The organism is Frankia sp. AgPm24, from assembly GCF_023243055.1.
GTDB lineage: Bacteria > Actinomycetota > Actinomycetes > Frankiales > Frankiaceae > Frankia > Frankia umida.
Window position 1 is genome coordinate 1 of record NZ_JALKFW010000161.1, and the last position, 52079, is coordinate 52079.

Below are 52079 nucleotides of genomic sequence, written 5' to 3' on the forward strand. Positions count from 1 at the left end.
GGGGGGGGGTCGACCAGCGATGGGGGTGGGGCCCCGGGCGGGGCCGGTCTGGGCGCGGCCCCCGGGGGGGGGGGCGGGGGGACGTGCGGCGGCGACGCCGGCGACAACCCCTGCGCGCCGCCCCGGCCGACACGCCGGACTGTCGGCGTGTCGGCGTAGGGTGAGTGACGTGTCCCCGGCGCCCGAGGCTCTCGAGGAATTCGCCGCCAGCCTCGCGTTCGGGCTTGACCCGTTCCAGCATGAGGCGCTGGTGGCGTTGGTCGCCGGCGACAGTGTGCTCGTCGCCGCACCCACCGGTGCCGGCAAGACGGTCGTCGGCGAGTTCGCCGCCCATCTGGCGCTGCGCGGCGGCACCCGCTGTTTCTACACGACGCCGATCAAGGCGCTGTCGAACCAGAAGTACGCCGACCTGGCCGCCCGCTACGGTGCGGGCGCCGTTGGCCTGCTCACCGGCGACACCGTCCGCAACGGCTCGGCGCCGATCGTGGTGATGACCACCGAGGTGCTGCGCAACATGCTCTACGCCGGCCCCGCCGACGGCAGCGACCTCGCCGACCTCGGTTATGTGGTCATGGACGAGGTGCACTACCTGGCCGACCGGCAGCGCGGGGCGGTGTGGGAGGAAGTCATCATCCACCTGCCGGCGCACGTCCGGCTGGTGTCGTTGTCGGCGACGGTGAGCAACGCCGAGGAGTTCGGCGAGTGGCTGATCACCGTGCGGGGGCATACGCGGGTGGTCGTCAGCGATCATCGGCCCGTTCCGTTGTGGCAGCATGTGCTCGCCGAACGCACCCTGCATGATCTCTTCCTCGAGGATGCGACGGGCCGTCCCGACGGCGCCGCCGCCGCGCTGGCCCGCGCCGCCTCCGAGCACAACCTCGCCGACGCCGGTGGCGGTGTCCAGGCCCGGGTGTCCCTGGCGGGGACGGCAGGTGACGGTTCGATCCGGCCAGGCCGCGCGGGTCAGCAGGGCAGCGTGGGCCAGCAGGAACGGGGCGGTCAGCGGAACCGGGCGGATCGTCGGAGCAACGGTGCGCGGGGGAGTGCGGCGCTGACCGGGGGGCGTGTGGTCAACCCGGACCTGGTGCGGCTGGCCCGCGACGAGAGCCGGATGCTGGCCGGCGGCTACCCCGCGGGCGCGGGCCGCAGCCGGGGGGCCGGCCCGGGAGCGGGAGCGGCGCGGCGGCGCACGGCGCGGTCACCGGGGCGTCCCGAGGTGGTGGAACGCCTGGACCGCGACGGGCTGTTGCCGGCGATCGTGTTCGTGTTCAGCCGGGTCGGCTGCGACAGCGCCGTCACCGCCTGCGTGCGCACGGGGATGCGCCTGGTCGGACCGGCCGAACAGCAGCGCATCCGCACGATCGTGCGCGAGCGCACCGCCGGTATCCCCGACGCCGACCGCGGTGTGCTCGGCTTCTGGCCGTGGCTGGAAGGCCTCGAACGCGGCATCGCCGCCCACCACGCCGGCATGCTGCCCACCTTCAAGGAGATCGTCGAGGAGCTGTTCGTCGCGGGCCTGGTCCGCGTCGTGTTCGCCACCGAGACCCTCGCCCTCGGCATCAACATGCCGGCCCGCACCGTCGTCCTGGAACGGCTGACGAAGTTCAACGGGGAGAGCCGCGTCGACATCACCGCCGGCGAGTACACCCAGCTCACCGGCCGGGCCGGGCGCCGCGGCATCGACGTCGAGGGCCACGCCGTCGTCCTGTGGCAGTCGGGGCTCGACCCGCTGGCGCTGGCCGGGCTCGCCTCGACCCGCACCTACCCGCTGCGCTCGTCGTTTCGGCCGTCCTACAACATGGCCGTCAACCTCGTCGGACGCCTCGGGCGCGACCGGGCCCGCGCCGTGCTGGAAAGCTCGTTCGCCCAGTTCCAGGCCGACCGGGACGTCGTCGGTCTCGCCCGCACCGTCACCCGCAACCTCGAGGCCGTCGCCGAACTACGCGCCGCGCTGTCCTGCGACCGTGGCGACGCCGCCGAATACGACCAGCTGCGCCGCGACATCAAAGCCCGGGAGACGGCCCTGTCGCGGGAGGGCAGCGCGCGCCGACGCGCCGACACGGTGGCCGCGCTCGCCCGGCTGCGCACCGGTGACGTGGTGCTCGTGCCCGCCGGTCGACGCAGCGGCCTGGCCGTCGTCCTCGACGCGGACAGCTCCTCGGCCTCGGCGCCCGAAGGACCACGCCCGGTCGTGCTCACCGCCGACCGGCAGGTCCGCCGGCTGTCGCTGACGGACTTCCCGAACGCCGTCGAACCCCTGGGTCGGGTTCGGGTGCCGCGTTCGTTCAACCCGCGTTCGGCGCAGTCGCGTCGCGACCTCGCCTCCTCGCTGCGCGCCACCGGGCTGGACGCCGACGAGGGTGCCGCGCCCGGCCGCCGGGCGAAGATCCGCGCCGCCGCCGCCGACGACGCCGAACTGTCCCGGCTGCGCCGCGCCCTGCGCGCCCATCCGGTGCACGAGTGCCCACGCCGGGAGGAACATCTGCGTTCCGGTGAGCGGGCCAGCAAACTGGAGAAGGAGACCGCCGGTATCTCCCGCTCCGTCGAGGGGCGCACCAACACCGTCGCGAAGACCTTCGACCGGGTCCGCGCCGCGCTCACCGAACTCGGTTACCTCGACGGTGACGCCGTCACCGACTCCGGCCGGCTGCTCGCCCGCGTCTACTGCGAGCAGGACCTGCTCGTCGCCGAATGCGTCCGGGCCGGGCTGTGGGAGGACCTCGACGCCCCCGCGCTCGCCGCCGCCGTGTCCACGCTGGTGTTCGAACCACGCGGTGAGGACCTGGCCGCGCTCGCCCTGCCCGGCGGCGCGGTGCTGGCCGACTGCCTGGAGCGGATGGCCCGCCTCGCGGACCGTCTCGGTGCCACCGAGGCCCGTCACCGCCTGCAGTTCCTGCGTCCCCTCGAACTCGGCTTCGCCGTCACCGCCCACGACTGGGCCCGCGGACGTCCGTTGGAGCGGGTCCTGACCAGCAGCGCGGTCGACCTCACCGCCGGCGACTTCGTCCGCTGGATGCGCCAACTGCTCGACCTCCTCGACCAGATCTCCAAGATCGCCCCCGAGGACGCCCGGGTCCGCCGCACCGCCCGCACCGCCATGGACGCCCTGCGCCGCGGCGTCGTCGCCTACGCCATGGCAAGTTGAGCAGCCCACCCCCCGCGCCCGCCGTCTTCCCGCCGGCCGCCCTGTGTTCGGCGCGTGCCCGCCTCGGGGGTCTGGTGCTCGCCGCGATCCTGGACGCGCTGCTCGCCGACCCGGCGCGCCACCATCCCGTCGCCGGCTTCGGCGGGGTCGCCGCCCGCGTCGAGGCGACGTCCTACCGCGACAGCCGTCTCGCCGGAACCCTGCACACCGCCCTGCTCATCGCCGCCGTCACCCTCCCCGCCGCCGTCACCGACCGTCGGCTCGCCCGGCGCCTGACCCACCCGTCCGGCCCCGGCCCCGATCGCGGCCCTGATCGCGGCCCGGCGGGCGGGGCCGCGATCGCCGCGCGGGTGGGGAGGCCGTCCGCGGTGCCGTTGCTGCTGGCCACGGCCGGGTTGGGCTGGGTGGTGCTGGGCGGGACGTCGCTGCGCCGGGCCGGGCGGCGGATCGGGACGGCGCTGGCCGACGGGGATCTGGCGGGTGCGCGCACGCTGCTGCCGACCCTGTGCGGACGCGACCCGGCGAACCTGGACGAGTCGGCGCTGGCCCGCGGGGCGATCGAGTCGATCGCCGAGAACACCTGCGACGCGGTCGTCGCACCGCTGTGGTGGGGGGCGGTCGCGGGCCTGCCGGGGCTGGCCGCCTACCGGGCGGTGAACACCCTCGACGCGATGATCGGCCATCACAGTCCCCGCTACGAACGGTTCGGCTCCTGCGCGGCCCGCCTGGACGACCTGGCCAACCTCATCCCGGCGCGGATCGGCGCGTTCGCGGCCTGCGTGTGCGCACCGCTGGTCGGCGGGAACCCGGTGGACGCCTACTGGGTGCTGCGCCGGGACGGACGCTCCCATCCCAGCCCCAACGCGGGCCCCGTCGAGGCGGCGTTCGCCGGTGCGCTCGGCCTGCGCCTCGGCGGTGAACTGCGCTACCCCTACCGGGTCGAACACCGTCCGCAGCTGGGTTTTGGCCGCGCACCCACCGGAACCGACATCGCCGCCGCGGCCCGGCTGTCCGCCGCGACCGGTGCGGTGAGCCTCGCCGTGACGGTGCTCGCCGCCGCCGCCGCGTCCACCCTGCGGGCCCTCGTGACCTCCCGAACCCTTCGACGGTCCCGACAGCCCCGACGTCCACGGCACACACGGCACACACGGCAGGTACCGCAGGCACAGCACGGGAGGGGATGACCGGTGGCGTCCAAAGGCGGGGGACTGCTGGTCGCGGGGACCGCGTCGGATGCGGGCAAGAGTGTGCTGACCGCGGGGATCTGCCGGTGGCTGGCCCGCGAGGGGGTGCGGGTCGCACCGTTCAAGGCGCAGAACATGGCGTTGAACTCGACGGTGACCGCCGACGGCGCGGAGATCGGCCGGGCGCAGGCGATGCAGGCCGCCGCGGCCGGGGTCGAACCGGAGGCGGCGATGAACCCGGTGCTGCTCAAACCGGGCGGGGACCGGCACAGCCAGCTCGTCGTGCTCGGCCAACCCGTCGCCGAGGTGGACGCGCTCGGCTACCGTCCGCACAAGGCGCGCCTGGCCGGTATCGTCGCCGACTGCCTGGACGATCTGCGTTCCCGCTTCGACGCGGTCATCTGCGAGGGCGCCGGCAGCCCCGCCGAGATCAACCTGCGTGACACCGACATCGCCAACATGGGCCTGGCCCGCGCGGCGAACCTGCCGGTCATCGTGGTCGGCGACATCGACAAGGGCGGGGTGTTCGCCGCCCTGTTCGGCACGCTCGCCCTGCTCGACCGGGCCGACCAGGCCCTCATCAGCGGCTTCGTGATCAACCGGTTCCGGGGTGATCCGCGGCTGCTGGAACCCGGCCTGCGCCAGATCGAGGCGCTCACCGGCCGCCCGGTGCACGGCGTCGTCCCGTTCCGCTCGGGGCTGTGGCTCGACGTCGAGGACTCCCTCGACCTCGCCGCCTACCCCGACGACCCCGACGACGAACCCGACGGCGACCTTGACGGCGGCCAGGCGCGGCGCGGGCGGGAGACGCTGCGGGTGGCGGTGATCCGGCTGCCGCGGCTGTCCAACGTGACCGACGTCGACGCGCTGCGCGCCGAACCCGGGGTCGTCGTGCGCCTGGCCACCCGCCCGGACGACCTGGCCGACGCCGACCTCGTCATCCTGCCCGGCACCCGCTCCACCGTCGCCGACCTCGCCTGGCTGCGCCGACGCGGCCTCGCCGACGTCCTGCGCGCCCGCGCCGCCGCCGGCCGCCCGGTGCTCGGCGTCTGCGGCGGCTACCAGATGCTTGGCACCCGCATCGTCGACGACGTCGAGTCCGGTGCCGGCGAGGTGGACGGCCTCGGCCTGCTACCGGTCACCACCGTCTTCGAACCCGCCAAACTCCTCGGCCGCCGCACCGCCCTCGGCGGCGTCGGTGGCGTCGGTGGCGTCGTCGGTGGCACCGATACGGAGGACGCCCCCGGGTCGACGGGCCCGGCCAGCCATCCGATCAGCGGGTACGAGATCCGCCACGGCCGGCTCACCCGCGCCGAGCATCCCGGCGCCACCACGTTCGCCGCCGACGGGGTGCGCGTCGGCGCCGTCGCCGGCACCAGCTGGCACGGTCTGCTCGAGAACGACGGGTTCCGCCGCGCCTACCTGCGCGGCGTCGCGACCGACGCCGGCCGCGCGTTCGTCCCGGGCACCGTCAGTTTCGCCGCCGTCCGCGCCCGCCGCCTGGACGCCCTCGGCGACCTGGTCGCCGACCACCTCGACACCGCCGCCCTACGCCGCCTGCTCGACGACGGCCCACCCCCCGGCCTCCCCTTCGTCCCACCCGGCGCACCCCCCACCCCCGCACCCCCCACCGCCGCGCCGCCCCGCTGAGCTCACCCGGCTCACCCGGCTCACCCGTTCCGCGGGCCGCGGCGCGGGGAGAGCGCCGAAACGGCACCTGCCGGGCCCGGTGAGCGGGCAGAATCCGGCAGAGCACCCGGTGTTGCCGACCGGCCGGAGGACAGGAGCGCGGGTATGCGGGTCGCACTGATGATCACCTGCATCAACGATGCGCTGTATCCCCGGACGGGGCAGGCGGTCGTCACCCTGCTGCGCCGCCTCGGGGTCGACGTGGAGTTTCCGGCGGGGCAGACCTGCTGCGCCCAGCCGATGGTCAACACCGGCTATCTCGACGAGGCCGTGCCGGTGGTGCGTACCTTCGCCCGGGCGTTCGCCGGCTACGACGCGGTGGTCACCCCGTCGGCGTCCTGCGCCGGCTGTGCCCGCCACCAGCATGCGATCGTCGCCCGCCGGGCCGGTGATCCGGGGCTGCGCGCCGCGGTCGACGCGGTGGCGCCGCGGGTCCACGAACTGTCGGAGTTCCTCGTCGACCAGCTGGGCGTCACCGATGTCGGCGCCTACTACCCGCACACGGTGACCTACCATCCGACCTGCCATTCGCTGCGGATGCTGGGGGTCGGCGACCGTCCGCGCCGGCTGTTGGAACAGGTCCGCGGCCTGACCCTGCTCGAGCTGCCCGGCGCGCACGAATGCTGCGGTTTCGGCGGGACGTTCGCGGTCAAGAACGCCGACACGTCCATCGCGATCGGCACCGACAAGGCCCGCCAGGTCCGCAACACCGGCGCCGAGGTGCTCGTGGCCGGGGACAACTCCTGCCTGGCCCACATCGGCGGGCTGCTCTCACGCCAGCGGGCCGGGGTGCGCACCGTCCATCTCGCCGAGGTGCTGGCGGCCACCGCATGAGCGCCACCGTCCGCGGGATCCTCGCGGTGACCGGATGAGCGCGACCTTCGTCGGGATGCCGCCGTTCCCGGCCGCCGCCCGGGAGAAACTCGCCGACGCCCAGCTGCGACGCAACCTGGCCCACGCCACCAGCACGATCCGGGACCGACGCGCCGCGCTCGTCGCCGAGGTCGACGCCAGCGTGGACGGCGGCTGGGAGGCACTGCGGGTCGCCGGCGCCGACGCGAAGGACACCGCCCTGCGTTCCCTGGACCGCCAGCTGCTGCGGCTGGAGGAGACACTCACGGCCAACGGCGCCACCGTCCACTGGGCACGGGACGCCGCGCAGGCGAACGCGATCGTGGCCGGGCTGGTCAGGGCGCACGGCGCCGACGAGGTGATCAAGGTCAAGTCGATGGTGACCCAGGAGATCGGCCTGAACGAGGCGCTGGCCGCCGAGGGCATCGCCGCCTGGGAGACCGACCTCGCCGAACTGATCGTGCAACTCGGCGACGACCTGCCCTCGCACATCCTGGTCCCGGCGATCCACCGCAACCGCGCCGAGATCCGCGAGATCTTCCTGCGGGCCATGGGTGCGGCCGGCCGCCCCGCCCCCGCCGACCTCACCGACACCCCCGCCGTGCTCGCCGCCGCCGCCCGCGACCATCTGCGGGAGAAGTTCCTGCGCGCGAAGGTCGGTGTCTCCGGCGCCAACTTCGCCGTCGCCGAGACCGGCACCCTGGTCGTCGTCGAATCCGAGGGCAACGGCCGGATGTGCCTGACCCTGCCCGAGATGCTGATCTCCGTGGTCGGCATCGAGAAGGTCGTCGCCACCTGGGACGACCTCGACCCGCTGCTGCGCCTGCTGCCCCGGTCGTCCACCGGGGAACGGATGAACCCATACACCTCCATGTGGACCGGGGTGACCCCCGACGACGGCCCCCAGCAGGTGCACGTCATCCTGCTCGACAACGGCCGCACCCGCGCCCTGGCCGACGAGACCGGACGCCAGGCGCTGCGCTGCATCCGCTGCTCGGCGTGCCTGAACGTGTGCCCGGTCTACGAGCGCACCGGCGGCCACGCCTACGGCTCGGTCTACCCCGGCCCGATCGGCGCGATCCTCAACCCGCTGCTGCGCGGCGTCGGCCACAGCGCGCAGATCGACGCGCTGCCCTACGCCTCCACCCTGTGCGGCGCGTGCTTCGAAGCGTGCCCGGTCCGCATCGACATCCCCGCCATCCTGGTCGACCAGCGGGCGAAGGTCGTCGACGCGCACCGCGGTGGCCTGCCCACCCCCGAGGCGGTCGCGATGAAGGCCGCCGCCGTGGGCCTGGGCGACGCCCGGCGCCTCGCCGGCGGCGAACGGTTCACCCGCCTGGGCCTCTGGCTCGCCCGCCGCGTCGGCGCCGCCGCCTGGACCTCGACCCGCGACCTCCCACCCGCCCCGCGGGAAACCTTCCGCCAGTGGTGGAAACGCACCGACGGAGGCATCCGATGAGCGCCCGCGACCAGATCCTCGCCGACATCCGAGCGGCCCTGTCCGACGTCTCCCCGTCCGCCTCGGTGGCTCCGCGGCCGGCCGCGCGGCGACACACGGTGGGCGATGTGGTCGGCCTGTTCGCCGAACGGGTCGCCGACTACCGAGCCACCGTGACCCGGTGCGCCCCGGCCGACCTGGCGCGGACCGTCACCGCCGCACTGGTGCCGGGCGCGTCCGTCATCGTGCCGGCGGACCTCCCCCTCCCCATCCCGGACGCCCTGGTGGACGACGGTGCGCGCACCGCCGCCGACCTCGACCGGATCGACGCCGTCGTCACCGAGGCCCGGGTCGCCATCGCCGAGACCGGCACCCTCGTGCTCGACCACGGCCCCGGCCAGGGCCGCCGCGCCCTCACCCTGGTCCCCGACCGCCATGTCTGCGTCGTGCGGGCCGACCAGATCGTCGCCGACGTCCCCGACGCCCTGGCCGTACTCGCCCCGTCCGTGCGCGCCGGCCGCCCCCTGACCTGGATCAGCGGCCCGTCCGCCACCAGCGACATCGAACTGCGCCGCGTCGAGGGCGTCCACGGCCCCCGCACCCTCATCGTGATCATCGTGACGTAGCCCGCTCCCGCAGATCTTCGACCACCCTCGCCGTCCACGAGATATCCCTTCCCGGCCACGGATCGTGCCCCGACCACGCCAGCCCTCCCGCACCGGGACACCCCCGGTCGCCCGTCCACTCTCCGCAACCACAACACCCCGCACCCGCCACGCACGGCAACCAACCCCCGCCTCCGCCACGCCCTGCCACCAGCCCCAAGCCAAGATCCACCTACGCGGGTCGCCGTGGGGGGCAAAACGGACACGAACACCCCACCAGCGACCTCTGTGCACCCTGCACACCCGCGACCCCCGGCAGGTTGGTCACGCCGGGTAGCCGCGACCGGGGGCGGAGGTCGGAACGCCGGAGGTTGGAGGGCGATGGTGTCGGTCGTGTGGGGGCGGGTCGGCGTGGCACGCCAGGTCATGAACGGCGCGGGCATCGCGAAGCCGTCGAACGGTTCGCCAACCACCTCAGGTGTGGGTGCACGCTCACGACGTCGGGCTCACCTGGAGCGCAACCAAGATAATCAACGCCGTTGACGAGCTCCGGCCGTCCCGCATGAGCACGTGGCAGCAGAGCAGATGGCGCTGGACATCCCGGACACCGTCGCACTGCTGATGCGCACAGGGGCGGGCAGGGAGGGCACCTCGATGCGATGGGTACCGAACCGGTACGGTTGCCTTAAGCGAACGAGTTGTTCGTCTTCGGTCTACGAGATGCGTCCCGGCAGCGGTCCGTCCGCACAGCGTCGCGGGTGGTCGTGCACCGCGGGCAGCGAGCGAGGTGAGGGGCGGCGATGGCTGACGGTGGTGTGGGTGCCGGTGGGCGGATGGCGTGGGTTCGCCCGGGCGCGGGGGAGCGGAAACCAGTGGATCTGAAGACCGACCAGCCGCACACGGCGCGGATGTACGACTACTTCCTCGGCGGTAAGGACAACTTCCCCGCCGACCGGGAGGCCGGCCAGCGAGCGATGGCCGGCGCCCCCGACATCGCCCGGGCGATCCGGGCGAACCGGGCGTTCCTGGTCCGCGCCGCACGCTACCTGGCCGCCGAGGCCGGTATCCGCCAGTTCCTCGACATCGGCACCGGCATCCCGACCTCGCCGAACCTGCACGAGGTCGCCCAGGCCATCACGCCGGACGCCCGGGTCGTCTACGTCGACAACGATCCGCTGGTCCTCGCCCACGCCCGGGCGCTGCTGACCAGCACCCCCGCCGGGCGCACCGCCTACCTGGACGCCGACCTGCGCGACATCGACGCGATCCTGGCCGCCCCCGAACTTCGGGACACCCTCGACCTGTCCCAGCCGGTGGCCCTGTCGGTGCTGGCGATCCTGCACTTCCTGCCCGACACCGAGACCGGCGAACCGTTCACCCTCGTGCGCCGACTGCTGGACGCCCTGCCCGCGGGCAGCTGTCTCGTCGTCAGCCACGGCACCCCCGACTTCGCCCCGGCCATCAGCGAGCAGGGGGCCGCGGCCTACCGGGCCGGTGGCATCGCCGTCCAGCTGCGCCGCCGGGACGAGTTCGCCCGCTTCTTCGACGGCCTCGAGCTGGTCGATCCCGGTATCGTCCCCGTCCACCGCTGGCGCCCCGACACCGCACCCGCGGGCGCCGCGGGCGCCGCTGTCGTCCCCGGTAGGACGACGACAGTGGCGGGCACCGGTGTCGACGAGGACGGCCTCACCGAGGCGGAGATCGACGACTTCCTCGCCGACGACCCCTCGGGTATCGCCACCGCCGGTCTGGCGGACAGCCAGGTCAACATGTACGGCGCTGTCGGCCGCTTTCGCTGACCGGCCGCGTCAGCCGGCGCGGTCCCCGGCCGGGCGGCGGTGAACGGCCGCGGCCGGAAACTCGGACGGCGCCGGTGACCGCGCGGGCGATCACTCGGAGAAGGCTCCGGGAACACCCACGCGGCAACGCCCGCGCGGCTCAGTCGACGTCGGCGATGATGGCGCGCAGAGCGGCGACGTGGGCGCGCAGGGCTTCGTGGCCCGGGCGGGTCAGGGCGATCCAGGTGGTGCGGCGGTCCTGGTGGGTGCCCTTGCGGCTGCGGGCGTAGCCGGCCTGGGTCAGCGCCGTGACCTGCTTGGACAGGACGGAGTCGCTGACACCCAGAGCCTCGCGCAGCGTCACGAACTCCAGCTCGGACACGGCGGCGAGCAGGCTCGCGAGCCGTAGCCGCACCGGGGCGTTCAGCAGCGCGTCCAGACCCATGTCGGAGGCCGCGTGGGGCGTGGATGGCGTGGATGGCGTGGACATTCAGCCGGCCAGCAGCAGCAGGCCCAGCCCGGCGGCGATGAGCAGGACCAGGGCGGCGGCCGCGGCCGTCCACGGGGCGGTGAGCTGGGTGTGGCCCTGCGGGTCGCCGCGGTAACGACGGATCCACAGTGCCCCACTCGCCGCATAACCGGCCCCGCCGGCCGCGGCGCAGAGCACGGCGAGCCACCACCGGTCGGCGAATCCGGCCCACGCCGCGCCGGCCAGACCGCCGCCGTAGGCCAGCGTCGACCAGGTGGTGCAGCCGAGCATCACCTGATGGGCGAGCCCCGCGACCCACGCGCCGTTCACCCGCCGGAACCGCACCAGCTGCACGGCCGCGACCAGCACGAACAGTGCGGCTCCCAGCAGGGCGGCGCTCTGGGCCACCCCGTCGTTGACCACGACCACGATCGCCGCGGTCAGGATCTGCACCGCGATCGCCGCCGCGAGGCTCGGCAGGAACCCGCGGGGGAGCCGCAGCCCCGCCACGAGATCCGCCTGCGAACGCTCGGCCGCCAGCAGTGCCGCGGCCGCGTCGTCGGGACTGGGAACATGCGAACTTTCCATAGTGGAAAGTATGGCCCAACTTTCCAGGATGGCAAGTTCCCTGGTGAGAGCCAGCGCCGTCAACCGGCTATCAAGATAATCAACGGTGTTGACGGCATCCGGCGCGGCCAATGATCAACGGCCCCGCACCCGCCCAGAAGCCGGGCAGCCAGCCCAAGAAGACGGGAAATTGGCGCACCGGCTACCCTCCCGGGCGGCGGGGTTTCCCGTGCGCCTTTGGGGCGGGCAACCTCGCTGTACGGCAGGCTGCTCAGCGCGGGCGCTCTGCTCGCGGGCCGGGGGTGGCGCCGCGGGCCTGCGGGCCAGGGCGGGCCGCCCAAGCGGAGCTTGCCCAGGCTGGGCAACCCGCCCTCCCAGGCTGGGCAACCTGCCACTTCGGGGCTGGGCAACCCGCAGGCCAGCGCTGGGTGGCCGCGGTGGTTCGATCCGCATGGCAAGATGTTCGGACAACGAGGAGGTACCGCATCCTGATGACGGGAATGACTCGCGGGGCTCGCAGAGCGGGCGCGGAATGGGCCGATGCGGAATGGGCCGATGCCGCCGGTGCGGAGCGACCCACAGCGATATGCTCATGTGGCGCCATCAGCGCCCGCGGCAGTCGATGACAGCCTCGGGTCTTCTCCGGCCGACCACATCCGACGGGAGCGTCGCTCGCCTATACCGTTATCCCGTCAAGGGTCTCTCGCCGGAGAAACTCGGCCAGTTCACCGTCATTCCAGGCCGCGGACTACCCGGTGATCGAGAGTGGGCGTTCGCAAGGCCTGAGACCATCATCGACGAAAACAATCTCGTACCCCTGCCGAAGACCCGTTTCCTCACCCTTGCGCGGGACAGTGAGCTGGCCCGCCTGCGGGTCACCTACGATGAGGCCTCCCGACTGTTGACAGTCCGCGACGGCGCGTCGAAACTAGTTGTTGACCTCGGTACGGACGGTGGCCGTCGGGCGGCGGAGAAGTTTATCGCCGACATCGGGATCGCCAGCCTGGACAGGCAGGTCCCAAAGCTGGTCCGAGCCTTCGGAGGTCATCGCTTTACCGACGCCGCGGTGCACTCCACCGAATACATGCACGCATTGTCGATGGTCAACCTGGCGTCGATCGACGACGTGTCGCGACGAATCGGCGTGCCGGTTCACCATCTCCGATTCCGCGCGAACATATACCTGCGCGGGTTTCCTCCGTGGGAAGAGGACGGCTGGATCGGCCGGTCCATCCGGCTTGGCGACCTGCGGGCCCGCGTATTGGAGAAGACAGTGAGGTGTCCGGCGACATCGGTGAACCCGACGAATGCCGAGCGGGACGTCGACCTGCCCGGAGTCCTGCGCGAGCATTTTGGACGGAACACTCTCGGCCTCTACCTCTCCGTGTCTCGCGCCGGCACCACGCGGCAGAACGACCTGGTGGTCGTCGAGCGATAACGCATCAGCCGCCTGAACCATCCCACTCGCCGGAGCGGCCAGCCGCCAGCGCGGCCACTGGCGCCAACAGTGGTACCCGTTGCATGAGGGCGCTCGATGGCGCTATTCATGCCGCCTCACCTTTCGGTGGGGCACCCCGGGTCTGACCGGCCGTGGCCGTGCCCGGTTTCCGCTTCGCAGCCACCTGCCCCGCGAGCGGGGTCTTCTGGTCGCCTCCACGGTCGTTTTCCGTCTCCGATGTACTGGCGGCGACGAGGTGAGACAGGTTGACCGCGGCGTTCAGGTCGCGGTCGGCTGGAACAGGTCTTCGAGCTCGGATACCAGCGGTTGGCGACGACGAGCGTCGAGCCGTACCAGCGGGTCTTGTAGTCGAGCTGCCGGCGGACTTCAGCCATCGCGACGTCCGAGATGGCGCGTGCGAGCCGCCGGTTACGGACCATCCCGGCGACATGGAGATCCTCGACCACGATCACGTCGTAGGCCCGGGATGCCATCCGCAGCCGGCGCTCGGACCGCCGAGCGTGCTTCGGGTTGGGAATCTGTTCTCCGGTCGAGAGGCCAGCAAGGTGCCGCACGCCCAGGTCGACGCCGACCGCGCCGCCGCGACCGGGCTGGGCGGGGATCTCGCGGTCGGCCTCGACGGTGAACGAGACATACCAGCGCCCGGCGGTCCGGGACACGGTGGCGCCGAGCAGCCGGGCGCGGCCGTCGGCAAGCCGGCCGGTGAGCGCGCCCATCGGCTCGTGGGCCTTCACCCGCCCGATCCGGGGCAGTGTGTTCACCCGCCGGGCCGTGGCTGGCAACGTCCACGCGACCCCGCTGGAGACGATCCTCACCGGCCGGTGCCGAGTGCGTGCACGCCGAACCCGAAGTGCAGCCCGGCGTCGTCGTGCAGCCCGGCGTGCACCCCGTCCGACACCGGGAACAAGGGCTCGAGCTGCGCCCCGAAGGGGACGGCCGGCGAATGAAGTGGGTGCCGGTCCGGGTCGACGCCGCCTGGATGGAGACGCTCTGGCGTGAGGGGGCCGCACGCCTGGGTGTCACGCCGTGCGGGTCGCCGGCGCCCAGCGCGTCCGGTGATGTCATCGGCGGGACGGTCGACCATCGCGGGCAGACCGCGTGGCTGCGGGTGGCCCCGTTCCTGGAACACGCGATGGACGTCGAACCCTGGCGGGGCACACGGGAGGCCGGCGCGCTGGTCGAGATCTGCAAACCGGCACTGCTGGCCAGCACCGAGTGGACCCATCCCGACCCGGCACCGGTCCCGGTCTGCGCGGAGCTGGTGACGTATGTGTCCGATCCGCCGGCCGCGCCCGGCGACCAGTACCTCACCCACCCGATCGACCTGTCCCCGGCGTGGCTGGCTGATCTGCGGGCGTCGCTGTGCGCACTCGCCGGCCAGCCCACCACCCGACAGATCTGGGGGAACCGGCCCGAGCGCTACCAGCACTTGCTGCACGCCGTCTACGGCCGGCCGCTACCCGCCGGCGTCGCACCGCGCTGGGGCAGCACCGAGCATCTGGATCTGCACTGGGGCAACCTCACCATCCCCCGGCTGATGATCCTCGACTGGGAGCACTGGGGGGTGAACGTCGCCGGCTACGGGGCGGCCCGGCTCTACTGCACCGCGCTGGGCGCACCAACCGTCGCCGCGCAGCTCCACACCACGTTCGCAGACCTGCTCGACAGCCCGTCCGGGCGGTACGCGCTGCTGGTGGCCGCCGCCGACATCCTCGTCGCCGTGGCCTGGTACGAGGACACCGCCGGACTGTGCCCCGCCCTGCACCACCTCGCCGACACCCTGCTGCGCGGCGAGGCCGCCCCGATCTGAGCCGACACGAACGCGGGCTGCCCACGACATCGAGGGTCTGTGCCGCTCGGCCCACGAGCCACCGCCTGCGGGCGATGACGCCTGGTGGGGTGCGTTCGGCAGAGGCGCCCCTTGGTTGACCTGAGCGGGGCTGGTTGCCGCGCCGGTCAGGGCCGGTTGGCGAGGTGACGCTGGAGGTTGGCGTGGCGGAACTCCCAGACGGCGCCGGCCTGGCGCAGGACGCCCCGGTCGCGGGCGTCTTCGAGGAAGGCGATGAGGTGGAAGGGCTGCTGGCGGCGTGGGGCCAGCCACAGCCGGGCCAATCCCAGTCGTCCCCACGCCGACATGAGCCCGCTCATGAGTCCGAACGCGAGCCCGACCACGAGCCCGGCCACGACTCCGACCGTGGGGCCGAACCCGAGTCCGAACGCGAGCCCGACCACCAGCCCGACCGTGAGTCCGAACAGGAGCAACCTGGTCCGATCCTGGCTCAGGACAGTCATGGGATCTGCCGCCCGTCCCGTATCCGCTGTGGTGCTGAGGCCGAGCACGACCATGAGCCCGCCCATGAGGCCGGCCCCGAGCCCAGCCCCGATCCCGATCGCGAGCCCGCACATGAGTCCGCACATGAGCCCGCCCGTGAATCCCGGTGCGAGGTCGGACAGCTGCGGCCGCCGCAGAGTTGTCCGGCTGGGGGAAACCTTCCTGAGTCCGCCCCCGAGCCCGAACACGAGCCCGCCAGCGAGCCCGCCCGCGAGTCCGTCCACGAACCCGCGCTCGACCTCGAACAGGAGCCCGAGCAGAAGCCCGTACCCGAGCCCGATCAAAAGGACCGGGAGCGCTCGTGGTGCTGCGCGGTGCAGTTCCCACCAGGCGAGGCTGGTGGTGTGCAGGCGGTGTTCGAGGTGGCGGGCGAGGAAGGTCAGGTACCGGTCGGCCTGTTGGGGGGTCCAGCGGGGGGTGGGCTGGTCGGGGTGGGGGCGGTAGGCGGCGGGGATGAACTCGGCGAACAGGTGCTGTTCGACGGCGTCCGGGGTGGGCAGGGTGGTGAGGTCCGTGGGGTTGGGGAAGCCGAGGGTGGATTCGCGCGGGCGTGGGTTGTAGATCGCGCTGGCGAGGCTGCCCGCGAGTGGGGTGGTGAGCGCCTGGGCGAGCGGTGAGGTGGGGGTTGCCAGCGCGGTCAGGACGGGTGCCCACCGCACTGATCCATGCGTGCCTGCGTTGGCCAGCAGGTAGTCGCCCATCGCCGGTGCGGTCAGGGGTGTGAGATGGATGCCGGCGGCGCCAGCAAGGTGGGTCGACGGCCAGTCGGGACGGGGGTGCACGGCGGCGCGGAACTCGCCGGGGCGGCTGCTGACGATAAGCCCGACGTTGCCGCGCAGGCCGTCGTTGAGGGCGACGAGTACCTGGTCCCGGCCGTCGGCGAAGATCTCGTCGAGACCGTCGAGGACGGGCAGGATCAGGCCGGCGTCGAGGAGTGCACCGGCGCGTGTGCGGCCGGTCGCGGAGTCCACCGCGGCCAGGTGGGCGTACTCCCGCAGGATCTGGGACTCCAACCAGTCGTAGAGGCTCGGTCCGGTCGGGTTCCAGGCGGCCAGCGGCAGCAGCAGCGGCACCGGATCGCCGGGCTGGCGTCGGTCGAGCACATCCAGGACGAGACGTACCAGCAGAACCGTCTTCCCCGCCCCAGCCTCCCCGAGCATGACGAGGCGCTTACAGGGGCTGCGCTCGTAGGCCGCCAGCAGCGCACCACTGCCGGCGAGATCACCCGGGCCGCTGCCTGGCGTTGCGGACGCCGGTCCGTTCCCTCCGTCTGCTGCCTGCCGTTGCAGCTCGGCCCAGGGACTCACCAGGTCGGCGTCGGCCTCCTGCCAGAACACCTCCAGGGACGACCCGCGGACCCCGCGGCGCCTGGCCTCGATGTCCCACTGATCACGCACCAGGTCGGCGAGCCGGTCCGCGACCGTGGCGATGTCCAGGTCGCCAGTGCGGGCAGCGATCTTGTCCGCGAGAAAGGCGGCCACGGGTAGCAACACACCCAGGCCGGCGACAAGCGCCGCCGCCTTGTCCTGCCCAGCCGCCCAGGCAACGCCGCCGGCTATCAGGCCGAGCGCGCCGGCGCTCCACCACACCGAGCGCGGCGCCTTCCTACGTCCCCTTTTGATGCCCATAGCGAGCAATCATCCACTCTGCGCCATCTCGCGCTGGTATGCGGACAGGTGTCGCAGCCCCGCGACCCGGTATCGACACCGCGCGGCACTGCGCCAAGGCGACGATCTACTCGGCTTTCACCTGCACTTCGGACGCGGGCCCGTGCTCAACCCGGTGCCGGAGAATCGGGCCCGCCGCGCGACGCTCGCGCACCGGTCGCCGCTGGAGGTTTCTGGCCGACACCGCCGGGGCCGTCTGCGTCCAAAGGTCCCGGTCCGTCAGCCACGGGCGATTCCCGATACTCAGTGGGAGGAGCTGCTCGCGCGGATGCGGTACGCCCGGGACCGGGCACTGTTGGCCTGCTACGTGTCCTCCGGGGCTCGGGCCACCGAATTGCTGGGCGTTGGGCTTACCGACGTCGACTGGCAGAAGGGCCGGTTGTGGGTCGTTTCTAAGGGGACCCGAGACCGTCAACCAGTGCCAGTTTCTCCCGAGGCACTGGCCTACCTGGCGGCCTACCTCGACGACGCCGGCCTGCCCGACGACCGCGGGCCGATCTGGCGCACTCGCCGTGGTGAGACGCGTCCGCTGACTTACTGGGCGGCCCGGCGGCGGTTTCCGTCGGTGTCGCTGTCCGAGTCCGTCCCGTAGTCGGTCGTTGTCTTCGGTGAGCCGTCCGTGGTGGCGATGGTGATCTCGTGGTGAGCGTCGCACTCCCACTGGAGAGTGGCGTAGGTGTCGCCGATCACATCGTCCACACGGGAGACGAACCGTCCGGCGTTCTTCGCCGAGTAGCCGGGCATGCCGATGTTGGCGGCCCCGGAGACCCACAGAGGGCCGGGCCGCGCCTCCTTGCCGATGAACAGGTTCGCGTAGCACGAGACGCAGGGTCGCTTGGTCCCGGCCAGGCTGTTCGGGATGACCTTCTCCGACTTGTCGCCGGTGAGGTGGTCGACGATCCTGCGTTCGGCGTGGTACCCATCTTCGCCGTCGGACGCCACCGTCACCGGCCCGGCGAGTGCCTTGATGGCGTCGGCGTACTTCGCGGTGACCGCCGCATCGGCACTGTCGTTGGCGATGCGCTTGTCCGTCTTGTCGGAGTGACGGGCGAGCCTGCCCTTGGCGTTGCCGCCCAGGAGATCGTCCGAGTCGGTCGGGTACTCCTTGAGCACCTTCTTCAGGAACTCGCTGCCGCTCAGGCCATGCATGTGAGAGGCGAGCAAGCTGTTGGCGGCCGTGGTGTTTCCGGCTATGTACAGCTTTCCTTCGTGGACCGCCGCCTGGATCTCGATCGGATTCTCCCCCTCCATCTGGAGGTAATTCTTTACCACGGTGGACACCCAGCGCATCGCCTGCTTGTCGCGGTCGCCCTCGTAGGACCGGGGGCCCATGGTGTTGTTCGGGGTCTCCTTGTAGGCGGCGGTGCTGGACTTGTAACCGGCGGCCTTCTCCGCGTTCATATTGCCGATCTTGTGGAACGTCATCCGGGACCAGACCTCCGGACTTCCGTCGGCGATCCACCCCTTGGCCTCGAACTGCGACTTGACGGCGAGCGCGAAGTCCTTGTTCGCGCGGGCCTCCGGGGATGCCTTTTTCGGCATGCGCTGCACGACGGGTGCTGCGGCGCCGTGGCCCGGCGCGTCGGTAGCGCTCTCCTGGACAACGGGGGCCGCCGAGGACATGACGCGGTTGGCGTTGGCCTCCGCCTCGCGTTCGAACCAGTCGGAGGGGTCGGAGACCCTGAGCCCCGACCCGTTGTCGGTGCCCGCGACGGGGCCCTGGCGCTGTTGGATGACGTGAGTGAGCTCGTGGGCGAGGGTGTGCTTGTCGGCGCCGCCGTCACCGATGACGATATGACTGCCCGAGGTGTAGGCGCGGGCGCCGATCTCCGCGGCGGAGGCCCTGGCGGCGCTGTCGTTGTGGATGCGTACGTCGGAGAAGTCCGCGCCGAGCCGGGACTCCAGATCGCTGCGGATCGAGTCGTCGAGCGGGCGGCCCCCGGTGCGGAGCAGGTCGTGTACGGCGGAGCGCCGCTGCACCTGAGGCGCGGCCGCGCACTGCACCGCGGGCCGCTCCGCCTGCTGGCGGCCGCATCCCGCGCCGTGCTGGTGCCGCTCCTGCTCGGCTGCCTGCGCGCCAGGATGGCCCGCGCGGCGGAGCATCTGGACGACGGCGGCGTTGCCCACGCTGCGCTGGAGAGAGAGCAGGCCCGTGGGCTGTGCTCCGCTAACGCCGGCCGGTACGGTCGCCGGAGTGCGGCCGGGTGTCCGGCCGGCCCTCTCGGACTCCGGTCGTCCGACGTTACCTTGAGCGCGCATGAGGCCTCTTCCCGCAGGTGAAACAGCTGTACCCCTGCCTACCAGATGCGGCTGAGCCGGGAGAAGGGCCGTGAGGGCAGCATCGGACGTCCGGGCGGGCAGCGGGGTCAGGGCCAAAGGAGCTCGCGGGTCCAGGTGGCGCCCTCGCGGCGGTACCGCAGCCGTACGTCTCGGCGGAGCGCGTCGCCCTGGAAGAACTCGACCTCCGTCACTGATCCGATGGAGTCACGCTCTTTGGGGCTTCTGACGCCCGCGTTGGTGCAGAGAAGGTCCGGGTGTTCGACACCGCCACGCTGGCATCCCCGCCGTGTTTGGCATGCACGTAGGCCGGTGCCTTGTTCCACAGCACGGCCAGCGCCACCAGGCCGACGAACCCGACCCCGACCAGCGGTAGCCGCCGCCAATCCCACCCGTTCCCCCGACCCCTGGCGATGTTCTACGCCCGTCGGCCCGCAGACCGGGGCACCTGACGGAATCCCGTCACCACAGGCGAAACCAGGGATCCAGCTGGCGGACCATGGCTCTTGCACCGCGTGCACCGCTGCACACCGGGCAACCCGGGAGGGCAACCACCCCCGCGCTGGCGCCGACCGTTATGTGCCGGTAGTGTTGGGATGGTGGCGGATCGTGTGATACGGGCGGAATGCTCGGGTCCGTGTGAACTGGCGCTGGCGGCAGCCGGATGCACGGTGGAGCTGATCGGTACCGGGGTGGAGGAGACAGCCGTCGTGCAGCTATCGGCGCCAGCGGGCAGTGCGGGAGTCGAGCTGGTGGCAGATGCCCGGGTGGTAACCGCCCGGCGCGCCGGGCGGCTTGCCATGGGTGCGCTCAGAGCCGAGATGTGATGGTGAGCGGGCAAGACGTCGGTTGGTGGAATGCATGGCAGCTTCTGCCCACTACACCCGAGACCCTTCAGGACGCGACCGCGGTGGCGCAGGGCTGGCTGGACGAGGCGTCCGCGCGGGTGAGCGCCCCCAAGGTACCGCCCCCCGTACCCCGCGGCAGGCTCCTGCTGCTCTACCGTTTCCAGCGCCGGTCCGCGAAGGCCATCCGGATCGGCTTCTTCGTCATGCTCGGTTTCATGATCTTATTCAGCCTCACCATCGTGGCTACCGTCCTGACCGGCGGCAGCGACCTCGGATCGCAGGTGTTCAGTCTCGTCTTGTTCGGGATACTCACGCTGTCCCTGCGCTTTTGGGCCGTCTCCGCCAACTCCACCGGCCAAAAATGATCACCGTTCCTCTCCACAGCGGCGCGCACCGCCTCCGCCGGGGGCCAGAGGTCGCGGCCCGACATGGGAATGGCCGGTCGTGGTGGCTGGCGCCCACACTGGCACGAGGCTCCCATCCTGGCCGCACCGTCGGCGGGTGGCGTCCACAAGCCCGGTCACCAACTCGATGCTGGCCGCGCGAGGCTGTCCCCCAATCGCGCGGTCACGGGAACCCACGCACCCACCCCACCGTTTGGCCACATCCGCCATCGGGTTCTCGCGCCATCTACCGCGAGAATTCTCGAACCCGTCGGATTCCGTCGGCGGGGACATGAACTACCCGCCCGCGCACGGGCCCGCACCGGACTACACGACCATGCGGCCCTACAACCTCGCCGCCCGCACCATCGTGGACGACACCGGCGCCCGGGCCCCCGATCGGCGCGTCACCACCTGGCTATGCGGGTCAGTTTCGGCCCCATCTACGGACGAGCACCGGCCCCACTTGTCGATCATGATGTGAGGGCGGATTCAGGCGGTGATCGCAACAGACGGGAGGCCGAGTGTTGCGATGAGGTTATCGAGCTGGGCCGTCGGTGTCGCCCAGCCCAGGGTCTTGCGGGGTCGTGCGTTGAGCTCGGCCCCGTCGAGTCGCTACGCCGCGCACTGCAGCGTGACGTCGCCCTGTTCGGCTCGCCCGCCGCCGTCCGCGAACGCTACAAGGCGCGTTATCTGCCCGGCCAAGCGCTCTACCAGGCCTCCGCCGCACCTCGAGACCACGCCCACGTGCTGATCGACCACGAACTACCCGAGGCACCCCACGTCCTGCGCTGGCCCGGGTGACGAGCTCCCAGCCGCCGGGAAACCTCCAGCACCCAGGTCAACCGACACATGGAGTGACACCCAGACATGAGGAGTACGCCGAATACGCGCCAGTCGAACACGCGACTCTGCCAGTCTCGCCCCCCAGTTACCCGGTGCGCTCGGCCGTGACCGCCAGGGTCACGTAGGGCATCGTGATGCTGCCGCCAAACACGTCGAACGCGGCGCCGAGACCGGCCAGCAGCTGGTTCAGCTGGGCTGTCGGGAGCTGGTGGTGGCCGCCGTGCGTGGGTACCTGGTCAAGCCAGTCGTCCCGGGAGTACGTCCGTTCCCAGCCGAACCGCCATTGTTCGGCGTCGCCGAAACCGCTGGCGGCTCGCATCCCGTCGACGGCCCTGGCGGCCAGCGAGGCATCCGCGTCGAGGGTGGGGGCCGCCCATGGGCTGAACGGCAGGTCGGGCGCGACGTGCCGGTAGACCGAGGCAAAGGCTTCGGCTATCTCGAGCGGGGGCGCGAAGGCGTTCCAGAACACGGTCAGTCGACCGCCCGGGCACAGTGCGCGTGCCGCGTTCGCCGCTCCCTTCGCCGGATCCACCCAGTGCCAGGACTGGCCGGAGACCACGGCGTCGAACGCCCGGCCCGCCGGCTCCCAGTCCTCGAACGCCGCGACCTCCACCTCCAGCCCGCCCCGTCTCGCGAACTCGGCCATCCGTGCATCCACCTCGACTCCCAGCACCTGGCAGCCCGCCGCGCGCAACAGGCGGGCCACGATGCCCGTGCCACAGCCGACGTCGACCACCCGCGGCCCGGGACTGGCCGCCACCACTCGCGCGATCAACGCTTCCGGGTAGCTCGGCCGTGTCCGGTCATAACGCGCGGCGTCGACGCCGAACGATTGCGCCACCCGCCGCGCACGATGCGGCTCGTTCGCGTGGCCCACGCCGGTCTGCGCGTCTACCAGGTCAGGCTCTCGCTTCAGCTCCGTCATGCGTCAACCCTAGGTTGACGGCAGGTTGGCGTCAACCTAGGATTGACGCCAACCTGCCGGTTCGACCCTCGGGCGTTACGAGCAGCCCGCGCGGTCGCCGGGCGAGCCATGGGATACGCGACACTCGACCGAGCATGATCCTCGATAAGCGGTCGGGCGGTCCGCATGCCTAACCAGGGAAGGTGGCGCGTCCCTCTGGGTGGGGTTCGGTGGGGTGCTACGCGCGGGTGACGGGCTGCTGGATCTCGGTGATCCAGGAATCGGGGTCGGTGGGGGAGAAAGCGAGGGTGATCTCGCGGCCGGGGCCGGCGTCGCGATAGCCGGCGTTCTCGATCCAGACGGCGAGGGCCTGGTAGGTGGGCAGGCAGTCGTCCATCGAACCCTCGTGGATGACGGTGGCCGCCTGCTCGACGGCGGGGAGATCCACGATCGTGACACCGTCCGGCAGCGAGACGGCGGACGGGGGCGAGGACGAGGGCGCAACGGGGGAGGGGGGCGTGGTGGGGGAGGGGGCGTTGACCGGCAGGGCGGCGTGGACCTCCACGTGCTCGTCGTCGCCGGCCTCGACGTAGTAGGCGATCGCGGGGCCGGTGGGCTCCAGGGACGCCCGGGTCAGGGCGCTGGTGAGCCGGTCGTACAGGCCGCGGACGACCGGGCCGATCGACTGGGGCTCCATGCCGCGGGCGGTGCCGGTCAGTTCGGCGACCCGCGCGGCGGGAAGGGCCTTGATGGTGACGTCGATGGTGGTCATGGTTCCCTCGCTCTCGATGGTTCGCAGACGTGCCCGTAGCTGGTCCAGGCGGGTGGTGTCGGCGGCGATCCGGGCGTGCAGTTCGGCCTCGCGCAGGCGCAGCATGCCGCGCATCTGCTCGGCGCTGACCTGCTCGTCCAAGAGCTGCGCCACCTCCGCCAGGGCGAACCCGAGCCCGCGGAGCGCGACGATGCGGTGCAGTCGGGCGAGCTGGGCGGCGGTGTAGGAGCGGTAGCCGGTGGCCTGGTCCACCCGGGCGGGGCGCAGCAGGCCGATCGCGTCGTAGTGGCGCAGCATGCGCACTGACACCCTGCCGTGGCGGGCGACATCTCCGATGCTCAACATGGTTCCACTGGTCTATGACCTCACACGGTGTCAGGGTCAAGCGTCCGTCCCCGTACCGCGGTCACGCCGCGTCGGTCTCGCCCCGCTTCCACCAGCAAGATAATCAACGGTGTTGACGACGTCCCGGCCAGCCCGAAAACGATCAAGAACAAATAAGAACAACACGGAACAACCCCCTGCCCTCCAAGGCTTGGTCTGGGCTGGTCGGGGGCGATCACCGCGTCTCTCGGTGGCCGGCGCGACACGATGGGTACCGCGGAGCGGGGACGCAGGGGCGCGGCCGCACGGTAGGGAGAGGTGTCGACGGTGTACGTCGTCGGGGTGTCGGGTTGGCGATTCGTTGTCTCAGAACCTGCTGGTGGGAGCTTTGGATGGGGGGCGAGCCGGGAAGAGGACCGATCAGCCGCGGATGCCGTGGAACGGGGCACGGCGGTACGGTGCGGTCGTCGTGGGCGATATCGGCTATAGCGGGTCCGTGAACAGGGTCGTCGCACCATCGGACGTCGGGACAGGGACGTCGGTGGACGGGCGGTGGAGAGGTGGGCGGATGGGCGACGGGCGGCTGGAGATTGATCGGGTGTCCAAGCGCTACGGCGAGGTCGTGGCGTTGGACGCGATGTCGTTCGAGGTGCGGGCCGGTGAGCTGTTCGGGTTCGTGGGCAGCAACGGGGCGGGCAAGACGACGACGATGCGGATCATTCTCGGGGTGCTCGCCGCGGACGCCGGTGAGGTGCGCTACGACGGGACGCGGCTGGATCTGGCCGTCCGGCGACGGATCGGGTACATGCCGGAGGAACGCGGGCTGTATCCGCGGATGAAGGTCGCCGAGCAGCTGGGGTATCTGGCGCAGCTGCACGGGCTTGGTCCGGCGGCGGCGCGTCGGGCGGTCGAACGGTGGACGGAGCGGCTGGGGGTCGCGCAGCGCCGTGACGACGAGGTGCAGAAGCTGAGCCTGGGTAACCAGCAGCGGGTGCAGCTCGCGGCGGCGTTGGTGCACGACCCGGTGGTGCTGGTCCTCGACGAGCCGTTCTCCGGGTTGGACCCGGTCGCGGTGGACGTGATGAGCGAGGTGCTCACCGAGCGGCGCGCGGCGGGGGTGCCGGTGGTGTTCTCCAGTCATCAGCTGGAGTTGGTGGAGCGGCTGTGTGACCGGGTGGGGATCGTGCGGTCCGGGCGGATGGTCGCCTGCGACACGGTGGACGCGCTGCGTTCGGCCGGCCCGGTCAGTCTCGTCGTGGACGTCCCTGGTGCGCCCCGGGGGTGGGCGGACGGTCTGGCGGGGGTGCTGGGGTGGTCGTCCGAGGGGGCGTCGACGGTGGTCGAGCTCGCGGCGGACGCCGACGATCAGGTGATCCTGCGGGCGGCGTTGGCGCTGGGCCCGGTACGGGAGTTCCGCCGGCGCCGTCCGTCGCTGGCCGAACTGTTCCGCCAGGTCGTCGCCGACCCGGCCGCGCCCAGCCCGGACGCTCCCGTCGGCGTCAGCGACGAGGCCGACGGGAGCCCTGTGACCGTGGGCCCCACCGGGCGCGCCGTCTCCATTCCGGTGCCGTCGTCGTCGGTGGATGCCGTCCAGTCGCAGGAGCCAGGGCAGGCGGGAGCGGAAACGCGGGTGGGCGCACCTGAGCGGCCGGAGAGGTCCGAGCCGCCGGACGGGTCCGAACGATCGGTGTCCGGATCGTCGGAGGCTTCGACGTCATCGGCGGCTTCGGCTTCGGCGCCGTCGGCGGGACCTGTGGGACCGGAGGGGGCGGCGTGAGCGGCATGGGCGGCGGTGGCGGTGTGGGTGAGCGTGGCGTGGTCGGCGAGCGGGAGCGGGAGGCGGCGCTGGAGGGGGTGGGGTCAGGGCGGGTGCTGCGGCTGGTGGCGATGCGGGAGATCACGCTGCGGCTGCGGAACCGGGCGTTTCAGGTGATCACGGGGTTGTTCGTGGTGGCGATCGCCGCGACGGTGCTGATCCTCAACGCGGTGGACGGGTCGCCCCCGACGCGGACGGTGGCGCTGACGGCGGCCGACGGGCGGCAGGCCGCCTCGATCGTGGCGGCGGGGCGTTCGCTGGGCGAGAAGGTCCAGGTGCGCACGGTGGCGGACGCGGCGGCGGGGAGTCGGGCCGTCCTGGATGGGGATGTGGATGCGTTCGCGCAGGTCACCGCGTCCGGGAGTTATCGGGTGGCGGTGAAGGACGAGTTGGGCGACGCGCTCGGGTCGGTGTTGACGGTGGCGGCGCGGCAGACGGCGCTGGAGGGGCAGATCGCGTCGCTGGGTGGGGATCCGGCGACGGTGGGGCGGGCGGTCCAGACGGCGGGGGTGACGGTGACGGCGCTGCGTTCGGATGAGGACCGGTCGGGGTCGCGGTTGTTGCTGGGGATGCTCGCGGGCGGGCTGATCTACGTCTCGCTGATCACTTTCGGGCCGCAGGTCTCGCAGGGGGTGATCGAGGAGAAGTCGTCCCGGGTGGTGGAGCTGCTGCTCGCGGTGGTGCGGCCGTGGCAGCTGATGGCGGGCAAGGTGCTGGGGATCGGGGTGGTGGCGTTGGCGCAGCTGACGCTGATCGGCGTGGTCGGGTTGGGGTTGGGGTTGGCCACCGGGCAGCTGGACATGCCGGCGGGGCTGGCGGTGGGGGCGGTGGCGACGGCGTTGCTGTGGTATCTGCTGGGGTTCGCGATGTACGCGCTGCTGTTCGCGGGGGCGGGGGCGCTGGTCAGCCGGCAGGAGGACGCCACCGGGGTGACCATGCCGATCATCGTGGCGTTGATCATCCCGTACATGGTGGGGTTGACGGTGTTGCCGGCGTCGCCGGAGAGCACGCTGGTGCTGGTGTTGGCGATGATTCCGCTGTTCGCGCCGATCCTGATGCCGATGCTGGTCGGGGTGGGCACGGTGGCGGCGTGGCAGGTGGTGGTGGCGGTGGTGCTCACGGTGGTGATGATCGTCGTGTTGGTGTGGCTGGCCGGTCGGGTGTACGGCAACGCGGTGCGACGTTCCGGTACCAGGATCGCCCTGCGTGACGCTCTGCGTGCCGGTTGACGTGTGGCGGGCGCGCGGGCTGTGCGCTGTGTGTCTCCGAGGGTGAGCCTTGCCGGCAAACGGGGCGTGAACGGGGGTCGGCTCGGTAGCATCCGGGGCGATCCAGGACGTCCGGCCAGGCCGTGCAGCGCCATGTGCTGTGTCGGGGTGGGACGTCCCGCCGGCCCGCAGCGTCGCGGGACGCCGGAGAACAGGACAGGGAGCGGTCCGTGCGCGACATCGCCGTCTTCAGCGGCAGTGCCCATCCCAGCCTCGCCGAGGAGATCTGCACCCATCTCGGGGTGCCGTTGCACCGGGTTCTGGTGCAGCGTTTCGCCAATGACTGTCTGGAGGTGCAGCTGCCGGCGAACTGCCGGGAGCGCGACGTGTTCCTGATTCAGCCGCTTGTGACTCCGGTGCAGGAGAACCTCGTCGAGCTGCTGCTCATGTTGGACGCGGCCCGGGGTGCGTCGGCGGCGCGGACCACCGTCGTGCTCCCCCACTACGCCTACGCGCGTTCCGACAAGAAGGACGCGCCGCGGATCTCCATCGGTGGACGGCTGGTGGCCGACCTGCTGGTGGCCGCGGGGGCGAGCCGGGTGCTGGCGATGACACTGCACTCCCCGCAGGTGCACGGGTTCTTCAGCATTCCCGTCGACCATCTGCATGCCCTGCGGGAGCTGGCCAAGCACTTTCGCCAGCATGATCTGTCGAACACGGTGGTCGTCTCGCCGGACCTGGGTAACGCCAAGGAGGCCGCGGCGTTCGCGCGGATGCTCGGGGCGGGGGTCGCCGCCGGTGCCAAGCAGCGTTTCGCCGATGACCGGGTGAGTATCTCCGCGGTCATCGGTGAGGTCGCCGGCAAGGATGTCATCGTGCTCGACGACGAGATCGCCAAGGGCAGCACCGTGCTGGAGCTGTTGGAGCGGTTGCGGGAACTGGACGTGCGGTCGGTGCGGGTGGCGTGCACGCACGGGCTGTTCTCGTCGGGGGCGCTCAAGCGGATCGCCGACCAGCCGGAGGTCGCCGAGATCGTGTGCACGAACACGGTGCCGGTGCCGTTCGGGGAGCGGGTGCCGGAGCTGACGGTGCTGACGGTGGCGCCGCCGCTGGCCGAGGCGATCCGTCGCATCCACAACGGCGAGTCCGTCAGCGCCCTGTTCGACGCCTGACAGTCCGTCGCTCGCTTGGCGGACGGTCGGACAGTCCGGCGGGGTGGGTGGTCACCCGAATGGATGGTTCAGGGTTGGCTGACATCAGCGTCGGCTGTACTGTTGAGGGGTGATGGCTGTCGCCTCCTCGGCGGAGGTTCTGGCTCGGTTCGGGCATGCCCTGTCCGATCCGACGCGGGCTCGGCTGCTGCTGGTGCTGCGTTCCGGTGGGGCGTATCCGTCCGAGCTCGCGCAGGTGCTCGGGGTGAGTCGGACGAACCTGTCCAACCATCTGGCCTGCCTGCGCGGCTGCGGTCTGGTCGTCGCCACGCCGGAGGGGCGCCGCCAGCGCTACGAACTCGCCGACACCAAGCTGCACCACGCCCTCGGTGACCTGCTTGACGTGGTGCTCGCCGTTGATCCCGAGCATCTGCACAGCTTCGTCGCCGACCTCGACGCGGACACCGACCTCGACGCCGGTCTGGAGCCGACCGCCGGCCGTGCGCCGGGCCCGTCCGCCGTGCGGCCGCAGGACGCGGCGATGTCATGACCACACATGGCCACAGTCATGGGCATGGCGGGCATGGGCATCAGCACGGGGTGGCGGTGGGGCGGGCCACCGCGGCGCAGCGGCGGCGGCTGTGGGTGGCGACGGGGCTGAACCTGGCGATCGTGGTGGTGCAGGCGATCGCGGGGGTGGCGGCCGGATCGATCGGGCTGCTCGCGGATGCCGGGCACAACCTGACCGACACCGCCGGGGTCGCGTTGGCGCTGGTGGCGCTGATCCTGTCGCAGCGTCCGCCGTCCGCGCACCGGACGTTCGGCGGGCTGCGCTGGCCGGTGCTCGCCGCGCAGGCGAACGCCGCGGCGATCCTGGTGGTCACCGCGCTGCTGGCGGTGGAGGCGCTGCGCCGGCTCGGGTCGGCGCAGCCGGTGGACGGGCCGCTGGTGGTGCTGGTCGCGCTGGTCGCGGCCGCCATCAACGGGGGATGCGCGTTGGCGGTGCGTGAACGTGACGCTGATCTGAACACCCGCGCCGCGGTGCTGCACCTGAGCGGGGACGCGGCGGTGTCGGTGGCGGTGGCCGCGTCCGGGCTGGTGATCTGGCTGGTGGACGGCTGGTACTGGCTGGACCCGGCCGTGTCGCTGGCGATCTCCCTGCTGATCGCCGCCCAGGGGGTGCGGCTGCTGGTCAGCGCGTCGCGGGTGCTGCTCGAGGCGGCCCCCGAGAACCTGGACGTCGCCGCCGTGCGCGCCGACATCCTCGGCCACGAGCACGTCCTGGACGTCCACGACCTGCATGTGTGGGGTCTGTCCGACCGGGTGTTCGCCGCGTCCGTGCATGTGGCCCTCGGTCATCTCGACGGTGGGGACGGCGATGACGGCGGGCATCCGAGTCTGGCGCGGGCCCGGGAGGTCTCCGGGGAGATCCGCGCGATGCTCGCCGCCCGGTACGGCATCACCCACGTCACCGTCGAAGCCGAATGCGAACCGTGCATCCCCCCACCCGGTAACCCCTGCGCGATCGCGGTCCCCCAGCCCTGCGACACCCCGGCCACGTCGGCCACGTCGGCCACGTCGGCCACGTCGGCCGCCCCGCGTCCCCGCGCGGACAATCAGGTATGACACATGGCACGGTGATCCGTCCGGTGGACGCCCGCACCTTCCCCTACGCCGGGCAGTCGATGGCCGTTCTGGCCGAGCCGACGCCCGGGGTGGACTCGCTGGCCGCCGCGGAGATGATCGTCCCGGCGCGTTTCGCCGGCCCGATACCGCACGCCCACCATGGTTTCGACGAGGCGCTGTACGTCCTGGAGGGCACGCTGCTGCTCACCTATGGTCATGAGGATCCGGTGGAGGCGTCCGCGGGCACCTTCTGCCTGGCGCCGCGCGGGGTGCGGCACACCTTCGCCAACCCGAACGCATCCCCGGTGCGGGTCCTGGGCCTGTGGACACCGGGGAGCGCCGGGCTCGCGTTCATGACCGACATCGGCGCGATCATGCCTCCCGGCGGTGCCCCCGACCCCGATCTCGTCGCCGACCTCTACCGCCGGCACGCCAGCGACCTGCTCCCCTGACCCGCCCACGGCCCGTGCCCGACCGACGGCCGGGAGCGGTCAGGGGTGTCGGCGACGGATCTGGCTGTGGGCCGCGAACCCGGCGGCGAACGCGGCGAACGCGGCGAAACCCAGTGCGGCGGCCCGTCCGGTCGGGTGGTGCGGGCCGGGGCGGGCGGCGCGCAGGTGTGGTTCCACCCGGCGGCTGCCCGTGGCCAGACCCCCGGTGCGGGAGTCCACGTCGGCTCCGAGGGTGACCAGGGGGCCGGTCGGGCCGTGGATCTCGACGGTCACGCCCTCGGCGGCGAGGGTGTCGGCGAGTTCTCGCAGGCCGGCGCGTCCCTGGGGAAGGGTTCCCGGCCGGGTGCCGGCCGGGACGGCGGCGAGGGCGGTGAGCAGATCTCCCGCGGCCGACCACAGCCGGCCCGGTTGACCGGTGGTGATCCGGATGCGGTCGCCGGACGCCTCCAGGCGCCCGCCGACCGACCCGGAGCCTTCTTCGACGCTGAAGGCGATGTCGCCTTCGAAGCGGGCTGTCATGCGAAGCGGGCTGTCACTAGCGCACGGCGCCGTTGGCGGCACCGCCGACGGAGTCGTTGTCCGAGGTGACGATGCGCAGCGTGCCGTGCAGTCGCCAGGTCGCGCGGGCGGCGTCGGGTCCGGTGTCGCGCGGGACCTCGACGAGCATGTCCACGAACTGGTAGTTGATCACCGCACCCTTGCCGGTCAGGAAGGACCACAGGTCCTTGCCCAGGTCCGTCCAGTCGACAACCGCTCGGTCCGCACTCGTCTGGGTCTGCACCATGAGGACGCTCCCCTGCTCGTCGGTCAGGCGTGGGAGTTCGCGATGCTTGCGCACGCCCACTGCGAACGTATGACGGTCCGCCCCGGAGCACACCTTGGGCGGTGTCGGATCGGAACCGGAGCGTGATCGGGCCCGGTCTCAGGCGGCGGTGAAGACCAGGGCGGCGTTGTGACCGCCGAAACCGAAGGCGTTGGCGACGGCGGCGCGCAGCACACCGGGGCGGGCGGTGCCGGTGACGACGTCGAGTTTGACGGCGGGGTCGAGCCGCTCCAGGTTGCGGATCGGGGGGATCAGGCCGTCGCGTAGCGCGCAGATCGTCGCGGCCGCGCCGATCGCCCCGGCGGCGCCGAGGGTGTGACCGGTCATCGCCTTGGTGGCGGTGACCGCGGGATGCGCGCCGATCGCCGTCTCGATCGCCTCCGCCTCGCGGGGATCACCGGCGGGGGTGGAGGTGGCGTGGGCGTGGACGAGGTCGACGTCGGTGGGGGCGACGCCGCCGCGGGCCAGCGCGGTGGTGATCGCCCGGGCCTGGTTGGCCGGGTCGGCGGCGACGATGTCGATGGCGTCGCAGTTGACCGCGCAGCCGGCGGCCACGGCCAGCGCCCGGGCGCCGCGGGCGGCGGCGAACGACTCGCGTTCGAGCACCACGATCGCGACACCTTCGCCGAGGACGAAACCGTCCCGGTCGGCGTCGAAGGGACGGGAGGCGGCGGCCGGGTCGTCGTGGCGGGTGGACAGGGCGCGCATCTGGGCGAACGCGGCCAGCGGCAGGTTGTCCACGGGTGCCTCGACGCCGCCGGCGACGACAACGTCGGCCTGACCGTGTTGGATCATCTCCATGCCGATCGCGATCGCCTCGGCACCGGACGCGCAGGCGCTGACCGGGGTGCGGGCGCCACCGCGGGCCCCCAGGTCGATGGCGACCCAGGCGGACGGGCCGTTGGCCATCAGCATGATGATCGCGTGCGGGGACATCCGGCGGGCGTTGCCGGCCTCGACGATGCGGTGCTGGCTCAGGGTGGACTGCACCCCGCCGTAGCCGGTGCCGATGACCACGGCGAGCCGGTACGGGTCGACCTCGGGTTTGCCGGCCTGCGCCCAGGCCTCGCGGGCGGCGACCAGCGCCATCTGCTCGCCACGGTCGAGTTTGCGGGCCTCGGCGCGCGGCAGGGACGCGCCCGGGTCGACGGGGAGCCGGCCGGCCAGGCGTACCGGCAGGTCACGGGCCCAGTCGTCTTCGATGAGGCTGATGCCGGAGGCGCCGGCGAGCAGCCCCTTCCAGCTGGTGGGCAGGTCTCCGCCGAGCGGGGTCATCGCGCCAAGCCCGGTGACCATGATTCGTTCGTCCGCCATCCGCTCGTCCCTCTCACCTGTGACCGGGGGGCTGACCGTGACCGCCCCGGTGTCCCTCGTCGATGGGCCCGCCGACGGTGTCCGCCGATGGTGCCCGCCGACGTGTGTTGTCCGCCGATGCTCCCATCGACGGACGTGTCCGCCGACGACCACCGCTGTCGCACGCGCGTCGCCTCGTGTACATGCCACCGACCCGTCCCTGTCAGACGGGTGTGTTCAGCCTGTCAGGCGTGTGGGGCGCGGCCCAGGGCTGGTGGCGCCCAGACCCGCGGCGCGCGTTTGTAGCCCGCCGACAAAAGCGGGTGTGGCGCCCGTCGGCCTCGTGGCGCCCGTCGATGACCGGGGATGTGCGGGTCAGCGGCCGGTCCACCGCGGGGTGCGCTTCTCCAGGAACGCCCGGGCGCCTTCCTTGGCGTCGTCGCTGGCGAACACGACCTTCTCCAGTTCGGTGAGCCGGTCGAACAGCGCCGCGGACTCGCCGGCGGCCAGCCGCACGGCTTCCTTGGTCGCCGCGACGGCCAGCGGGCCGTTGGCCGCGATCGGTTCGGCCAGGGCGAGGGCCGCGTCGAGGACCTGTTCGGCGGGGACGACCCGGTTGGCCAGGCCCAGGGCGTGGACGCGGGTGCCGTCGACGTAGTCGCCGGTGAGCGCGAGCTCGAGGGCCAGCGCCAGCGGCAGCCGGCTGCCGACGTAGGCGACGCCGCCACCGGAGGCGATCAGTCCCCGTTTGACCTCCGGCAGCCCGTACTTGCCCTGCGCGGAGACGACGACCAGGTCGCAGGACAGCAGCAGTTCCAGGCCGCCGCCGACGGCGGTGCCGTTGGCCGCGCCGATCAGTGGCACCGTGATCTGGCCGCGCACCATCCGGCGGAACGCGGCCAGCCCTGCCTTCTGACGTTCGCTGCGTTCGGCCTTCACCCCGCTGGAGAACACCTTCAGGTCCATGCCGACGCAGAACGCCCGGTCCCCGGTGGCGGTGAGCACGACCACCCGGATGTCGGGATCGTTCTCGGCGTCGAGCAGCGCCGAACCCAGGTCGGCGACGAGTTCACCGGTCAGCGCGTTGCGGGAGGCCGGCCGGTTGAGCCGCAGGATCAGGATCGGACCGCGCCGCTCGAACAGCAGCTCCTGCTCGCCGGTGGCATCGGTGGCCGTCGTCATCGCGGGTCTCCCACAGTCATCTCCCAGGTGCGGTCACCGCGACCGCACCTGTCCAGCTGTAGCACGTCCGGCCGGGACAGCGCTGTTCTGCGTTGCCGGCAGCGGTTCCCCCGGCGGTGTGTCAGGGTTTGCGGGCGACGGCGACGTAGCAGCTGACCTGGGCGTCGGTGAGTCCGGCGGGAACCTGGTCGTCGGGACGCCAGCGGTGCGCGACCGTCACCCCGGGGTCGAGCAGCTCGAGTCCGTCGAAGAAACGCACGAACGCGGCGTGGTCGCGCGGTGCCGCGGACACCCCCCGTGCCCGGTAGGCGCTGGCCGCCTGGTCGCGGACGGCGGGGGCGAAGTCGCCGGTGCCGTGGGAGATCGTGAGATGGCTGCCGGCGGGCAGCGCGTCCACGAGTCGGGCGACCAGCCGGTAGGGGTCGTCGCTGTCCGGCACGAAGTGCAGGATCGCGATCAGGGACAGGCTGACCGGTCGGGTCAGGTCCAGGGTGTCGCGCAGCTCGGGGGCGGCCAGGATGCTCTCGACGTCACGTAGGTCCGCGTCAAGGCAGGCGGTGCGCCCGGCGGCGGTACCGGTGAGCAGGGCCCGGGCGTGGGTGAGCACGATCGGATCGTTGTCCGCATAGACCACCCGGGCGTCGGGGGCCACGGCCTGGACGGTCTCGTGCAGGTTCGGGGAGGTCGGGATACCGGTGCCGATGTCGAGGAACTGGCGGATACCGGCCTCGGCGGCCAGATAGCGCACCGCCCGGGTCATGAACGCCCGGTTCTGCCGGGTGGCGATCCGCAGATACGGGAAACCGGCGAGGGCCTGCTCGGCGGCGTCGCGGTCGGGTGGGAAGTTGTCCTTGCCGCCGAGCAGGTAGTCGTACATCCGCGCCGAGTGCGGCTGGTCGGTGTGCAGGTTCACCGGTGGGCGCGGGGTGGCCTGCCAGGCGTGTCTGGTCCAGGCCATCGCCGACGGCGGGCCGGCCGGGTCGCCGTCGGCGATGCCCTCCGCCGCACCGTCCGCGGTGGAAACGTCGTCGTTCACCATGGTCGCGCCACCCCCAGCCCGATGATCACCTGGAAGTCCGCCGGTGCGGCGGAACCTTCCCCTGGGAGGAAAACGTACTGGGCCGGCGGTGGACGCTGGGCGACAGGTCGGCGTCGGTGCGAGGCCGGGCCGGGCGTGTCCGGGTCGGGGGGTGTTCGGGTCGGGGGGTGTTCGGGTCGGACGGTCAGGGGCCGTAGACGCGGGTGGGGGTGAGGAACACCGCGGTGCGGCGCTGCTCGAGCATCGTCCGGTCGTAGGTGGGCCAGTCGTCGTGGGTGCCACCGGCGGCCAGGAAGATCTCCCGTAGCAGCAGCCGCAGCCGTTCGGCGTCCACCCCGGGCCAGGTGTCGTTCGGGCCGACGAGCCGGGCGGTGCCCTCCACCGTCGCCCACCGCCAGCCCGAACGCACCGTCGCGCTCGCCGCCGGTCGGGCCCGCAGATGCGCGAGTTTCACCGCCCCGTAGGTCACGAACGCCACCACCCGCGGCACGGACTCCTCCAGCGGATGCGCCATGAAGGCCACGTTGACGACGGACGCCTGCACACCGCCGTCCGGTCGCCGCGTCGAGATCACGGCCAGGCCGCTTTCCGCCCGGCCAAGCTGGGCGGCATCCTCGAAGCTGGTCACGTCGTCGTTCACCCTTCGTCGCGACAGTCGGCCGGCGCCCGCAATCCCGGACGCGCCCGGTGACGTCCCTCCCGGTCGGGATCCCGTTCGGTGACGCCCCATGGTAGGTCGCCGCCGCCCTTCCGCCGCCCCGATGGGACTCATGGCCCCCCACCGGCAGGCGAGAGGAACCGCGCAGGATTGAACGGTCAGGGCGGCTCGGTCGGCTACGGTGAACGCCGCCGACGTGGGCCGATGGCGTGAGCAGTTCCAGGTACCGGACGCCACCGAACGTGACGGCGGCGAGATCCCCGGCCCACCGCCCGGCTGGCCGGACTGGGCGTGGTGGGCGGCCGAGCACTGGCCCACCTGCACCGACAGCTAATGGCCGTCACCGACCAGTCACCCCCGGGCTTCACGCCAAGATCGACGAGGACGGTGGGAGGAAACATGCGGTACGGCGAGGTCTGGTGGGCGGATTTCGGCGAGCGTCGCCTGGTCGTCCTGCTCTCGGGAGAATCGACGTGCGGGTTCCGTGCGATGCGGGTCGTCGAGCCCGCGGGCACCGACCTGGGTGACCTGGCCGTCGAGGTGGCCGTGGGCGCACCCGAGGGACTGCCCTATGAGGGCGTCCTGCGGGTCGCACTCCCACGTCCAGCTCTGATCCCCTGCACCTGGCTGGTCACGCTGACCCGGGAGGACCTGATCGAGCGGGCGGGCGTCCTGCCGACCGCGAAACTCGACGAGATCGAGGAGCTTCTGCGTCTCGGTGGACCCGTCCAGGGCCGGACATGGCCAGCCGGGGACACCGGGCCACGCGCCCCAGCAGGCGGGCAGGTACCGGGCGCTCTGGACCTGGCTGACAACCAGGACCGAGGACCGGCAGCCGAGGACCTTCGCGGACATCGATCAGCCATGCACACGAGTTCGGACATGCGCGCTCAGTGCGGCGGCTGAGCGTCCGCACCCTTCGTCAACGGTCAGTCATCTGCGGAGGAGCGCGAAACCGGGCTGGTGGTGGCGCGCAGGGTGCGCAGTTCGGCGGTGAGGTCGTCGGTCTGGCGTTCGGCGCGTTCGGCACGCAGACGGGCCTCGGCGCGGGCGTCGGCGAGCACGGTGAGGCGTTCGGCGGTGGCCTGGCGTTCGGCGTCCAGGCGGGCCTCGTACTCGGCGCGCAGACGGGCGAGGTCGGCGGCGGCGGTGGTGGTGGCGCGGTCCAGGTCGGCGGCGGCCTGCTCGCGGTGGCGCTGCAGGGCGGCGTCGGCGTCGGCGCGGGCACGGGCGGCCTCGGCGTCGGCGGCCTGACGTCCCCGCAGCGCCTCGGCGCGTTCGGTGCGGACGTCCTCGCGCAGCGCGTCGCGTTCGGCGCGTAGCTCGGCGGTGGCGCGGGCGTCGCGGTCGGCGTCGCGGCGCAGCTGGGTGAGCTCGGCCGCGGCCTGGTCACGGGCGGCGACGGCGTCGGCGACCCGGGCGTCGGCGTCGGCGTGGGCGCGGGTGATACGGGTGTCGGCGTCGGCGCGGGCGGCGTCGGTGTCGGCGCGGGCCCGCTCGGCGGCGGCGGCGATGGCCACGTCGGCGTCGGCGCGGGCGGTGTGGGCGGCGGCTTCCGCGGCGGCGACCTGGCCGGCGGCGGTGGCCAGGCGGTGTTCGGCGTCCTCGAGGGCACTCACGGCGTCGGCGGCCACCGCGTCGGCGTCGGCGCGGGCGGTCGTTGCGGCGCGGGCGGTCTGGTCGGCGCGCACGGCGCGGGCGACGGCCTCGGCGACCCGTTCCGCGGCCTCCGCCTCGGCGGCCTCGACCTGGGCCTCGGCGGCGGCGACGTCCCCGAGGGCGGACATCTGCCGGGCGAAGGCGTCCAGGGCGGTGGCGAGGTCGGTGGCGAGGGTCTGCATCCGGGCGGCGAGGTCCTCGGCACGGGCCCGACCCGCGACCAGGGTGCGGGCGGCGCCGACGGCGGGATCGCCGTGGTCACCGCCGGAAAGCCGGGTGGGATGCGTCCCGGCGGCGGCGGGACGGGCGGCGAGGTCGCGGCGGCGGCGGTAGGCCGAAAGCCGGGTGTGCGCCGGATCGTCGCAGTAGGCCGGGGGACGCCCCGGCCCGTCCGCCGGGGCGGGGGGACGGGTGCAGCCGGGGAATCCGCACCGCACCGTCGCGGCCGGTGCCGCCGCTGGGGGGTCGGTTTCGGCTCCCGTGACGGAACCCACCCGGTCGCCGGGCGCTGCGTCGAGGGACGCACCGCCGGCAGGGCTGTCGGCCTGGTCGCGCGGCGGTGTGACCGCGGGGGGTGCGCCGGGCGGAGGTTCGACGGGCGGAGGTTCGACGGCGGGACGGGGCGTCGGTGGACGGAACGGCCCGCCCGGTTCCCACGGCCCGTCCGGCTCCGACTCCGACGGTTCCTCACGTTGGCGCGGCGTTCTGGGTACCCGACTCATCCCACGTCCCCTTCCTTCATCCGACGTCCCCCACCCTACCAAACGTCATTATGTATCGGCTCGTAGGGTGATACATAACAACGTATCGTTGCGGAACGATACGTAAACGAAACGGAACGGCCCGGCGTGTCGCCGCACCGCTGACGCGCGAGAAGGGAGGGTTATCGAGCGCTAGTGGCATGGGGGTCTGGAAATCAGACCACCCTGCTTGCCGAGCAGTAAGGGTGGAAGCCGCTTGGTAGCTGGCTCCCGGAGCACCCCTTCTGATCCGGGTAGTCCCCGTTCCTCACGTCACGTAAAGGGTTCGTCCTCAGCCCCGGTTTCCGGCCCCACCTCCTGCACGAGGTCTCCACCCGGGTGGCCGCGATGGGTGGACCGCGATGGGTGGACCGTGCAGCATCGAGGGAATGCGACGGGGTACGAGCGACGCCAACCCGCGATGAGTGAGCCATGCGCCCACCCGGACCCACCGGAGCAGGCCGCTGCGCGCTACGCGGCGCTCGCCGGCCGCTACGACCAGGCGTGGGCGGACAGTCCGGTCGAGGAACTGGTCACGGCGATCGTGGCAGCAGGCCGCCTGGGTGGCGCAGATCGGATCGCCGATGTCGGCTGCGGTACCGGGCTGTACGCCCGCCGGCTCGCCGTGCGGCTACGCCCGCGGGCGGCGGTGCTCTGCGTGGACCCGTCCCCGGCGATGCTCGCCGAGTTACCGGCCGATCCCGCCCTGCGGGCGGTGTGCGCGTCGGCCGAGCAGCTCGCCGGCGTCGACCCGGCCCCGCCCGGGGCGCGACTGCCACCCGGATCCCTCGACGCCATCCTGATCAAAGAGGCGATCCATCACGTCCCAGCATCCCAGCGCGCCGCGGTGCTGGCTGGGCTTGCCGCACTGCTCGCCCCTGGCGGACGACTGCTCGTGGTGATGCTGCCGACCCGGATCGACTATCCGCTGTTCCCTGCCGCACTCGACCGCTTCGCCGCGCGGCAACCCGATCCCGAAACGGTTGTCGACGACCTGCGCGCCGCCGGCCTGGCCACCCGTCGCTGGCAGCAGGAGTTCCCCCGCCAGATCGCCGTCGACCGCTATCTGAGCATGGTCCGCGGCCGGTACATGTCCGTGCTGGCCACCTTCACCGATGCTGAACTCGACGCCGGCGTCGTCGCGATAGCCGCGGCGCACCCCGGCCCGTGGCTGCGGTTCTCCGACCGCTTCGAGTTCGTCCTGGGTACCCGTACCCCTACGCCTGCACGCCCTGCTTCCACTGGCTGACGACCCTCGGCGTCTGATGGAAGTCCGCCCCGTCGAGCCCCGGGCGCGGCCGCTCCCACCGCGAGGCCATCCGCTTCTTCGACGGCCTCGAGCTGGTGGACCCGGGCGTCGTCGTCGCGCACCGCTGGCGACCCGACGCCGCCGTGACCACGGAGCTCACCGATGGCCAGGTCAGCATGTACGGCGCGCTCGGCCGGAAACCCTGAACGGTCGCGACGCGGAGTGCGTCTCGCCGTCGGGAACCTGTAGCCGGCGCAGAGTTCGGGAGGGTGGGCGTACCGCATGCTGCGGCCGGTGTCGTCAACCCCAACCAGCTGGACCTAATCGCTGCGGCACACTTTCGTCACCTTCGCGTTGGATGCCGGCATGTCCCTGCACGAGGTCCAGGACGTCGGCGGCCACGCCCGCCCAGCCCTACCACCGCGCCCGCGACGACCTCGACCGCCACCCCGCCTACGCTCTCGCCGGCCACCTCGCCGCCTGACCCGCTGGCAGCGGATCCTGAGGCCCACCCGGCAGCATCTGACCGGCGAGGTGACACGCACCCTCGTGGGGAACGAGGAACAGCGTCGGACCCATATTCGCACCGCCGCAGCTGCCGCCCGCGACCGTCGTCTCTGACCTACCGGAAGCGGGAAGACCCGACCGCGCAGGGCGACCCCACCCCCGACCCGCCGGTGCCTGCCCACCCGCCGCCGGACGCTACGCGGCCCCGCTCAGCCCCCCGCCGGGACCACTGCTGCCTGCGCCGCGGCGACCTCGCGGGCGATCGCCTCCCCGACTCCTCGCAACCAGCGGGCGGCCTGCTCGGCGTCCGGGCGAGTCAGCGTGAACAGACGCACCAGCGGCCGGCTCGCGCCGGCGTGCCGGCCGGCGTGCAGCGCCTCGAACACCCCGCCGGCGACGGAGTCCCGCCACGCCGCCGACCGCACATCCCCTCCCGCCCGCAGTCCCGCCGTCTCACCGGCACGCTCGGTGGCCTCTGCCCATGCCACCGTCTGCGGGCTGACCGCCTCGCCGGCGGCCGCCACCCGCAGCGGCTCCGCCCACGGGCCGAGCAGGTCCGGATCCACCGGCCCCATCAGCCGATATGCCTCGCCGAACACCGCCCGGTGCAGACCCAGATGCGGCTCCTCATGGTCGACGCCGCCCAGCTGCCGATGGCAGGCGGTGGTGTGGCCGTACCAGGCGACGACGCCGGCGTCCGGGAACACCACCGACTCGCCGATTTCCACGAACCGGGTCACCAGCGCACTGACCCCCTCCCCAGCGGCGCCCCCCGCGTTCGACGTCCCGAGCCCCAGGCCCAACCGCAGCGCCTGGTGCGCGCGGAGCCAATCCTGGCCCACGAACGGCCCACCGATCCGGGTCCCCAGGCGCACCCCCACCGTCGGCCGGCTCACCCGGTGAAACCCCACCTGCGGCGACCAGCACCACGGATCACGCTGATACGACACCGGAAACTGCGGATCCTCACCCCGGGACCCGGCAAAACCGAGACACACATGGTCATCAGACATGCACCCAGTGTCGCCTCACCCGAGCCTGGGCGGACCGAAACGCCGCACCGCCAGCCAACATGGCCGCCACACTCACCAAGGTCACCTCCGTGGCGTTGTTTTCGTGCTGCTCACTACCGGCAGGCCACCCAGCGGTACAACCGCGCCCACAACAACCTCACCGGCCACCTCGCCGCCTGAGTCGCCACGGTCACGCCACCGTGGCGACGTCCGGGGGACGGGCAGTGGTCAGGGCGGCGGCCAGCGGCGCCTTCTCGCTCACCCAGCGGCTGTCCCCGGCGAGGATCCGGGTGCGGAGCTGGTCCAGAACGGCCGGCGGCGGTGCGGGGTGCGCCGCGCGCCAGGCCCGGTGAAAGCGCCGCGCCAGCGCGGGTAGCTCGCCGGCGGGGATGGCCTGGCGGGTCTGCCAGCTGGCCAGGGGCAGGAACCAGGTCGCGAACAGGTCCCGGTCCGGGACGTCCAGCTGGCTGTCGAGGTGCTCGTAGGGGATACGGGCGTGCAGAGTGTAGAGCAGGCGGGTGCCCTCATGGGCACGCAACGGCCAGCCGTAGGCCGCGATGTTCGCGGCGGCGTTGGTGGTGGTGACCATCACGACGTGTGCGGCGCCCCGGGTGCGGCCGGCGGCCAGGGCCGTGACGTGCAGTCCCGCGCGGGGATCCAGCACGAGGCCGGGTAGGCCGATCGGGCCGAGGTCGAGGCCGCGGTCGCGGCTGCGTGAGAGCAGGAGCGTGGCCGGGACGTGGCCGGCGATGCCGCGCAGGTGCGCGGCGAGGCGGCCGTGGACGTCGCCTGCGGCCAGCAGGCGCGCCGCCGACGGGCGCTGGGTGATCAGGTGGCGGTCGTGGGCGGGGCGGGTGCGCGGGTGGCCGCAGGCGCGGCAGGGCCGGTCGAGGGTGCCGACCAGGTGGCCGCAGCGGGCGCAGGTCCGCACCGTGACGTCCCGGATCTGCAGGGTTCCGGCCGACAGCGCGGTATCGATTTAGTACATCAGATATTCGTGCATCTTGTCGACGACCGAATGGTTCGACTGAAGATTCAGCTGAAATGGCGAGTCAACCCACCAGGTAAGCGTCGTCTTAAGTATCCACGTTTCTACCTCGATGGTCTTTTTTGCTATCGCATCAAACGCACCGTCGAAAATACTCTCGGCCGCATCTTTCGCTTCCTTGTGGATGCAGCCGACGACGAATCCACCACCGCAGGTCAGCGGAATTGAAGGCATGATCAGTAGCCTGGTAGAAGGATGAATCCAGCAGTGCCTGGAACCGTCTCCCCGGTGCCTCCCCAGGAGCCGTTCGGAGGCGCAACAAGCCGCCAGTCCCCGTCGATCCAGTGCACCTCGCCTGATGCCGCCGCGTACTCTTGGCTGCCACCGTCGCCAACATTACTCGCCAGCCATCGCACCTGGGCCACCTCGGGGGAATAGGAAACAAGCTGAAATCCAGCGACGTGCCCCACGGCGGTAGGTACCAGCTGTCCCGGGGGAGGAAGGTCGGGGCGGCCGTAGCGACGCGCGTTCTTCATCATCTGCGTCTTCCAGGTGCCGATTACCTGGTTATTGATCGTTGGCTCCCACATCGGCTCGCCGAGATCCCAGTTGGTCCTGGCCACGATATTCATCGTGGCCATCACTGCGCCCTGCGGGGAATGCGCGAACCCGGTCGCCAATGTCCCCCGCTCGGTAAGGTGGAACGGGCCCGCCGACGCCGAGCGCGGCACCCGCTGCCCGCCGGGGATCTCGTAGAACGAGTAGTCGTCGACCCACGACGCCGGCGGTGAGCTGCCCGATCCTGCCCGGCTCGACGTGGCCGGCGCGGGCGCGGCTTGGCTGCCGCTCGTGCTTCCGCTGCGCCCGAGCAGGACTCCGACCGCCACCAGCAGCACCGCCACCAGCAGGCCGCCCATCACCAACCCGGCTCGGCGGCTCATGCGAACTGCGTCACGATCGACGACGCCAGGATCACCGGCGACACTCCGGCCAGCGCCCACGGCACCCCGGCCGCGCCGTCCGCGCTCAGTGAATGCCGGTTACGCTGGCCGGCCGCCATCATCGCCCCGCAGACGATCAGCCCGCCGACCCCGGCGGCCATCCCGCCGTACCGCAACCAGCCCAGGAACAACTTCACCTTCTCCTGCACCTTCTCGGGGGGATCTCCTCCTGGCTCCGGCACGGTCACCGCCACGATCAGCCGCCAACTCGCCTGGAACACCAGTCCGCTGAACGTATTCATCCCCGTCTCCTGTTCTGGCGCCCGTCCAGCGCCCGGTCCAGGGCCGCCAGCGCGTCCGTGACCTTCCGCGGCACCGCGGCGACCTCCAGTGGATCATCGACATATCGCCAGGCCGGCACATACGGCACGCGCACCACCGCGTCCACGTAGTCGGCCAACAGCCGTATCCGGCCGCGGACCGCGCGTGGTACCGGCCACGGCCCGTCGGCTACCACCACCAGCGCGGCGACCGCGACCCCCGCCTCGACCGCGCCGCCCACCCGGTCCACCGCGGCGCGCAGCCCCGCCGCCGTCCCCCGGGCCACCAGCACCAGTGGCACCGCCCCCCAGCGCGCCCGGTAACCGGCCCAGTCCCGGGTCACCGCCAGATCCATCACCGGCCGTGGCGAGAGCAGACCCACCAGCGTCGACACCCCCACCCCACCCGCGGCCCCCGCCGCCGCCACCAGATCCCCCCTGACCCGCGCCACCACCCCACCCGTGGCCGGCACGAACGGCACACCCCCACCCGCAGGCGACACCAGCACATAGTCACTGTCAGCGACCTGATGCGACCAGGAGTCAGCAGTTCTGTCACTGTGGGGAGCCATCACCACGATCTCGCTCCCGTCTCCGTCGCCCGTAGAGATGATCCGTGCACGCATCGCCTGCACTTGCATACGCTTGACCACACAGCGTCTACACGTCAACCCATTTAGACGAATTTGTGGATGTGGCGTGCTGGTGACGCGCGATGCGCTGTGGCCCCGCACGCCGGCCGTCCCGAGGCGCGGAACCCGCGGACCAGGACCCAGCTCGCCGGCGTCCACCGCGGGGGCCGGACCAGCCCTCGGAGGTTTCCACGCCCGAGGGCGACCGTGCAGTCCACGAACCCGGCGCTATCCCGTCGGATGTCCCGCACCCCAGGCGGCGTGTTCCCGGCGGAGACCCGGCACCGGTCAGCTGCTGGTCGTGGTGCTGGCGGTCCGGGCACACAACCCGGCGTCAACCTGGCGGGAACCCGGCAACACCGCCGGCCGCTGGCTGCCACCATCAGGTCCGGGCAGCGTTATCCCGCCCGTATGAGCTCGCCCTCAGGAGAGCGCCGCATGAGCGACCTTGACCCCGCACGCCTCGGCCGTCTGCTGGCCCGCGCCTACCGGCCGGGGATCGCTTTGCCCACCGACCTGCTCGACCAGCCCGAGCTGCTGGACCTGCTCGCCCCGGGGCGCCCCCACGGGGACGGGGAGCATCCGGTGTACCGGGCGCAGCGGGCACATCGGCTCCTCGTGTCCGCTGTCGCCTCGCTGCGTTCCCCGCACTGCGACGTGCTGCGGGCGCTGCTCGACCTCGAGGCGCCACCCGCCGGCCGCCGGATCACGCTGAACCTCACCGAACGCCGAGAACGCGCCGGAACCTACTTCAACGTCGCCGGTGACACCTTCCGGCGTCACCACGAACCTCGCCACACCCAGGCCCTGGCCGCGGAGATCTACAGCCGGCTCAAAGCCGCCGCCGACACCGCGCGACCCGTGCCGCCGGCGGCGCGGGAAGGCGGAGACGAGCTGACGATCCCCACACGAGAAGGGGCACCGCGGTCCTCACCGCCCGCCGCGTCCACCTTCACACCCAGGCCGTATGCCTGACCCCGCGGCGGGGGATAACCGCTTGGACCCGCCGGTTTTCCACAGCCTGCCCTCAGATGATGGTCACCAGCCGCTTCGTGTCGGTACCGTCCACCCGCACCGGCCGCGGTCCTGGCCCTCGCGACGAGGGCCACCCGGCCCTGACACGAGGAGACCCTCATGATCGAGGTGAAGGGATGGCAGGCCGCGGCGGACCTGCGCGTCCACCAGCGGGTCGCCGCGTTGGACGCGGTGATGGACCGCCTGGTGTTCGCGGCCGCCGGCATGCTGTGCCCGCCGGCGTCGCGGGACATCGCGGTGCACAGCGCACTGGTCGACCTCGACCAGGCCATCGCCGAGCTCGAGGCCGCCGGCATCACGGTCCCCCCGGTCGCAAGCGGCCTCGCGGCGGGGCAGCAGGTGCAGACAGCCCAGCTGCGTCCGCTGCTGGACACGGCCGCGGACGCCTTGGCGCACCTGACCGGCGCGGCACCGACCGCGGCGGCGTTGGCGTGCGCGCGGGCGGCCGGATACCTGCAACTCGCCCGGGCGAGCCTCGATGGCTGAGGGCCCGCTGACCTACGGCGCGACCAGCCTGGCCACCGCCGCCATCCACCAGCGGCGCCAGCAACCCGCCGCCGGCCTCACCCCGGACATCGAGACCCTGTACACCCTCGGCGAGAGCGCTCTCGCCATCCAGGACATCGAACAGCAGGCCGGCGGCGCACCAAAGGAATACGGGGCTCTGCGGCGCACGATCTACGCAGCCCGCTACTTGTCCGACCCGGCGTACCGGCGCAAGATCTCCCGGCAGCTCAACAAGGGCGAGTCGCTGCACGCGTTGAAGCGGGATCTGCTCTACGCCCACGAGGGCACCATCCGCGCCCGCCACCTCGAAGCCCAGACCGAACAGGCGTGGTGCCTGACCCTGGTCACCAACGCCGTGGTGGCCTGGACAACCGGGTACTACGGTCTCGCGGTTGACTCGATGCGCGCGGCTGGCCGGCGCGTCGACGACGAGGTGCTCATGCACATCTCTCCCGCTCACAGCGGGAACATCAACTTCTTCGGCGCGATCGAGGTGGACATCGAGGGCGAACTGGCGCAGCTCGGGCCGACCGGTTACCGGCCACTACGCGTCCTCGACACCCTGTTCTGACCACGTCAGGCCGCGACCGCGACAGCCGGCCGAGCCCAACATCCCGACAGGCCCGTCGATCCCGACGTAGGTGTCCCAGTCCATGGGCCTACTCGGCGCGTTGCGCGGCACGCAGGACGGTCAGGTAGCGGCGTGGTGCTCGGTCGCCCATCCGGGTGCGGATGCGTTCGGCGATGGCGTCGAGCAGGGTCTCGCGGACGTCGTGGTCGAGCTTTCGATAGATCGAGTGCGTGCGGAGAAGGTCGGCGAAGCCGGCCCCGTCGAACCACTGGACGGTCGGGTACCAGCGTACGGTCGTCGGGCCGAACATCGCGCCGGGATCGTGGGCCAGTCCCCAGCCCTCGGTGGTGCGCACGTCGTCTTCCAGCGGCGGATGCCCCCAATCGGGGTTCCCGGGGGACAGCCGTTCGTGCAGGTCGGCGGTCTCGGCGTACACCTCCGGCTCCCCCAGGCGACGGACGACGATGTGGCCGAGCAGCGCCATCCACCCTCCGGGCCGGAGCACCTCGTGCGCGCGCCGCCAGCCGATCGACGGGTCGACCCAGTGCCACGACGACGCGGCTACCAGGACATCGAAACGCCGACCGCGGTCCTCCCAGTCCTCGAACCTCGACGTCTCGACCTCGACCGTACGGACGGCGGTGAGTCGCCGGCGGGCGAGTGTGGCCATCTCCGCGCCGGGTTCGACGGCGGTCACCGGGCAGCCCAGCGCGGCCAGGCCGCGTGTTGGGCAGGCTGCCAGCGCGGCACGACAGCCGCCTTGCGATCATGGCCACATGCCGACTGGGGTGATCCTCATCAACTGCCTTCCCGGGTCCGGCAAGAGCACGCTTGCCGCAGCCTTGGCGGCCGAGCTGCGGAATCGTCGGCGATGCGGTGCCCGCGGCCAGGCTCGGAGCGATCGCGATGGACGTGCTGTGGTCCGTCGCCGCGGCCATGGACGGTCACGCGCTGCTGGATTCCTGGTGGTTCCGCCCCCGAGATCTGGAGTTCGCGGTCGAAGGGTTGGCCCGCTGCGGACACCCTCCGGTAACTGAGGTCTGGTGCGACGTCCCGCCCGCGGTGGCTCGGCAGCGCTACAAAGCACGACGCCGACATGCCGTCTACGAGGACGCTCGTCACCTGAGCCGCTCATGGGCTGTCTGGGCCGCCGATCCGCAGCCGCTGGGAATCGGCCCAGTGATCCGCGTGGACACCACGTCGCGGGTAGACGTTGAGCAGCTCGCCGCAGCCGTGACGAAGCAGCCCGGTCCGTCGGCGTAGCCCCGTCGACATAGCCGATCTTCCTGACCGGTGGCAACAGGTGACGGGCGCCCGCGAGGACCTCGAACCCCGATCCGGGACGTCACGGGAAGCGGTCCGCGCGACCTCGTCGATCCATGAGCTGCTGGCGGATCTGGCGCTCGAGGGCACCGCGGGCACCGTCGTCGATCTCGGCGCGGGGAAAGGCCCCACCCTCGCCGAGATCGCACGCCGAAGCCCCGACAGTGCGCTGACCGCGCTGGACGTGGACGAGTCCGCGCTGGCCCAGCTGGCCCTGCGCCTTCCCGAGGCACGGATCGTCCGCCATGACCTGGCCGACCCACTGCCACTGCCCGACGCCGGCATCGACGTCGTGGTCTCCCACAACACCCTCGAGTGTCTGACCGAACCGGCCGCGCTGGTCGCCGACATCGCCCGGGTGCTGCGACCAGGCGGGCGGGCGGTGCTCGGCCACACCGACTTCGAGACGATCGCCGTGACGGTCGACGACCGTGACCTCGCCCGCCGCGTCCTGCTCACCTACGCGGAACTACCGGTCCCCTACCAGCACATGGCAGCCGCCGACCCGCAGACCGGCCGCCGCCTGCCCGGCCTCATCCGCCGCAGCCCGCTGCACCTGGAAGCCGTACACGCTCACACCACAGTCGTCGCGACGCTCCCCGAGGCGATGGACCTGCGCCTACGGGAAGTCCACACCGCCGTGCGGCGCAGCACCGAACGCGGCCTGGGACACGTCACCACCAAGGAGACCGATGCCTGGCTGGACCAGCTGCACGCCGCGGAAACCACCGGGGACTTCCTCTTCAGCGAAACAGCCTTCGTCGTGACAGCCTCCCGACCCACCTGACCGACGAACACGCACCGTCACCGCCAGGTGGGGCCAAAACACGTTCCTTAACCCATCCGCGAAGATCCACAAGTGGGGCCAGAACTCAAGAGCTGCTCGATAACCTCGTCGCAACACTCGGCCTCCCGCCTGTTGCGATCACCGCCTGAATCCGCCATTGGGGAGATCGGCCGGATCCACGATCTGGAGGTCACCGACGCCGAGCGGCGGCTTGGCGTCCTACGCCCGCACGACCTGCGGCACACGTTCGGCTACCAACTGTTGCGGGAGTCCGGGCACAACCGCGCCGAGCTCGAGCGCCGACTCGGGCACGCCAACGACCGCTACCTGCGGCTCTACACCAACCCGCCCAACGACGTCGCCGCCAGCTGGGTCGAGAACCTGTAACCACCGCCAGCCATATCCGCCCGATTCTCGGCGGATACTCCGGCGACCCCCACCCGACGCGACGCCTGCATCGCCGCTGACGCCGTCATCCTGCTCGCGAACATGCTTCGCCGCCTCGACGACTGACGCCAACTAGATCATCGCTACCGCCAACGGCTGCACGGATCCTCCTCGGACCCCAGCTTCAGCCGGACCGGCGACAGCCGCAGCAGCACGAGGTCGTCGAGCGGCTCGTCCTCCCCCCTGATCGATACGCCCGAGACTGTCTCGACCAACGGAGCTACGCTGGTCACGGTGTGTCATATCAGCCGAGGGGTTCGGCCGCTCGGTCTATCTGATCGATCTGAGCAGGATCGGGACGGGGCTGGTCTGCGCGGCCGGGGAATCGGCGAAGCCCGGAAGATCGATTCCTCGTGGTGGCGTCGAGAAGACGCCCAGCAGGAAGCGGTCGGGTCGCACGACGGCGACCCGCGTCGCGCTGACCCGTGGTGGCCTGGGGGCGCTGCCTGTGCCCGGCCTCCCGCGGCCCAGGTGACCCAGGTGACCCAGGCCACTCGCGTGGCCCGCGTGATGTGGGTGGGAGTGGGTCAGTAGGCGTATCAGGGTGCCGTCCAGATCCTCGAGTGCCGGACAGGTCACCCCGGCGAGGATATGCAGATCACCTGGTGCCACGACGGCGAGTGTGGTGGCGGCGCGCCGATCCGCCCAGGCACGTGCCATGGGATCCAGTCCGGCGACGGGGTCGGCGCCCAGGCCGATCAGGGTCCACGCGTCGGTCAGGAGATCGTCGAGCCGGCGGAGGTGGCCGTCGAGGGTGCGCAGGCGTGGGTTGGGCAGCACGACGCCGGCACCGGGCAGCGGACCGGCGATCCGCCCGGGCAGGCGGGGACGCTGATGGGTGACACCGCCACGCAACGCCTGGCGTAGACCCGGGGTGCGGTCGAGGGTGAACAGGATCGTGCGGGTGAGCCGGGACAGGGTCGGGTTGGTCGTCTGCACGAGGCGGCCGATCCGCAGCGCTCCGGCGATCACCGTTTCGACGTGGCGGCGTCGTTCCCGTTCGTAGCCGTCGAGCAGGTCGTCGCCGGCGAGGCCGCGCAGGATCTCCTCGAGTCGCCAGGCCAGGGCGGCGGCGTCGCGGATGCCCGCCCCCAGGCCCTGGCCGCTGAAAGGGGGCATGCTGTGGGCCGCGTCGCCGGCGAGCAGCACGTGTCCCTGGCGCCAGCGATCGGCGGTGCGGGCCTGGAAGGTGAACACGGCCGTGCGGGTGATCTGGACCTGGTCCGGGTCGACCCAGGGACGCAGCAGGGCGCGCACGCTGGCGGGTGTCGTCATCTGCTGCGGATCCTCGTCGGGCAGCAGCATCCACTCCCACCGGTGCCCTCCGGGTGTGGGTATGGTGACCGACGGGCGCTGCGGATCGCAGCTGAACGCGAAATAGGGCAGGTGCGCCAGCGGCGCCGGGGTGGCGACGTCGACGACGAGCCAGCGTTGCGCGAAGGTCGTTCCCCCGTAGCCGATGCCGAGCATGCGTCGCACGGGGCTGGAGGCACCGTCGCAGCCGACGACCCAGCGGGCGCGTAGCCGGGCACCGTCGTCGAGTTCGACGGTCACGGCATCCTCGTGGTGGGCCGGGTTGTCCCGGCCGGCCGCGGGGGGCTGGTGCAGGGCGGTGACGGCGCGGCCACGATGGACCTGGACCGTCGGCAGGGTGGCGATGCCCGCGCGCAGATCCCGTTCGAAGGTGGGCTGGTGGAAGAAGGCGGCGACGGGCATGCCCAGGTCGCTCTCGCCAAGACCCAGCTCGAGCAGGACCCGCCGGCCCGGACCGAGGATCATCTGACGCCCACCGGCGTGGACGTGGTCGAGCAGGCCGGCCAGCCCCGGCAGCCGCACGAGCAGGCGAAGGATCTCCTCGTCGACGCCCACCGCACGCGGCAGCGGCGTGGGCTCGTGGCGCGGTTCGACGACGGCCACCGACAGTCCGCGTCCGCCGAGCAGTGCTGCCAGTACCGCGCCGACGGGCCCGTAGCCCGCGATCAGCACGTCGACCTCCGGATCGCCGGACGCTCCGGCCACCCGCGGTGGTGGCAGCGAGGGTGCGGACCGCACGGGCATCAGCACCTGGACGTCATCGTCCACAGGTTCGTTTCCCTTCCGATTACCGTTCTACGAGCCGACCCGTGACGGAACGTAGAAAATCTCGGTGCGTTATGCAACGCTCGGCTGCGCTGCGTGGCGGATTTCCCTCGGTGAACCGGGAGCGCTCGCTGTCGCCGCCCACCGCCGGCTCGCCGATGAGCGGGGCCTGACGTGGCGCGCGGGATCCACCATTGGGTACCCGCGCCGACCGGCGCAGACGCGGCGTCGGGCGAGCGCTGATGGCCGCGGCGCAACAGCACCCAGGACACCGCGGGCGGGACGTTCTGCGATCGAGCTTCCCACGGCCGGTCTCCTGCCCGTGTTCCCTGCGTCTGGCGAGACCGCGGCGCCGCACCGTTCCCGCGAGCCAGCCGCGGCGCCCGTGGCATCGGCTCGCACATGAGAACACGGGAAGCTCTCGGCACCGTCGCCAGACGGGCCCGTCGGGTCGTTCAGGCCCGGCGGTCGTGGAAGGTGCGGCGCAGGTCACCGATCCAGGCGTCGGGGTTCTCCCAGGGGATGAAGTGGCCGCCGTGGTCATGGGCGTTGACGTTGACATGGTTGAACCAGGCGGCCTGCGGGCCGCTGGTGAACGCCCGGATCCGCTCGTGGGCGGTGTGGATGCCGGGCGGGTTCTCGTAGGTGACGAAGGTGAGGCCGACCGGGGCTTCCACGGCCGGGGTGCGCTCGTGTGACGGGGTCCAGGGATAACGGTTGGCGTTGGCGTAGTAGCGCATCGAGGTGGCGATGGCGTTGTTCACCCAGTAGATCGTGGCGTGGGTGAGCAGGTCGTCCCGGGTGAACACGGACTCGAGGTCGCCGCCGTTGTCGCTCCAGGCGTTCCAGCGTTCCAGCAGCCAGGCGAGCAGCCCGGCGGGTGAGTCGGCCAGGCCGTGGGCCAGGGTGGCGCCGTCGAGGGAGTGCACGGCCAGATGCGACGCCCAGCGGCGGTCCTGTTCGAGAACGCGGGCGCGCACCTCGGCGGGCTGGTCGTCGGACAGGGGCCGGTTGCGGGCGAAGTCCCAGGCGCGGGGGCCGGTGAAGAAATCCAGTGGCAGCCCGGAGCCGATGTGGATGCCGTACAGCGAGCCTGCGTACTTGTGGCCGAGCTGGCTGGTGACGAGCGCGCCGATGTCGCAGCCGCCGGCGGCGTACTTCTCGTATCCCAGGGTGTCGGTCATCAGGGTGTGCCAGAGGTCGGCGACCTTCCAGAAGTTGATGTCGGGAAAGCCGGTGAGCGGGCCGGGGAACCCGAAACCGGGCAGGGACGCCACGATCACGTCGAACGCGTCGGCGGGGTCGCCGCCGAACGCGCCCGGGTCGGCGAGCGGGTCGATCACCTTCGACCAGTGCCAGAACGTCCACGGCCAGCCGTGGGTGAGGATCAGCGGAATCGGCCGGGGACCCCGGCCGGGTTTGTGTAGGAAGTGCACCGGAACACCGGCGACGTGCACCTGGTAGTGCTCGTAGGCGTTGAGGGCGGCTTCGGCCCTGCGCCAGTCGTAGCCACCCTGCCAGTAGGCGACCAGGTCGCGCAGACAGCTCGCCGGGACGCCGTAGGACCAGTCCTCGTTCCCCTCGTCCACCGGCGCACGCGTCAGCGCGAGGCGGGCCCGCAGGTCCTTGAGGACGTCGTCGGACACGTGGATCGGGGTGGGTTCCAGGGGAAAGGCACGCGGGGTGGTGGTCATGGCGTCATTCTTGACCCCCGAGGTGACGAGGTCACCGCCCCCGGCGGTCGGCACCGGGAGCCGACGACGAGCGCCCGCGCGCCGACCGCGCGGCGATGGTGCGGGGGCTGCTGTATCCCGCACCATCGCCGCCGAGGTCACTTGCCGATGTTGCGGCTCCACAGTTCTCGGTATCGCACGGCGGACTTGGGGTTGAGGAAGACGCAGGTCGAGGTCGGGGCGGCGTTCAGGTTCGAGCCGACGTTACCCGGAGAGCAGACGTTGAAGTACATCTCGTCGAGGAACGTCCCCCCGCCGGCCCTGGCGCGGAACCAGTCGTACATCCAGCTGATGAAATCGGGGTTGTCTCCTCCGCCGTTCGCGCCGGCGCCCGAGGCGACTCCCCATTCACCGACTCCGAACTGCTTGCCATGGCTGCGGGCGAAGTTGTAGAGCCAGGTGATACCGCCCTGGGCGTTCGCCTGCGAGGTGAAATCGGCGTAGGTGCGCGAGGCGGGGTAGTTGTCGTAGTTGTCGAGACCGACAACGTCGACCCATGCGTCGCCGGGGTAGATGTCCAGCGGGTTGTGGCTCGGTGGGTTCTGGGAGTAGTGGGCGTTGATGGTCCAGGAGATGGACGGGTCCGGGGTCGTCGTCGATCTGATCGCGGTGACGATGTGGCGCCAGCAGTTGATGTAGGCCGTGGCGTCGGTCGCGGACCACTCGTACCAGTTGCCGTTGGCCTCCCAGGCGAGGCGGATGATGGAGTTCTGCCGCCCGGTGGTGTTGAGGGTGTTGCCGAAGGTGCGCCAGTAGGAGTC

Annotated in this window: 48 protein-coding genes and 5 pseudogenes; 28 read left to right on the forward strand and 25 right to left on the reverse strand. The window is 71.9% G+C overall.

Features of this window, described 5'->3' with window-relative positions; genetic code table 11:
* Window positions 1-169: 169 nt before the first annotated feature.
* The 7 genes from MXD61_RS08705 to MXD61_RS08735 all read left to right on the forward strand — a co-directional run bounded on the left by MXD61_RS08705 (window position 170) and on the right by MXD61_RS08735 (window position 10712).
* Window positions 170-3145: an RNA helicase gene (locus MXD61_RS08705; protein WP_248812330.1), complete on the forward strand. Its 2976-nt coding sequence runs from the start codon at window positions 170-172 to the stop codon at window positions 3143-3145.
* Window positions 3142-4329, forward strand: a complete 1188-nt coding sequence (locus tag MXD61_RS08710; protein WP_248812331.1) for a cobalamin biosynthesis protein — start codon at window positions 3142-3144, stop codon at window positions 4327-4329. The genes MXD61_RS08705 and MXD61_RS08710 overlap by 4 nt, the downstream gene beginning before the upstream one ends.
* 3 nt (window positions 4330-4332) lie before the next feature.
* Window positions 4333-5979, forward strand: coding sequence for a cobyric acid synthase (locus tag MXD61_RS08715; protein ID WP_248812332.1), 1647 nt, complete (start codon window positions 4333-4335; stop codon window positions 5977-5979).
* 144 nt (window positions 5980-6123) lie between these two features.
* Window positions 6124-6852 carry a (Fe-S)-binding protein gene (locus tag MXD61_RS08720; RefSeq protein ID WP_248812333.1) on the forward strand — a complete coding sequence of 243 codons (729 nt, stop codon included), beginning with the start codon at window positions 6124-6126 and terminating at the stop codon, window positions 6850-6852.
* Window positions 6853-6886: 34 nt separating this feature from the next.
* Complete coding sequence (locus tag MXD61_RS08725) at window positions 6887-8329, forward strand: lactate utilization protein B (protein ID WP_248812334.1); 1443 nt, start codon at window positions 6887-6889, stop codon at window positions 8327-8329.
* Window positions 8326-8934, forward strand: coding sequence for a lactate utilization protein C (locus tag MXD61_RS08730; RefSeq protein ID WP_248812335.1), 609 nt, complete (start codon window positions 8326-8328; stop codon window positions 8932-8934). Before MXD61_RS08725 ends, MXD61_RS08730 begins: the two co-directional genes overlap by 4 nt.
* A gap of 779 nt (window positions 8935-9713) precedes the next feature.
* Window positions 9714-10712, forward strand: a complete 999-nt coding sequence (locus tag MXD61_RS08735) for an SAM-dependent methyltransferase (protein WP_374628647.1) — start codon at window positions 9714-9716, stop codon at window positions 10710-10712.
* A gap of 139 nt (window positions 10713-10851) precedes the next feature.
* Here the strand turns inward: MXD61_RS08735 and MXD61_RS08740 are convergent, their stop codons facing one another.
* Entirely contained in the window at window positions 10852-11136 is a 285-nt protein-coding gene (locus MXD61_RS08740; protein ID WP_163550692.1) for a transcriptional regulator, read from the reverse strand.
* A gap of 45 nt (window positions 11137-11181) precedes the next feature.
* Entirely contained in the window at window positions 11182-11859 is a 678-nt protein-coding gene (locus tag MXD61_RS08745; protein WP_248812336.1) for a hypothetical protein, read from the reverse strand.
* Between the two features lie 460 nt (window positions 11860-12319).
* On the opposite strand from MXD61_RS08745, the gene MXD61_RS08750 reads away from it, so the two are divergent.
* Window positions 12320-13165, forward strand: coding sequence for an MOSC domain-containing protein (locus tag MXD61_RS08750; protein WP_248812337.1), 846 nt, complete (start codon window positions 12320-12322; stop codon window positions 13163-13165).
* 106 nt (window positions 13166-13271) lie between these two features.
* On the opposite strand, the pseudogene MXD61_RS08755 reads toward MXD61_RS08750, so the two are convergent.
* A pseudogene (locus MXD61_RS08755) lies at window positions 13272-13938 on the reverse strand (IS200/IS605 family accessory protein TnpB-related protein); the annotation flags it as partial.
* 191 nt (window positions 13939-14129) lie between these two features.
* Here MXD61_RS08755 and MXD61_RS08760 point away from each other — a divergent pair.
* Window positions 14130-14996: a hypothetical protein gene (locus MXD61_RS08760; protein ID WP_248812338.1), complete on the forward strand. Its 867-nt coding sequence runs from the start codon at window positions 14130-14132 to the stop codon at window positions 14994-14996.
* Between the two features lie 146 nt (window positions 14997-15142).
* On the opposite strand, the gene MXD61_RS08765 is transcribed toward MXD61_RS08760, so the two are convergent.
* Window positions 15143-17146 (reverse strand): NACHT domain-containing protein, encoded by a 2004-nt coding sequence (locus MXD61_RS08765; RefSeq protein ID WP_248812339.1) that lies wholly within the window; start codon window positions 17144-17146, stop codon window positions 15143-15145.
* On the opposite strand from MXD61_RS08765, the gene MXD61_RS28780 reads away from it, so the two are divergent.
* Entirely contained in the window at window positions 17139-17777 is a 639-nt protein-coding gene (locus tag MXD61_RS28780) for a tyrosine-type recombinase/integrase (protein ID WP_374628650.1), read from the forward strand. The genes MXD61_RS08765 and MXD61_RS28780 overlap by 8 nt on opposite strands.
* Here MXD61_RS28780 and MXD61_RS08770 read toward each other — a convergent pair.
* Together MXD61_RS08770 and MXD61_RS28785 are read right to left on the reverse strand one after the other, a co-directional pair.
* Window positions 17720-19444, reverse strand: coding sequence for a DUF4157 domain-containing protein (locus tag MXD61_RS08770; RefSeq protein ID WP_248812340.1), 1725 nt, complete (start codon window positions 19442-19444; stop codon window positions 17720-17722). The genes MXD61_RS28780 and MXD61_RS08770 overlap by 58 nt on opposite strands.
* A 107-nt stretch (window positions 19445-19551) precedes the next feature.
* Window positions 19552-19650: pseudogene (locus tag MXD61_RS28785) on the reverse strand (pyridoxine 5'-phosphate oxidase C-terminal domain-containing protein); the annotation flags it as partial.
* A gap of 722 nt (window positions 19651-20372) precedes the next feature.
* Here MXD61_RS28785 and MXD61_RS08775 point away from each other — a divergent pair.
* Window positions 20373-20675 carry a hypothetical protein gene (locus MXD61_RS08775; protein ID WP_248812341.1) on the forward strand — a complete coding sequence of 101 codons (303 nt, stop codon included), beginning with the start codon at window positions 20373-20375 and terminating at the stop codon, window positions 20673-20675.
* Between the two features lie 621 nt (window positions 20676-21296).
* Window positions 21297-21497, forward strand: a pseudogene (locus MXD61_RS28790) (uridine kinase); the annotation flags it as partial.
* A gap of 127 nt (window positions 21498-21624) precedes the next feature.
* Here the strand turns inward: MXD61_RS28790 and MXD61_RS08785 are convergent.
* Both MXD61_RS08785 and MXD61_RS08790 read right to left on the reverse strand, forming a co-directional pair.
* Complete coding sequence (locus MXD61_RS08785; protein ID WP_248812343.1) at window positions 21625-22464, reverse strand: bifunctional 2-polyprenyl-6-hydroxyphenol methylase/3-demethylubiquinol 3-O-methyltransferase UbiG; 840 nt, start codon at window positions 22462-22464, stop codon at window positions 21625-21627.
* A gap of 217 nt (window positions 22465-22681) precedes the next feature.
* Complete coding sequence (locus MXD61_RS08790) at window positions 22682-23560, reverse strand: MerR family transcriptional regulator (RefSeq protein WP_248812344.1); 879 nt, start codon at window positions 23558-23560, stop codon at window positions 22682-22684.
* Between the two features lie 547 nt (window positions 23561-24107).
* Between MXD61_RS08790 and MXD61_RS08795 the strand changes: the two are divergent.
* From MXD61_RS08795 to MXD61_RS08820, 6 genes and pseudogenes are all read left to right on the forward strand, one after another.
* Window positions 24108-25031, forward strand: a pseudogene (locus tag MXD61_RS08795) (ABC transporter ATP-binding protein); the annotation flags it as partial.
* 290 nt (window positions 25032-25321) lie between these two features.
* Complete coding sequence (locus MXD61_RS08800; RefSeq protein WP_248812374.1) at window positions 25322-26584, forward strand: ABC transporter permease; 1263 nt, start codon at window positions 25322-25324, stop codon at window positions 26582-26584.
* Between the two features lie 209 nt (window positions 26585-26793).
* Complete coding sequence (locus MXD61_RS08805) at window positions 26794-27735, forward strand: ribose-phosphate pyrophosphokinase (protein WP_248812345.1); 942 nt, start codon at window positions 26794-26796, stop codon at window positions 27733-27735.
* A 112-nt stretch (window positions 27736-27847) separates the two neighbouring features.
* Window positions 27848-28264, forward strand: a complete 417-nt coding sequence (locus MXD61_RS08810) for a metalloregulator ArsR/SmtB family transcription factor (protein WP_248812346.1) — start codon at window positions 27848-27850, stop codon at window positions 28262-28264.
* Window positions 28261-29340: a cation diffusion facilitator family transporter gene (locus MXD61_RS08815; RefSeq protein ID WP_248812347.1), complete on the forward strand. Its 1080-nt coding sequence runs from the start codon at window positions 28261-28263 to the stop codon at window positions 29338-29340. The genes MXD61_RS08810 and MXD61_RS08815 overlap by 4 nt, the downstream gene beginning before the upstream one ends.
* Window positions 29337-29792: a cupin domain-containing protein gene (locus tag MXD61_RS08820; protein ID WP_248812348.1), complete on the forward strand. Its 456-nt coding sequence runs from the start codon at window positions 29337-29339 to the stop codon at window positions 29790-29792. Before MXD61_RS08815 ends, MXD61_RS08820 begins: the two co-directional genes overlap by 4 nt.
* Window positions 29793-29831: 39 nt before the next feature.
* On the opposite strand, the gene MXD61_RS08825 is transcribed toward MXD61_RS08820, so the two are convergent.
* The 6 genes from MXD61_RS08825 to MXD61_RS08850 all read right to left on the reverse strand — a co-directional run bounded on the left by MXD61_RS08825 (window position 29832) and on the right by MXD61_RS08850 (window position 34757).
* Window positions 29832-30311: a hypothetical protein gene (locus MXD61_RS08825; RefSeq protein ID WP_248812349.1), complete on the reverse strand. Its 480-nt coding sequence runs from the start codon at window positions 30309-30311 to the stop codon at window positions 29832-29834.
* Between the two features lie 16 nt (window positions 30312-30327).
* Window positions 30328-30576 carry a hypothetical protein gene (locus MXD61_RS08830; RefSeq protein ID WP_163549590.1) on the reverse strand — a complete coding sequence of 83 codons (249 nt, stop codon included), beginning with the start codon at window positions 30574-30576 and terminating at the stop codon, window positions 30328-30330.
* Between the two features lie 138 nt (window positions 30577-30714).
* Window positions 30715-31929, reverse strand: coding sequence for a beta-ketoacyl synthase (locus tag MXD61_RS08835; protein WP_248812351.1), 1215 nt, complete (start codon window positions 31927-31929; stop codon window positions 30715-30717).
* A gap of 354 nt (window positions 31930-32283) precedes the next feature.
* Window positions 32284-33090 (reverse strand): enoyl-CoA hydratase-related protein, encoded by an 807-nt coding sequence (locus MXD61_RS08840; protein ID WP_248812352.1) that lies wholly within the window; start codon window positions 33088-33090, stop codon window positions 32284-32286.
* A gap of 121 nt (window positions 33091-33211) precedes the next feature.
* Complete coding sequence (locus MXD61_RS08845) at window positions 33212-34048, reverse strand: SAM-dependent methyltransferase (RefSeq protein ID WP_248812375.1); 837 nt, start codon at window positions 34046-34048, stop codon at window positions 33212-33214.
* Between the two features lie 265 nt (window positions 34049-34313).
* Window positions 34314-34757 (reverse strand): TIGR03618 family F420-dependent PPOX class oxidoreductase, encoded by a 444-nt coding sequence (locus MXD61_RS08850; RefSeq protein WP_248812353.1) that lies wholly within the window; start codon window positions 34755-34757, stop codon window positions 34314-34316.
* A gap of 211 nt (window positions 34758-34968) precedes the next feature.
* On the opposite strand from MXD61_RS08850, the gene MXD61_RS08855 reads away from it, so the two are divergent.
* Window positions 34969-35121, forward strand: a complete 153-nt coding sequence (locus MXD61_RS08855) for a hypothetical protein (RefSeq protein WP_248812354.1) — start codon at window positions 34969-34971, stop codon at window positions 35119-35121.
* Between the two features lie 53 nt (window positions 35122-35174).
* Complete coding sequence (locus MXD61_RS08860; RefSeq protein ID WP_248812355.1) at window positions 35175-35693, forward strand: type II toxin-antitoxin system PemK/MazF family toxin; 519 nt, start codon at window positions 35175-35177, stop codon at window positions 35691-35693.
* A 23-nt stretch (window positions 35694-35716) separates the two neighbouring features.
* Here the strand turns inward: MXD61_RS08860 and MXD61_RS08865 are convergent, their stop codons facing one another.
* Window positions 35717-37168 (reverse strand): hypothetical protein, encoded by a 1452-nt coding sequence (locus tag MXD61_RS08865; RefSeq protein WP_248812356.1) that lies wholly within the window; start codon window positions 37166-37168, stop codon window positions 35717-35719.
* 439 nt (window positions 37169-37607) lie between these two features.
* Here MXD61_RS08865 and MXD61_RS08870 point away from each other — a divergent pair, with 439 nt between their 5' ends.
* Both MXD61_RS08870 and MXD61_RS08875 read left to right on the forward strand, forming a co-directional pair.
* Window positions 37608-38435, forward strand: coding sequence for a class I SAM-dependent methyltransferase (locus MXD61_RS08870; protein ID WP_248812357.1), 828 nt, complete (start codon window positions 37608-37610; stop codon window positions 38433-38435).
* 47 nt (window positions 38436-38482) lie between these two features.
* Window positions 38483-38641 (forward strand): annotated as a pseudogene (locus MXD61_RS08875) (SAM-dependent methyltransferase); the annotation flags it as partial.
* A 510-nt stretch (window positions 38642-39151) separates the two neighbouring features.
* Here MXD61_RS08875 and MXD61_RS08880 read toward each other — a convergent pair.
* The 6 genes from MXD61_RS08880 to MXD61_RS27960 all read right to left on the reverse strand — a co-directional run bounded on the left by MXD61_RS08880 (window position 39152) and on the right by MXD61_RS27960 (window position 42713).
* Window positions 39152-39838 carry a hypothetical protein gene (locus MXD61_RS08880; protein WP_248812358.1) on the reverse strand — a complete coding sequence of 229 codons (687 nt, stop codon included), beginning with the start codon at window positions 39836-39838 and terminating at the stop codon, window positions 39152-39154.
* Between the two features lie 307 nt (window positions 39839-40145).
* Window positions 40146-40886 (reverse strand): hypothetical protein, encoded by a 741-nt coding sequence (locus tag MXD61_RS08885; protein ID WP_248812359.1) that lies wholly within the window; start codon window positions 40884-40886, stop codon window positions 40146-40148.
* A 48-nt stretch (window positions 40887-40934) separates the two neighbouring features.
* Entirely contained in the window at window positions 40935-41177 is a 243-nt protein-coding gene (locus tag MXD61_RS08890; protein ID WP_248812360.1) for a hypothetical protein, read from the reverse strand.
* Between the two features lie 2 nt (window positions 41178-41179).
* Window positions 41180-41884, reverse strand: a complete 705-nt coding sequence (locus MXD61_RS08895; protein ID WP_248812361.1) for a hypothetical protein — start codon at window positions 41882-41884, stop codon at window positions 41180-41182.
* Window positions 41881-42186, reverse strand: coding sequence for a hypothetical protein (locus MXD61_RS08900; protein WP_248812362.1), 306 nt, complete (start codon window positions 42184-42186; stop codon window positions 41881-41883). The genes MXD61_RS08895 and MXD61_RS08900 overlap by 4 nt, the downstream gene beginning before the upstream one ends.
* Window positions 42183-42713 (reverse strand): DUF6668 family protein, encoded by a 531-nt coding sequence (locus tag MXD61_RS27960; protein ID WP_285223198.1) that lies wholly within the window; start codon window positions 42711-42713, stop codon window positions 42183-42185. Before MXD61_RS27960 ends, MXD61_RS08900 begins: the two co-directional genes overlap by 4 nt.
* A gap of 561 nt (window positions 42714-43274) precedes the next feature.
* On the opposite strand from MXD61_RS27960, the gene MXD61_RS08915 reads away from it, so the two are divergent.
* From MXD61_RS08915 to MXD61_RS08925, 3 genes are all read left to right on the forward strand, one after another.
* A complete protein-coding gene (locus MXD61_RS08915) occupies window positions 43275-43811 on the forward strand; it encodes a hypothetical protein (RefSeq protein WP_248812364.1) in 537 nt (178 codons plus the stop codon).
* Window positions 43812-43970: 159 nt separating this feature from the next.
* A complete protein-coding gene (locus tag MXD61_RS08920; protein WP_248812365.1) occupies window positions 43971-44357 on the forward strand; it encodes a hypothetical protein in 387 nt (128 codons plus the stop codon).
* Window positions 44350-44949 (forward strand): transposase, encoded by a 600-nt coding sequence (locus tag MXD61_RS08925; RefSeq protein ID WP_248812366.1) that lies wholly within the window; start codon window positions 44350-44352, stop codon window positions 44947-44949. Before MXD61_RS08920 ends, MXD61_RS08925 begins: the two co-directional genes overlap by 8 nt.
* An 88-nt stretch (window positions 44950-45037) precedes the next feature.
* Here the strand turns inward: MXD61_RS08925 and MXD61_RS08930 are convergent, their stop codons facing one another.
* Window positions 45038-45691, reverse strand: coding sequence for a class I SAM-dependent methyltransferase (locus tag MXD61_RS08930; RefSeq protein ID WP_308222705.1), 654 nt, complete (start codon window positions 45689-45691; stop codon window positions 45038-45040).
* Window positions 45692-45855: 164 nt separating this feature from the next.
* On the opposite strand from MXD61_RS08930, the gene MXD61_RS08935 reads away from it, so the two are divergent.
* The 3 genes from MXD61_RS08935 (at window position 45856) to MXD61_RS08945 (ending at window position 47446) form a co-directional block, all read left to right on the forward strand.
* On the forward strand, window positions 45856-46212 hold the full coding sequence (locus MXD61_RS08935; protein WP_248812368.1) for a hypothetical protein: 357 nt from the start codon (window positions 45856-45858) through the stop codon (window positions 46210-46212).
* A gap of 40 nt (window positions 46213-46252) precedes the next feature.
* Window positions 46253-47059, forward strand: a complete 807-nt coding sequence (locus MXD61_RS08940; protein ID WP_248812369.1) for a methyltransferase domain-containing protein — start codon at window positions 46253-46255, stop codon at window positions 47057-47059.
* Between the two features lie 72 nt (window positions 47060-47131).
* Window positions 47132-47446, forward strand: coding sequence for a tyrosine-type recombinase/integrase (locus MXD61_RS08945; RefSeq protein WP_248812370.1), 315 nt, complete (start codon window positions 47132-47134; stop codon window positions 47444-47446).
* Between the two features lie 330 nt (window positions 47447-47776).
* Here MXD61_RS08945 and MXD61_RS08950 read toward each other — a convergent pair whose 3' ends face one another.
* The 3 genes from MXD61_RS08950 to MXD61_RS08960 all read right to left on the reverse strand — a co-directional run.
* Entirely contained in the window at window positions 47777-49588 is a 1812-nt protein-coding gene (locus MXD61_RS08950) for a bifunctional 3-(3-hydroxy-phenyl)propionate/3-hydroxycinnamic acid hydroxylase (protein WP_248812371.1), read from the reverse strand.
* 452 nt (window positions 49589-50040) lie between these two features.
* The gene (locus tag MXD61_RS08955) at window positions 50041-51279 is read right to left on the reverse strand and encodes an epoxide hydrolase family protein (RefSeq protein WP_248812372.1); all 1239 of its coding nucleotides are present in this window, start codon (window positions 51277-51279) and stop codon (window positions 50041-50043) included.
* Window positions 51280-51416: 137 nt separating this feature from the next.
* The coding region (locus MXD61_RS08960; RefSeq protein ID WP_285223199.1) for a glycosyl hydrolase at window positions 51417-52079 on the reverse strand (663 nt) is incomplete at its 5' end.

Coding starts and splice junctions, on each gene's coding strand:
- MXD61_RS08830 (WP_163549590.1), bottom strand. CDS start 30,576: ATGGTGCAGACCCAGACGAGTGCGGACCGAGCGGTTGTCGACTGGACG.
- MXD61_RS08825 (WP_248812349.1), bottom strand. CDS start 30,311: ATGACAGCCCGCTTCGAAGGCGACATCGCCTTCAGCGTCGAAGAAGGC.
- MXD61_RS08865 (WP_248812356.1), bottom strand. CDS start 37,168: ATGAGTCGGGTACCCAGAACGCCGCGCCAACGTGAGGAACCGTCGGAG.
- MXD61_RS08935 (WP_248812368.1), top strand. CDS start 45,856: ATGGACGTGCTGTGGTCCGTCGCCGCGGCCATGGACGGTCACGCGCTG.
- MXD61_RS08800 (WP_248812374.1), top strand. CDS start 25,322: ATGGGCGGCGGTGGCGGTGTGGGTGAGCGTGGCGTGGTCGGCGAGCGG.
- MXD61_RS08870 (WP_248812357.1), top strand. CDS start 37,608: ATGAGTGAGCCATGCGCCCACCCGGACCCACCGGAGCAGGCCGCTGCG.
- MXD61_RS08785 (WP_248812343.1), bottom strand. CDS start 22,464: ATGACGGAGCTGAAGCGAGAGCCTGACCTGGTAGACGCGCAGACCGGC.
- MXD61_RS08760 (WP_248812338.1), top strand. CDS start 14,130: ATGAAGTGGGTGCCGGTCCGGGTCGACGCCGCCTGGATGGAGACGCTC.
- MXD61_RS08925 (WP_248812366.1), top strand. CDS start 44,350: ATGGCTGAGGGCCCGCTGACCTACGGCGCGACCAGCCTGGCCACCGCC.
- MXD61_RS08955 (WP_248812372.1), bottom strand. CDS start 51,279: ATGACCACCACCCCGCGTGCCTTTCCCCTGGAACCCACCCCGATCCAC.
- MXD61_RS08725 (WP_248812334.1), top strand. CDS start 6,887: ATGAGCGCGACCTTCGTCGGGATGCCGCCGTTCCCGGCCGCCGCCCGG.
- MXD61_RS08770 (WP_248812340.1), bottom strand. CDS start 19,444: ATGCGCGCTCAAGGTAACGTCGGACGACCGGAGTCCGAGAGGGCCGGC.
- MXD61_RS08895 (WP_248812361.1), bottom strand. CDS start 41,884: ATGAGCCGCCGAGCCGGGTTGGTGATGGGCGGCCTGCTGGTGGCGGTG.
- MXD61_RS08820 (WP_248812348.1), top strand. CDS start 29,337: ATGACACATGGCACGGTGATCCGTCCGGTGGACGCCCGCACCTTCCCC.
- MXD61_RS08735 (WP_374628647.1), top strand. CDS start 9,714: ATGGCTGACGGTGGTGTGGGTGCCGGTGGGCGGATGGCGTGGGTTCGC.
- MXD61_RS08915 (WP_248812364.1), top strand. CDS start 43,275: ATGAGCGACCTTGACCCCGCACGCCTCGGCCGTCTGCTGGCCCGCGCC.
- MXD61_RS08730 (WP_248812335.1), top strand. CDS start 8,326: ATGAGCGCCCGCGACCAGATCCTCGCCGACATCCGAGCGGCCCTGTCC.
- MXD61_RS08835 (WP_248812351.1), bottom strand. CDS start 31,929: ATGGCGGACGAACGAATCATGGTCACCGGGCTTGGCGCGATGACCCCG.
- MXD61_RS08900 (WP_248812362.1), bottom strand. CDS start 42,186: ATGAATACGTTCAGCGGACTGGTGTTCCAGGCGAGTTGGCGGCTGATC.
- MXD61_RS08750 (WP_248812337.1), top strand. CDS start 12,320: ATGTGGCGCCATCAGCGCCCGCGGCAGTCGATGACAGCCTCGGGTCTT.
- MXD61_RS08765 (WP_248812339.1), bottom strand. CDS start 17,146: ATGGGCATCAAAAGGGGACGTAGGAAGGCGCCGCGCTCGGTGTGGTGG.
- MXD61_RS08740 (WP_163550692.1), bottom strand. CDS start 11,136: ATGGGTCTGGACGCGCTGCTGAACGCCCCGGTGCGGCTACGGCTCGCG.
- MXD61_RS08790 (WP_248812344.1), bottom strand. CDS start 23,560: ATGTTGAGCATCGGAGATGTCGCCCGCCACGGCAGGGTGTCAGTGCGC.
- MXD61_RS08920 (WP_248812365.1), top strand. CDS start 43,971: ATGATCGAGGTGAAGGGATGGCAGGCCGCGGCGGACCTGCGCGTCCAC.
- MXD61_RS08845 (WP_248812375.1), bottom strand. CDS start 34,048: ATGGCCTGGACCAGACACGCCTGGCAGGCCACCCCGCGCCCACCGGTG.
- MXD61_RS08815 (WP_248812347.1), top strand. CDS start 28,261: ATGACCACACATGGCCACAGTCATGGGCATGGCGGGCATGGGCATCAG.
- MXD61_RS28780 (WP_374628650.1), top strand. CDS start 17,139: ATGCCCATAGCGAGCAATCATCCACTCTGCGCCATCTCGCGCTGGTAT.
- MXD61_RS08890 (WP_248812360.1), bottom strand. CDS start 41,177: ATGCCTTCAATTCCGCTGACCTGCGGTGGTGGATTCGTCGTCGGCTGC.
- MXD61_RS08810 (WP_248812346.1), top strand. CDS start 27,848: ATGGCTGTCGCCTCCTCGGCGGAGGTTCTGGCTCGGTTCGGGCATGCC.
- MXD61_RS08720 (WP_248812333.1), top strand. CDS start 6,124: ATGCGGGTCGCACTGATGATCACCTGCATCAACGATGCGCTGTATCCC.
- MXD61_RS08840 (WP_248812352.1), bottom strand. CDS start 33,090: ATGACGACGGCCACCGATGCCACCGGCGAGCAGGAGCTGCTGTTCGAG.